This is a genomic window from Chthonobacter albigriseus, assembly GCF_013839445.1.
In the GTDB taxonomy this organism is placed as follows: domain Bacteria; phylum Pseudomonadota; class Alphaproteobacteria; order Rhizobiales; family Pleomorphomonadaceae; genus Chthonobacter; species Chthonobacter albigriseus.
Map to the genome: position 1 here is coordinate 1 of NZ_JACDIT010000013.1, position 56,549 is coordinate 56,549.

Genomic DNA, 56,549 nt, shown 5'->3' on the forward strand with positions numbered 1-56,549 from the left:
GAGAACGAAAAGGAAAAGCCCATCACCGTCAACTACGACGAGCTCGTGAAGAGCTGGGCCGACGCCAAGCAGTGATCTGACCTGGACCACCACCTCGCCCTCCTCCGGCAACGGAGGAGGGCTTTTTCATGCCCCCTTCGCCGTCATGGTCGGCGCAGGCCGGCCACCACCACTCCCTCCCCGGCGTCATGTCTGCGCAGGCGTACCATCCACGACTATGTTCGACCGATCACCGACCCGCATACACGGGCCCTTGGATGGTCGAATCCCGCCCAAATTCTAGGCACTGCATCAGATATTTTGACCATCCCGCCTAGACCGCCCTGTCAGAAACCGCCCGTTTCCCGTGCAACGGCGGCTGGCATGCTCCTTGAAAGATGCGATCGGTTGGGAAGAAGCGATCGATCAAGGAGTTCATCTCATGGCGTTTGATGCAGGCCGGTTTGTTCGTGCGGGTTTGCTGGCGGCCGCCGCCGCTCTGGTTTCCGCCGGATCGGCTCTCGCCGACACGGCGATCAAGTTCACCCTCGACTGGAAGTTCGAGGGGCCGTCCGCACCGTTCCTGATCGCGTTGGAGAAGGGATACTACAAGGCCGAGGGCCTCGACGTCACGATCGACACCGGCGCCGGCTCCACCGAGGCCCTGCCCCGCGTTGCCTCCGGCGCCTACCAGATGGGCTTCGGCGACATCAACTCCGTCGTCAAGTTCCGGGACCAGAACCCGGACCTCGACGTCAAGGCCGTCATGATGATGTACGACGTGCCGCCCTTCGCCATCGTCGGCCGCAAGAGCCTCGGCGTCACCACCTGGCAGGACCTGAAGGGCAAGAAGCTCGGCGCCCCTCCGCCGGACGGCGCCTTCGCCCAGTGGCCGGCCTTCACCAAGGTCAACGGCATCGACCCGGCCTCCGTCACCATCGAGAGCATCGGCTTCCCGGTCCGCGAGCCCATGCTGGCCCAGGGCGCGGTGGACGCCGTCTTCGGCTTCTCCTTCTCGGTCTTCATGAACCTCAAGGCCGCTGGCGTACCCCCTGAGGACATCTCCGTGATCCTCATGTCGAAGAACGGCCTCGACCTCTACGGCAACGCCGTCCTGGTCAATCCGGCCTTCGCCAACGAGAATCCGGAGGCCGTCAAGGGCTTCGTCAAGGCCACCATCAAGGGCGTGATGGATACGGTCGCCGATCCGGACGCGGCGGTCGAATTCGTCCTCGCCCGCAACGACGTCGCCAAGAAGGAGGTGGAGCTGGAGCGCCTCAAGATGGCCATCGCCGACAACATCGCCACCGATGCGGTGAAGGCCGGCGGCTTCGGCGGCGTCGACTACGCACGCCTCGCCCGGTCCATCGAGCAGATCGGCTTCGGCTACGAGTTCAAGGCCCCGGTCAAGGCCGAGGACGTCTTCGTTTCCGACTTCCTGCCACCGGCCGCCGAGCGCATGCTCCCCTGATCTCCGGCCCGAACGGACGCCCGCCGACCGGGCGTCCGCCTTCCCCCAGTCCCGGAGACACCCGCCCATGTCCGTGCCTGTGATCCTCGATGACGTCACGCATCGCTACGGCGGCGCCGGCGGCACCATCGCGCTGGAGGGCTGCAGCCTCTCCGTCCGCAGCGGCGAGTTCGCCGCCGTCGTCGGCCCCTCCGGCTGCGGCAAGTCCACGCTGATGAAGCTCGCCACCGGCCTTCAGTTTCCGTTCCAAGGCACTGTCACCGTTGCCGGAAACCGCGTGACGAAGCCCGTCACCATGGCCGGCATGGCCTTCCAGAACCCCACCATGCTGCCCTGGCGCACCACGCTGGACAACGTGATGCTGCCGCTGGAGATCGCCCAGCCACACCGCTCGCGCCTGCGCAAGCATCGCGCCGAATACGTGGAAAAGGCCGAGCTCCTCCTGGAGACCGTGGGCCTCAAGGGCTTCGGCTCCAAGTTCCCGTGGCAGCTCTCCGGCGGCATGCAGCAGCGCGCCAGCCTCTGCCGCGCGCTCATCCACGAGCCGGACCTCCTGATGCTCGACGAGCCCTTCGGCGCGCTCGACGCCTTCACCCGCGAAGAGCTCTGGTGCGTCATCCGCGACCTGCACGCGGCCCGCGGCTTCACCGTCATCCTGGTCACCCACGACCTCCGCGAGGCGGTGTTCCTGGCTGACCGCATCTTCGTCATGAGTGCCCGCCCCGGCCGCATCCTCGCCGAGCGTACCGTCGATTTCCCGCGCCCGCGCGACCTGGAGATCAACTACACCCAGGCCTTCCAGGACGTCGTCCACGAACTGCGCGGCCACATCCGTGAAGCGAGGGCCGCCGCATGACCACCCCGACCGGCCCCGCCGCCCCGCGCGAGATCGACTGGATCAAGCTCTCACCCTGGATCTACACGATCGCCCTCTTCGTGATCTGGGAGGTCGTCGTCCGCATCCTCGGCGTGCCGCCCTACGTGCTCCCCACGCCCACCGCCATTCTTCTGGCCGCCATCGAGTTCTGGGAGGCCATCTGGAAGAACGGCCTGCAGACGCTGATGACCACCCTTGCCGGCTTCGCCCTTGCCGTCGTCGGCGGCCTCGCCATCGGCCTTCTGGTCGGCTGGTCCCGCGCCATCTATGCCGGCCTCTATCCCCTGATGATCGGCTTCAACTCGGTCCCCAAGGTCGCCGTCGTTCCGATCCTGGTGCTCTGGTTCGGCATCGGCACCGTCCCGGCGATCATCACCGCCTTCCTCATCTCCTTCTTTCCCGTGGTCGTGAACGTCGCCACAGGTCTCGCCACCATCGAGCCGGAGATGGAGGACGTCCTCAAGGCGCTCGGCGCCAAGAAGCTCGACATCATGCTGAAGGTCGGCATTCCCCGCGCGCTGCCCTATTTCTTCGGCTCCCTCAAGGTCGCGATCACCCTCGCCTTCGTCGGCTCCGTCATCGCCGAAACAGTCGCCGCCAACAGCGGGGTCGGCCACATGATGCTCACCGCCCAGTCCAACTTCCAGGTCCCCCTCGTCTTCGCCGGTCTCTTCGTCCTCGCCATCGAGGGCATCGTCGCCTACGCCCTGATGGCCTGGGTCGAAAAGCGCATGACCGGTTGGGCCCACCGCTCCGGCTTCGCCCAGTAGCCGCCGTCCCCACGTCACGCTCCGCGGAGGCGGACCCCACCGCCCCCGTCATGGTCCGCGAAGGCGGACCACCCCCTCCGCCGTCCCGCCACTCCGCCGTCCCGCCACTCCGCCGTCCCCCCCTCCGCCGTCATGGTCCGCGAAGGCGGACCACCCACGACTTTGTTTTGCCGACGAAAAGCGCGCTGGCCCTGAGCGCGGAGAAAGGCATGGGTGGTCCGCCTCCGCGGACCATGACGGTTGAGGGGTACGCGACCCACTGCAACCCGCCCCCTGCCTGCCCACTGCCCCTGCCTACTGCCCCCCGCCCCCTGCCCGCTCTCCCCTCCCCAGGAACTATTCCCATCCCTCACCGTTCGGCTTCCGCCTCAGGAGGTCGTTCATGCAGTCCCTTGCCCGCCTCGGTTACGCCGCCCGCGGCGTCGTCTATCTCATCGTCGGTTGGTTCGCCGTCCTCGCCGCCGTCGGATCCGGCGAGACCAAGAACACCGACGACGCGCTTCTCACGGTGCTGTCCGGTCCGTTCGGCAGGATCTTGCTCGGCCTGGTCGCGCTCGGCCTTGCCTGCTACGCGGCCTGGCGCCTTGTTCAGGCGATCTCCGATCCCGACGGTCACGGCACCAGCTGGAAGGGTCTGGCGATCCGCGCCGCCCTGCTCATCGCCGCCGTCACCTACGCCGGTCTCGCCGTGTCCGCCGCCTCCCTGGTGATGGGCAACGGCGGCTCGGAGGGTGGCGGCTCCAACGGCATGGTCCAGGAGGCCGTCGGCTTTCTCGGCAGCCGCGCCGTCGCGGCCCTTCTCGCCCTGGCCTTCCTCGCCGCCGCCAGTGCGCATGCGGTGAAGGCCTGGAAGCGCGGCTACGAGAAGTACCTCTCCTGCGACCGCGAAACGCTCGACCGCATCCGCCCGGTCGCACAAACCGGCCTGATTGCCCGCGGCATCGTCTTCCTGGTGTTCGCCGGTCTGATGGGCTGGCGCGCCTGGACCGCGAGCGGATCCGCCGAACCGCCGCAGCTGCGCGACGCCCTGGAAACCGTCCGCGACATGCCGTTCGGTTGGGGACTGCTGCTCCTGATCGGTCTCGGGCTGGTCGCCTTCGCCGCCTACAGCGGCATCGAGGCCCTCTACCGACGCATCGACATCCGCACCCCGAACCTGCCTCACCGTATCTCGAAGGCGGGGTCTCGCATCTGAACGACCGGCGGGATCAGCCGGTCCGACGGCTGGTCCTCCGCCTCCACGATCAGCACGATCGTCCGCGATCGCGGCTCTACGACCAGCAGCACCCCGTCGAGCCGTACCGTGGAGAATCCTTCGTAATCGCGCCCCGGCACCAGTTCGTAGGTTTCCGGCAGGAGGTCGCCGACAGCGAAGCCTTCGGCCGGCTGCACGGAAAGGGAGACCTGCCCGTGGTTGGCCGCTGCGCCGGCAGCATCCCCGGCGACCAGGATCAGGCTGAGAAGAACGGCGGGCCAGGGCTGCATTTCGGACACTCGGCGGGTCAGGGGCCTCCTTAACCCCCCATGTCCGCGTTATGTTCCGCTCCCGCAGCCTTGATGGAACGCGCCGCGCCTTCCGTCCATTCCCTTGCAGGACGCCGGTGTTCTCGCCGGCCACACGCAAAAGGATGGATGCCATGAAACCCGTTACGCTCGCCTTCGTCGCCGCATTGGTGGCCGCCTCCGGCCCGGTCGCCGCCGGCACCGCCACCCCGCCGCCGTCACCGGAGAACAATGCCACCACCCTTCCCGCCCCTCAGCCGCCCTGCACGGACGACGTGACCGGCGAGGAACGCCCCTGCGAGAACCTCAGCGAGCAGCTCGGCGCCACCGGCGGCGTGATCACACCGCCGGCCGTCAGCGACGGCGAGATCCAGGTGCCCGCCCCTGATCCCAACCCCGGCACCACGCCGGTGATTCCTCCGTCGGCTGTCCCCGAGCAGCAGCCTGAAGGCGAAACCACGCCTCAGTGATCGATCCAATTGCCGTCAAGCCGTTGCCCGGCTGTTAACTCTCGGCGACGGCGAGGGCAAACGATCCGGCCCCCATCCTCGTTGCTCCATCCTAAGCGCGGTGGGGTCAACGAGGAGGCCAGATCCATGCGAATCATCATCGTCCTTGCCGGCTTCGTCGCCGTCGCCCCCGTCTTCGCCCCCGCTTTCGCCGAAGACACCGGCGCCCTCTGCGCGGCGTCGGCCGGCAGCCTCACCCGCACCGAACTCGTCCGTCTTTCCCAGGAGGGATGTGGCCCGAAGCCCCGCGCGGCTACTCCGGCCGCCGCCGCGGCGCCCCCCGCCGAGGAGGACATGTCCGCCGCCCCGTCCGACACGCCGATGGGCGAACAGGACGACGGCCCCGGCGGCCTGATCGGGCTCATCACCGGCACCGGTTCGGCAACCGCTTCGGTCGGCGTCGGCGGCGGGTCTGCGGGCAGCACCGGAGGCATCAACGCGGGCGTCGGCGCGGGGTCCGGCAGCGGCAACACCGGCGGCATCAACGCGGGCGTCGGCAACGGGGCCGCCTCCGGCAATCCGTCCGGCATCAACGTCGGGGCGGGCAACGGCGCCGCCGCTTCCAACAATGGCGGCCTCAACATCGGCGTCGGCGACAACGCGGCCTCCGGCAACACCGGCGGCATCAACGCCGACATCGGCGGCGGCGGCACCGGCCCGGGCAGCAACAACTCGGGCGGCGTCAATGTCGGCGTCGGCGGCCGCGGCCTTTCTATCGGCGGCGGCTGACCGCCGAAGGGACCGTCCGCCCGCCGCATCGTCGGCGGGCGGATCCCTCACCGGCTGCGGATTAGAACGGATTGCATGAACGTAATATGACGCCGACACTCCCTGTGGAAGAAGACCGCGTCAGCGGCTCACCGGAGGGAGCGGCCATGAACATCACCCGCGACGACATCATCGACATGGTTGGCCTGACCGAGGACGAGGTCCAGGCCATCGCCGAGCACGAGCATGTCCCGGAGATCAGCGCGGCCGCGCTCGCCGACTACCTCCTACACCGGGCCGACGGTGTCGACACCATCAAGCGGATGATCCGCGACGACATCCGCGCCGCCCTCATCCGCGGCGACCGCGCCCACGCCGCCAGCCTCATCCACGCCTTCCACCACTTCATGGAATCCGCGCGGACTTGACCTGCCGACTTCACGGCAGGCCGCCACCCCGTTTCCCTCACACTCCGTCGTGGGTGGTCCGCGCCGGCGGACCACCCACGACTTCTCAATCGCCCCCCAGCTGTTTGGCGCGACCGGGGGGAATTCCGCAGAACGCAAAGGGGGTCCGCCAGCGCGGACCATCACGGCCTGGGCACGCGCGACAGGTCGTCCAACCCTGCCGCGTCAGCCGCCCCGCCTCACAGCAGCCCGTGCTCCTGCATCCAGGCCGCGCAGATTGCCGCCTTGCTGCGGCTGGAGACGCCGAGCACTTCCAGGATCCGGCCCACATGCGCCTTCACCGTCGCCTCGGAGATCCCGAGGTTGTAGGCGATCTGCTTGTTGAGGAGCCCGTCGCCCAGCATCTGGAACACACGGGTCTGCTGCGGCGAGAGCTGCACCACGGCGGTTGCCCGGTCCAGGATGTCGCGCGACATGGAGGAGCCCTCCTCCGCGATCACCGTCGCCGTCTTGCCGGCGAGCACGTCGGCGAGTGCCGCCTGCATTGCATCGCGCTCCACACGCTTGCCGATCACCGCGTCGGCGCCCTGCGCCAGGCAGGCCTCCGCCAGGCCCTTGCTGGCGATGGACGAGTAGACCACAAGCTTGGCGTGCCGCGCGGCAGAGCGGATGTCGGCCAGCGACTGCAGCCCCTTCATGCCCGGCATCACCAGGTCGGTGATGATCAGGAGGTCGCCCTTCACCGCCGCCGCCAGCTGGATGAGGTCGGGATAGCTCCCCACCTCAAGCACTTCGGAGAAACGGAAGCGTCGCCCCAGAAACGACAGCAGGGATTCGCGCAGGATGGGATGGTCGTCGGCCACGATCACCGTTGTCGTCGCATGCACCGCGACGCCGTTCGCCCGTTCAGAACCTTGAGCTTCACCGTCCACGGGCATTCCTCGGCTGATCGCGTCCAGCATCGCTGGGTCTTCCATCGTCTCCCCCCGCACGTTTCTTCTTGGCGCTTTCGCGATGCAACATGGTCCTTGTGAGGCAATCCTGTCAACGCCGGCATCAACCGCGCCGTCATCATCCTGCAAACTCTTGATGTTTTGGTAACCAGCGGAAACGCCCGCGTCGCGCGTTCACGCCGCGGAAGCCAACCGCTGCTACGATTCTTCTCGCCGCCGGCCTCCGGCGGGAACATGCGGCCCTGCCAATGCTTGACCGGGGACGCGCGACTGTACAACGCTCGCGCCCTTGAAATGCCGCGGTCGGCGCTCACATCCGACCGGTCGTGCGGCTGGAGCAGCGGCGCTCGCGATGGAAATGGGGTAGGACGTGGCGGATGTCGGGTTGGATGGCGGAGAAACGGGTGAAGCCGCGGTGAAGAAACAGACGGAGGACGGCTCGCACGGCCATCGGCGCCTCGATACATTCCTGGCCCGCCGGCGCTCCCGCTCGCGCCCACCCCGCTTTTCCACCGTTCTTCGCCTGCTCGGCGAGGAGCCGGACGAGCGCATCACCTTCATCAAGCTGATCGAGACCTTCGGCGACCGCGTGTTCGGCGCGCTGATGTTCATCTTCGCCGTCCCGAACGTCATCCCGCTGCCGCCTGGTACGTCCGCCGTGCTCGGCGCGCCGCTGCTGCTGATCGCCGCCCAGCTCGCCGTCGGCCGCCGCACCCTGTGGCTTCCGCCCGCGATCCGCGAGCGCTCCATCGCGCGCGCCGATTTCCGCAACCTGATCGGCCGCACCCTGCCCTACCTGCGCTGGACCGAGCGTCTGCTCGCGCCGCGCCTGCTCGTCATGTTCGGTCCGCTCGGCGACCGTTTGATCGGCATCGCCTGCCTGCTCCTGGCGGTCATCCTGTTTCTGCCCATTCCCCTCGGCAACATGCTGCCGGGCCTGGCCATCTCCTTCTTCTCCCTCGCCCTTCTCCAGCGCGACGGCGTTGCCGCCCTGGTCGGCTGGATCACCGCCGTCATCTCCGTCGGCGTCCTCGTCGCCATCTCCGGCGCCCTCTGGATCGGCGTCAAGGCCTTCTGGCACGCCCTCTTCTGACCCCCGTGGCCGTACGACTGGCGAACTTTTTTCCTTGTCCACGGAATACGTTTTTCGAACTACGCGTATACGGGGCATGACGAAGCCCGCACCTCTTGATGTCTCGAGCCACCTGGACGCGATGCTGCGCTACGCGCGCACGCTCGTCCGCGGCAGCACGACGGAAGCGGACGACCTCGTCCATGAGGCGCTGGTCAAGGCGCTGGAGGCCGAAGCCAGCTTCCGCCGCGGCGGCAACCTGCGCGGCTGGCTCCTCTCCATCCTGCACAACACCTTCGTCAGCCAGCGCCGCAGCCGCGTCGCCGAGTTGCGTCGCGTCGAAGCCTTCGGCGCCGCCGCAGAGACCCACGCCCAGCCGGAGCAGGAGGGCCGCGCCCGCCTTACCCGCGTCGTCGAAGCCTTCCACGACCTGCCGGAGGACCAGCGCGCCGTCCTCCACCTCGTCGCCATCGAGGGCATGGCCTATCAGGAGGCCGCCGACGCGCTCGGCGTCCCCGTCGGCACCGTCATGTCCCGCCTGTCCCGCGCCCGCGAGGCGCTCCGCCGTTTCGAGGGCGAGGGCCGCACCGACCGCCGCCCGCCCGCGTTTCGTATCATCGGAGGCCAGGATGCATCCTGACGACCTCGACATCGGCGAGCACGACCTCCTCGCCTACGTGGACAACCAGCTGCCGCTCGACCGCCGTGCCGAGGTGGAAGCTTGGCTCGCCGCCCGCCCCGATGACGCGGCCCACGTGATGGCCGACCTTTCCACCCGCGACGCCCTCCGCGCCGCGCTCGGCGCGCCCGTCCCCGCCAGCCCCGTGGTGCGTGGCGCCGCCGCCGCGCTCACCCGTCGCTTCGCCCGCGGCGGCGCGCTGGACGGTTTGCGCCGCGCCGCCGCCGTGGTGATCCTGGTCGGCGCCGGCTGGTTCGCCCACGCCTTCGTCGCCGCGCCCACCACGGCCGTCGCCGCTCATCCGGCCTTCGTGGAGGATGCCGTCCACGCCTACCGCACGGCCGTCCTGCGCGCCGGCCTCGCCCAGCCGCAGGCCCACGAGATCGACCGTGCCGAACTCGCCCGCGGCACCGGCATCGCCCTGCCCGAACTGCCGCGCACGTGGCGGATCGAGGACGTCCAGGTCTTCCCGTCCCACGATGGCCCGTCCATCGAGGTCACCGTCGACGCCGCCGAGCGCGGCCGTCTGTTCCTGTTCGCCGCCGTCACCGACGGTTTCGACGTCATCAGCCCGGTCGCCACCCGCACCGAGGCCGGCGAAACCGTCTACTGGCAGGTCGGCCGCACCGCCTACGCGCTGTCGGGATCGCTTCCGGAGCGCGAGATCCGTGAGGAAGCCGTCCAGCTCGCTTCCAGTTTGTATTGATCATCGAAGGAGCCACCATGATCGACCGTAATGTCGCCTACTCCCGGCCCGGAGCCTATGCCGGCCAGCAGGACGCCCTCTTCGACGAGGGCCTGCGCCGCCACATGCTGCGCGTCTACAACTACATGGGCCTCGGCCTCGTCATCACCGGCCTGATCGCCTACTTCGTGGCGAACACGCCGGCGCTCTACGTGCCGATCTTCTCCAGCCCGCTGAAGTGGGTGGTGATGCTCGCCCCGCTCGGCTTCGTGATGTTCCTCTCGTTCAAGTTCGAGACCATCTCGACCGGCACGGCGCAGATGCTCTTCTGGGCCTTCTGCGCGGTGATGGGCCTCTCCATGGCGTCCATCTTCCTGGTGTTCACCGGCGCCAGCATCGCCCGCACCTTCTTCATCACCGCCACCATGTTCGGCGCGATGAGCCTGTGGGGCTACACCACCAAGACCGACCTGTCGAAGATGGGCTCGTTCCTGATGATGGGCCTGATCGGCATCGTCATCGCCAGCCTGGTCAACATCTTCATCGGGTCGTCGGCCATCCAGTTCGCGGTGTCCGTCATCGGCGTGATCGTCTTCACCGGCCTGACCGCCTGGGACACCCAGAACATCAAGCAGAACTACGCGGAGCACTATGGCGAGGACGTGAACCAGAAGCTCGCGGTGTTCGGCGCCCTGTCACTCTACCTGAACTTCATCAACCTCTTCCAGATGCTGCTTCACCTGACTGGTCAGCGCGAGGAGTGATCGTGGGGTAACTGGGCCGGCGATCGCCCGACCTCGCCCGCCCGCGCCTCTCCACCGGAACGATCCCCTTATGCTGACCTGAACCGTGCCGGACCGGTCACCCCTCTCTCTCCGCACCGGTCCGGCACGGCCCCCCTCTGCGGGGCCGTGCATCGGCCTTCCCCGGCCCCCTCGCATTTGCACGCACGACGCCGCATGATGCGTAAGCCCTGGGGGACACATCCAAGCCATGCGCCTTATCCGCACGTTCGTGCTGCTCGCGATCGTCTACGCCGCCCTCGGTCTCGGCCTCTGGGTGGTGCACGCCGACAACGCCGCCGTCTGCACCCGCTCGATGGCGCGCGAGGCGATCCTCTCCCGCGCCGAAGGCGTCTTCTACCTCGATCGGCCCTCCGGCGTGCCGCTCGCCTATTCCGTCTTCTGGGGGCCTGCCGCGCTGGCCGAAATGGGCGGCCGCCAGTCCGTCCACGGCTTCATTCTCGGCACCGACTGCTTCGAGGAACCGCCCCCGGCGCCGTGAGATCCCGCTCACGCTCTTCTGACCGCCCACGTCTCGACACCACTACGACCTTCGGCTATCGGTAGCGCCAATCGCCTCATCGGCTGCGCTTCTCATTTTTGACGAGGGTTTCCATGGCTCTGGCGGATATCGCGGTCATCGGCATGGCGGTGATGGGCCGCAATCTCGCGCTCAACATGGCCGAGAAAGGCTTCACGGTCGCGGTCTACAACCGCACCGTCGAACGCACGGAAGCGGCCATGCTCGAGGCCGGCCCGCTCGCCGAACGCCTCATCCCCTGCCGCACGATCGAGGACTTGCGCGCCGCCGTTCGCCCGCCGCGGCCGGTCGTCATCATGGTCAAGGCCGGTACACCCGTCGACGACACCATCGAGCAGCTGCTTCCGATGCTCGATCCCAAGGACATCCTGATCGACGCCGGCAACGCCAACTTCCGCGACACCCTGCGCCGGGACAAGCGCCTGACCGCCCTCGGCTTCGACTTTCTCGGCGTCGGCGTCTCCGGCGGCGAGGAGGGTGCCCGCCACGGGCCCTCCATCATGATCGGCGGCGCCACGGACGCCGTCGCCCGTGTCGAGCCGGTCTTTACCGCTATCGCAGCCCGCTACCAAGGCGACCCCTGTGCCGCCCACGTCGGTGCCGACGGCGCTGGTCACTTCGTCAAGACGATCCACAACGGCATCGAATACGCCGACATGCAGATGATCGCCGAGATCTACGGCCTGCTCCGCCAGGCCCACGGCCTCGCGCCCGCGGCGATTGCCGACGTCTTCGCCGGCTGGTCCAAGGGCCCGCTCGACAGCTACCTCGTCGAGATCACCGCCCAGGCCCTCCGCACGGTCGATGCCGACACCGGCAAGCCCCTCGTCGACCTCGTCGTCGACAGCGCGGGCCAGAAGGGAACCGGCCGCTGGTCGGCGATCGAGGCGCTCGATCTCGGCGTTCCGGCTTCCGCCATCGGCGCGGCCGTCGACGCGCGCGGCATCTCCGCCATGCGCGCCCTTCGCGCCGCCGTCGCCGCCCGCTACGCCTTGCCCGCGATCCCCGTCCGGCCCGCGGACGAGGCGGCGGTCCTCGACCTGGAGAAGGCGCTGATCGCCGGCAAGATCCTCGCCTATGCCCAGGGCTTCGCCGCCATGGCCGCCGCGTCGGCCCAGTTCGGCTGGTCGCTGCCGCTCGGTCGCATCGCCCGGATCTGGCGCGCCGGCTGCATCATCCGCTCCGCCTTCCTGGACCGCATCGCCACCGCCTACGACGCCGATCCATCCACGGCCTCGATCCTGCTCGACCCGCAGCTCGGCAGCCTGCTCGCCGACTGCCTGCCCGCCATGCGCCGCGTCGTCGCCGGCGCGCTCACCGAGGGCCGCGCCGTGCCGGCTCTTGCCGCCGGCCTCGCCTATCTGCAGACACTGGCGCAGACCCGCACCACCGCCGACCTCATCCAGGTCCAGCGCGACATCTTCGGCGCCCACGGCTTCGAACGGCTCGACCGCCCCGGCGCCCACCACGGCCCCTGGAGCTCCGGCATTGACTGATACCTGGCGCGGATCGTCTCCGCCGACGCTTCAGCCGATCGTCTTCTCCAGCACCCTCAGCCAGTTCTCCGTGCCGATCTTGGTCAGCAGCGGCCGGTCGTAGCCGTGTTTCTCCAGCGCCTCGATCAGCACCGGCAGCCCGGCCGCCGACCCGATCGCGGCCGGGATGATCGCCCCGTCGAAGTCCGAGCCGAAGCCCACCCGCGTCTCGCCGACCGCCTCGATCAGCGCATCCACGTGCCGCACGGCGTGCTCCAGGTCGGTGTCCGCGCGCATCTGCCCGTCCGGCCGCAGGAACGCGGTCGCGAAGTTGAGCCCCACCATGCCGTCGCTTTCGCGGATGGCCGCCAGCTGCCGGTCCGTCAGGTTGCGGGCCGAAGCGCAGAGCGCATGGACGTTCGAGTGCGTCGCCACGATCGGCCCGTCGGTGATCGCCGCCACGTCCCAGAAGCCTTTCTCGTTGAGATGCGAGACGTCAACGAGGATCCGCCGCGCATTGCAAGCCTTCACCAGCGCCTTCCCCTCCTCAGTCAGCCCTGGGCCGATGTCGGGCCCGCTCGGGAAGCGGAACGGCACCCCGTGCCCGAAGATGTTCGGGCGGCTCCACACCGGTCCGAGCGATCGCAGCCCCGCTGCGTAAAGCACGTCCAGCATGGCGAAGTCCGGATCGATCGCCTCCGCCCCTTCCACATGGAGCACCGTGGCGAGCGACCCGCGCGCGATCGCCCCGCGAACCTCCCCCGCACTCCGGCAGATCGACACCGCGCCTTCGCCCGCCCGCTCGATCCGCAACAGGAGCGCCACCATCGCCAGCGTCGAGGTGCGCGCCGCGTCCCGGGTGAGGACGTCGGGCAGCGGCACGTCGTAGCCGTCGCCGGTCATGAAGCTGTCGAAGCGGAAATTGCCCGGGCTCGGCGGAAACACAGCGAAGAGGCCGCCCACAAGCCCGCCGCGCCGCGCCCGCGGAAGGTCCAGCTGTCCGTCCCGCGTCCCCTCCAGGAAGGCCACCTCGCCCGGCTTGTCCTTGCGGTTTGCCAGACGGAGCAGCACGTCGTTGTGCCCGTCAAAAACCGGAACCAGATCGTCCATGGGATCTCTCTGCCTGAAGTGTGCGCTGCGGCATAGGTCATACCAACCCGCCGCGAAGCCGTCACGCCCGTTTGCCCGTCATCCCGCTGTCGGCGTCGACAGCAGCCACAGCCCGAATGCCGTGTAGCCCACCATCACCGCCGCGAGCGGCGCTTCGATCGCGAGCGCCTCGCGCCGCGATCGCGCCACCGCCGCCGCCGCCAGGTGCGCGGCCACCACCGCCACCACGTGCCCCACCACGATCACCCCGGTCTGCACCGCGAACACCCGCGTCGACCCCGCCGCCGACGTCAGGAACGATGTGGTCACCTGCATGCCCCGGAGCCCGAGCAGGTTCGCGCCCAGTCCCAGCGGATCGTTCGCCGCCAGCAACGCATACTGCCCGTTGACCAGCAGCGCCGTCAGGTAGTGCGCCAGATGAAACGCGATCGAGATCGGCACCACCGAAAGCACCGCCCGCCCCGCCGCGTCCGCATACCGCCCCGGCCGCCCGGCCGCCGCCCATCCGATCGCCGTCGCCGCGAAGAACACCCCCGCCAGCACGGCGAAAGCCGCCAGCAGCCCGGCCGTGTTCGCTCCCGTCACCGCGCTGCGCCCAGGAAACTCAAGCGGATTGATCCCGATGAACGACAGCCACGTGAACGTCTTCGAAAACCCGTCGAACGACACGGTGGCGAGCGTCAGGAGCACGTAGGCGACGCCCGTGACGGGCATCGGCTTGGCGTGCACCAGCCCCGCCCCCGGCAGCGCAAGCACCACCGCGACCCTTCCGTCGTCCCGCCGTTCGAACACCAGCGGCGACAGCCGCGCCACGAAACGGAAGAACGGCGCGAACGGGTCGCCCCGCCCCATCCAGTCCTCCTCCCCGAACGTCGCCAGGCACGCGAACGAGAGGATCAGGTAGATCGACACCGCCGTCGCCAGCGTCTCCGGCTCGTCCGGCTTCAGGCTCACCAACTCGAACCAGGCGAACAGGAGGAACCCGCCGATCGCCGGCCAGTATCCGAGCCCCGCGGGCAGCGGCCGCGCCGCCGCCTTGAGTTCGCCCCCGAGCCACCGGTCTAGCAACCGATATGGCCCCGTCAGCGGGTTGAGATACGCCCAGAGGTTCCCGAACACCGCATGCGCCAGCGGAAACCCAACCCACCACACCGTCCAGATCGACAGCGGCAGCGGATTGGTCAGCGGGTCCGGATAGCCGAGGAACCCCACCGCCACCAGCGCCAGCACGATCACCGCCGACAGCGTGCTCGTCCACGTCGGATCGACCGCCGGCACCGTCCCGAGCCGCAGCCGCGCCGCGGCGATCGCCCGCCCCGCCCGCTCCGGGATCAGCGCGGCGGCCAGAAAGCTCGCCGCCACCGCCGCCGCCCCGCCCGCCATCACGTGGCCGGTCGGCAGCAGCATCACGAAGCCACGCTCCGAGCCGTGCGCCAGCGCCGGTCCCGCCCCGCCGACCAGCAGCAGCGCACCCAGCACTCCCGACCAGCTCCGCCCCCCGGCCATGGTCAGTGCCCCACCCCCACATAGCGGTCGATGAGCCCGTGGTCGGCCCTGACGGCCTCCACCGGGAGCGTGTCCCGCACCGTCCCGTTCTCCACGAAGGCCACCCGATCGGCCACCGGCAGCACCGCGTCCACCCGCTGCTCCACCAGGATGGTCGCCACGTCGTGCCGCTTCAATTCGATCACCGACTGCCGGATCGCCGCGATCATGGAGGGCATCAGCCCCTCGGTCGGCTCGTCCAGGAGCAGCACCTTCGGCTCCAGGCAGAGCGCCCGCGCCATCGCCAGCATCTGCTGCTCGCCGCCCGACAGCGTGCCGGAGCGCTGCTCCATCCGCTCCTTCAGCACGGGAAAGAGATGCACCGCCCGCTCCAGCGCCGCCGGCCCGGTCTTGCGCGTCATCTGCCCGATCAGGAGGTTCTCCCGCACGGTCAGTTCGCTGAACAGCCGCCGACCCTGCGGCACGTATCCGATCCCCTGCCGCGGCACCTCGTGCGCCGGCAGGTGCCCGATGTCGACGCCATCGAGCACGATGCGCCCGGCGCGCGCCCGGACCAGCCCCATGATCGCCTTCAGTGCCGTGGTCTTGCCCGCCCCGTTGCGCCCCATCAGGCAGAGCACCTCGCCCGTCTTCAGCGAAAGCGACAGCCCGCGCAGCACCTGCACGTCGCCGTAGAAGCAGTCGATCCCGCTCACCTCCAGCATCAGGCGCTCCCTCCGAGATAGGCGGCCTGCACGGCGGCGTTGGCGCGGATTTCCGCGGGCGTACCCTCCGCCAGCACCTTGCCGTGGTCCAGCACCGTGATCCGGTCGGCCAGATCCATCACCACCTTCATGTTGTGCTCGATCAGGAGCACCGTCGCATGCGTCGCGATCGTCCGCGTCAGCGCGATGAACCCCTCGATCTCCCCGTCCGAAAGCCCCTGCGTCGGCTCGTCCAGGATCAGCAGCTTGGGATCGAGCGCCAGGCCCATCGCCACTTCCAGCAGCCGCTGGTGCCCGTAGGCAAGCGTACCCGCCGCCTGCTCCCGTCGGCTCGCCAGATCCACCCGGGTAAGCGCCTCCATCGCCCGGGCCTCGATCGCCGCCGGCGTTGCCCCGTGCCCGAACCCGGCGCCGCCTGTCAGCGCGCTCTGCGCCGCCAGCGCCGCGTTGTCGAACACGGTGAGCTTGGGGAACACGCTGGTGATCTGGAAGGTATAGGCGATCCCCCGGCGCACCCGCTTGAACTCCGGAAGCCCGGTCACGTCCTCACCCTCGAAGGTGATCGTCCCGGCCGTCGGCGCTACACGGCCCGAGATCAGGCTCACGAAGGTCGTCTTGCCGGCCCCGTTCGGCCCGATCACGGCGCGGATCTCGCCGGCCGTCAGCGTGAAGTCCACGCCGCCCACGGCCTCCAGCCCGCCGAACCGGCGCCGGAGCCCCTCCGTTTTCAGAAGCGTCACGGCAGCCATGGGAGCCACCTCGCGCGCACGGTTCCGAGAATCCCCTTCGGGAAGAACAGCACCAGCAGCACCAGCACCACGCCCACCACCAGCAGCGAGGCCGTGGTGTAGCCGCTCGCCAGGTCCACCAGGTGGAACATCACCAGCGTCCCGAGCACCGGCCCCAGCACCGTCGCCGCCCCGCCCAGCAGCGTCCACAGCAGCGGATAGATCGAGTACTGGATCGACGCGAAGGTCGAGCCCACGTAGCCGAACGCCAGCGCCGTCGCCGCGCCGGCCGCCGCCGAGATCGTGCCCGACACCACCACGGCGAACAGCTTGGTCCGGAAGCTGTCGAAGCCCAGCATCAGCGTCCGCGGCTCGTTCTCGCGGATCGCGATCAGCACCCGCCCGATCGGCCGTTTCACGATCAGGAGCGACACCCCGATCGTCACCGCCAGCAGCACCAGCGCCAGGTTGAACCGCAACCCCGCGTCGGCGAGGTCCACCGTCGCGCCCAGCATGGCGAACTTCCGGCTCGCCTCGGGCAGCACGATCCCCTCGTCGCCGCGCGTGATGTCGCCGAAATAGAGCGTCGCGAGGTGCCCGGCCTGCGCGAACATCAGCGTCACGATCATGAACGCCACGCCCGTCGTCCGGAGCGCCACCGCCCCGATCAGGAGCGACACCGCCAGCCCCGCCGCGATCCCCGCCGCGAAGGCCGTCGGCGCAGTGAAGCCCCAATAGGTCGCGCTCAGCCCCGCCGCATAGAGCCCCGTGGCGAAGAACAGCGCGTGGCCGAGGCTCAGCAACCCGGTGTAGCCGAACAGCACGTTGAACCCGATGGCGTAGACCGACAGGATCATCACCCGCGTCAGTGTCAGGTGATGGTAGTCGCTCAGCACGAATTGCAGCGCGAACAGGAGGGCGATCACCCCCACGTGGAGCAGAACCGCGCGGCTCATCGCGGCGCCGTCCCATAGAGCCCGCCGGGCTTCACCACCAGCACCAGCGCCACCAGCAGGGTTCCGAGGATCTTGGCGAGCGTCGGCGTGAAGAACACCGAGATCACCCCGTCGGAGAGCCCGATCACCACCGCCGCCACCATGGTGCCCTTCAGGCTCCCCAGGCCGCCGATGATCACCACGATGAACGACAGCAGCAGCGGATCCAGCCCCATCAGGTAGTGCGCCTGCTGGATCGGCACGATCAGCACCGCCGCCACCGCCGCCAGCATCGCCCCCACGGCGAACACCGCCGCGTAGACCGTGTCCACGGGAATGCCGAACGCCTGCGCCGTCTCCCGGTCGAACTGCGTCGCCCGCATCACCAGCCCGAGCTTCGTGCGCGTCAGCACGAACCACGCCCCGACCAGCAGCGCCACGGCCGCCGCCACCACGAACAGCTTGTAGCCGGAGTAGCCGAACCACGGGAACACGACCCGGTAGGTGAACGGCGCCTGCACCGGCCGGGCGTCCGGCCCGAAGAAGGTCAGCGCCAGCTGCTGCAGAATGAACAGGAGCCCGATCGTCGCCACGATCGTAGCCTCCGGGTCGTGCCCCAGTCGGCGCAGCACCAGCCGCTCCGCCCCCAGCGCCACCGCCCCCACGACCAGCGGCGCCCCCACGAACGCCGCCGCAAATCCCACGGCCGGATGCCCCGGCACGAAATGCGAGATCGCCCAGGCCGTCACCGCGCCCAGCATGAAGAACTCCCCATGCGCCACGTTGACCACCCGCATGACCCCGAACACCAGCGACAACCCCAGCGCCATCAACGCCAGCACCGCCGCCGTCACCGTCCCCTCCAGGAGGGCAAGAAGCAGATGAGGACCAAAAGCCAAGCGCCATCTCCCGAAGCCAGACCACCCTACGCCAACCGCGTCCCTCCCCCTTGCGGGCAGGGACAAAGTGTGGGGGCATCACCGCCCCAACCGACCGGAAACCCCTCCCCCTAACCCGTCATGGTCCGCGTAGGCGGACCACCCACGCATTTTTCCCGGACCGCGCTGCACACCCCAACGCCCATCCAAGCCAAGCACACGAACCCGTGGGTGGTCCGCCTGCGCGGACCAAGACCTCGAGTGGGCAGGGTACAAGGGGCATGCGGGAAAAGGAGCGGAGCAGCCGGAGTGGGCAGTGGGGGTCGAAGATCCAAAGGAAACCCGCCCCCCTACCCCCTCGGCTGCCTACCGCCCCTATCCCCTCACAACGCCTGCTTCGTGTAGTCCGTCTCGTCCGGATACATCCCGTCCTCGATGCTCGTCCGGTGCACCACCTCCGCCTTGCCGCTCTTCACCTGCGTGATGTTCTGGTGGCCGAACACCTGATGGGTCTTGCCGTTGAACACCTTGTCGCCCTGCGGATGCTCGTTGCCCTCGGCGATCGTGGTGATCGCTTCGGTCGCCTCGATCAGCTTGGCCCGATCGGCTTCGCCCTGGTAGCCGGCCGCCTCCATCGCATGCTTCAGGATGAACAGCGTCTCCCAGCAGCCGAACATGTGGCTGTAGGTCGAGATGTCGGCCGGATCGCTGGTGCTCGCCCCGTTGGCGTCCACGCCCACCTTCTCCCGGTAGAACGTGTCGAAGGCGCTCGGGCTGGCGCCCGCATGGCGCGGGAACGCCTCCCAGAAGTAGCTGTTCTCCAGGAACTCCAGCCCGGGGCTGGCGAGGTCCACCGCTTCCAGGCTGTCGATGAAGCCGAACAGCTTGGGGTGTTCCGATCCGAAGTGCTCGCCGAGCTCCTTCACGAAGGTCAGCACCGCCGGTCCCACCATCACGTGGTAGAGCACTTCCGTGTCGGACGGGATGTTCGGGAAGTAGCGGGTGAAGCTCGTCTCGGTCGGCGGCACCGGGATCAGCGTCGTCACCTCGCCGCCCTGCGCCTTCATCGCGGCGGAGAAGTAGTCGCGGTGGTCGTATCCGAAGGCGAAGTCCGGATAGATCATCGTAACCTTCTTGCCGAGGTTGCTCGCGATCCACGGCGCCATCGACTGCACCTGGCTCTTCACGTCCGTGATGCCGGGCTGGAAGGTGTAGCGGTTGAGCATTCCGGACGCCACGTGATGGCCTTCCGAGACAACGTAATAGGGCAGCTTCAGCTCGCCCGCCCGCGGCGCCGAGCCGATCACCACGTGGCTGAACAGCGTGCCGAACGCCACGTCCGTCTTGTGCTGGGTGGCGAACTTCTCCACCACCTCCGCGCCGCGCTTCGGATCGGTGCCGTCGTCCTCCGCGATCACCTCCACCGGGCGCCCGTTGATGCCGCCGGCCTCGTTGATCAGCTTCACAGCCGCCGTGGTGGTCCGCTCGTACCAGCGCCCGTAGGCGGCGCCGATGCCCGTCCGGTGCACCTGGAAGCCGATCTTGATCGGCGCCGAGCTCTGCGCCTGCGCATAGCGCACGAACCCCGGGCCGAGCGTCAGCCCGCCCGCCGCCGCGGCGCCGGTCAGCGCCAGGCCTTTCAACGCATCGCGCCGCGTCAGGGTGCTGGCCGGTGCCGTCGTCTTCTTGTCGTCAGTCATGTCCCGCCTCCGTCTGGTTCGGGCGGGGGCCGTTGTCCCCCGGCGCTCCGCCCTGTCGAGTTGCCTAACAGATTACCACAGGAATGCACGTCAACATCCGGCCGGCGATGGTTTTACCGCTGGCCATCCCACTTGGAGATCTCGTCCTGCTTCAGGCCGCCCATCCGGGCATGCGGCCGTCCTCCCGTCGTCATCGCCAGGATGAACACGAGTTCGTCGGCGCGCGGTCCGTCCGGGACCGTCACCGTGATCGCGTCGAAATGGCTGCGCACATAGGCGGCGTTGCGGTGGTGGATCGGGATGTCGATCGCCGCGCCCATCGCCGCCACCTTGGCGGCCGAAGGCACGATCGACAGCGCCTTGCCCAGGAGCTCCCGCATCGCGTATCCGCCCGGCACGTGCCAGAGCGCGCCATGCTCAACCTCGCCGGCCGACCCCACCAGCGATCCCTTGCCGTAGGCCTCGATCGCCGCCTCGTCGCCGCCCAGCGCCGCGAGCAGGCGGCTGCTGCAGACGAGCCCCAGCGGCTTCAGCAGCTCCATCGCGCTCTCCAGTTCCGGCTCGTAGCGCCCGGCGAACGGATTGCGCACCACCGCGGCCACCCAGCCCTTGCGCACCGGCTCCTGCAGCGGCGGCCCACCGTCGTGGCGGATCTCCTCCACTGCGGTCACGATCTTGCGCACGTCGAACATCACGCGATCCTCTTCCGTCTCTCGATAGCCGTCGGCCTCGCGCTCGCGACCCGGTCCAGGGTCGCGTCCGCCACCACCCGCGTTTCCCCCTGCAGAGAGAGGAACGCCGCAATCACCAGCCCCCGCCGCATCAGCGCCCCGGCCACCGCCGCGCCGTGCTCCAGCGCCGCCGCCCGCGTCCGCGCGGAGAGCGGCCCGACTGAAACCGTCACTAGCCGCTCGCCGAGATCGCTGTCCGGGTCGAGCGACCGCGCCGGCCGCCTCACCACCGCCGGATCGTCCGCGTCCACCGCGTTGGCGATCATCGTCGCCGCCGCATCCGCCGCCGCCGCGTCCGCCGCCAGCACGGTCACGCTGTCCGCGATCCCGAGCGAGAACGACCGCCCGCGCGCCCCGGAGGTCGCGATCCCGCCCACGCCGTCTCCCGCCGTCACCCGCACCAGGCCGTTGAGCCCCGGCACCGCACGATCATAGGCCTCCCGCTCGGGCCACTCGCCAAAATCCGCCGCCACCGCCACATCCAGCGCTGTCCCCGGCCCGCACCACACGGCGATGTCCCCGCCGTCGTTCACGAAGGCCCGCTCGATCCCCGGCACGCTCCGCAAGGCAGCCATCAGCTCGTCCGCCACTGCCCCGGCCACCGCCGCCATCGGCGTGATGAACGCCGGCGCGAACGGCCGCACCGCGCGCGCCATCCGCAGCCCCACCGGCGAGACCGGCTCCTCCGCGCCGCCGTCCACAGGCCGGCGCAACGCGTCCAGCTCCGCGCAGAGTTCGCCGAGGATCCCCCCGAACCGCGCCGCTGCCGCCCGTTCCGCAGCCGCCACGGCTGCCTCGTCGCCCCAGGCCTTCAGCACCACGTCCATCGGCCCGTGCGAGAGGTGCAACCTCCCGCCCGTCAGCCTCTGGATTGTCGGCGCATCGAACCCCATCGCTCACCCCATCTTCGCCAAGAGCCGCAGGAACTCCGCCCGCTCCGCTGGGCTCAGCGGTTCCAGCGTCCGCCGCGAAACCTCGTAGCCCGCCACCTTCATCGCCTCGATCGTCGCCGCGCCCTCCCGCGTCAGCTGCAGCATGATCAGCCGCCCGTCGTCCGGGCTCGGCGTCTGGTGCACCCAGCCCCGCTTCAGGAGCCGCCCGGCCACGCCCGAGATCGTCGCCGGGTCCATCGCCGTCATCCGCCCCAGTTCGTTCTGCGAGGCCGACCCCACGTCCGACAGCTTGGCCAGCGCAGCCAGCTGGGTCGGCGTCACCTCGAACGCCGCCATCGTGTCCGCGAAGATCGCGCTCGCCCGCTGGTGCGCCCGGCGGATCAGGAACCCCACCTGCTCTTCCAGCCGGTAGCCCGTCATTGCCGCACCCCCGTTTCCGGATTGAGCGGCCACGGCAGGTCCCCGGCCATCGCCTCCACCCGCGCCTCCGGCCCGACAGCGGCGAGAAGGTCGCCGATCCGCACCACCTCGCCCATATGCCCGCCCAGCCGTTCGTAGAACGCGGCCGGAAGCGTGAACTCCATCGGCGCCACCAGCGCCGGCGTCGGCACGGTCCCGAACGAGCCCTTCGGCATCTTGGCCACGTCTACCATCACGGTGATCCCGCCGCCCGGCCACAGCGTCACCGGCGCGCCGCCCATCGTCACCCGCGTCTCACCCTTGGCCACCGACCGGGTCAGCAGCACCGGGTTCTCGGTCACCCCCGCGCGCAGCGATCCGCCGGCCCCCGCCACGAACAGTACGCTCGACAGCGACGGCTCGCAGTTCTCCCCGATCCGCTCCACCACGCGTCCCACCGCCTCCGGCATCGGCGCCGGCACCGGCGTCAGCGTCTCGTCCAGCACGCAGTAGAGCGCATCCTCTCCCGTGGTGGAGGTGATCAGCAGCCTGAGTCCCGGCCACGCCACCGCCGGATCGATCCGGCTGATCACCGACAGCGGATCGGTGATGTCGGTCCCGCCCCAGCCGATGCCGGGGTTCGCCACCTGGAAATATCGTCCCGGCGTCGACTTGCGCCCCCGCACGCGGATCCCCGCCGGCCGCATCGCCAGCACCCGGCCCGCCTGGTGTTCGCTCAGCACCCCGGTGATGTGATCGTCGAGCACGATCACCTCGTCCACGTGCCCCAGCCACTGCTTGGCGAAGATCCCCACCGTCGCCGAGCCGCAGCCGACGCGCATCCGCTCTTCCGTCCGGCCGTCGACGATCGGCGCCGCCCCCGCCTGCACCGTCACCGCATGTCCGCCGTCGATCGAAAGCGTCACCGCCTCGCCGGAGGAAAGCCTCATCAGCGTCTCGCAGGTGACGTTGCCCTCCTTCTTCGACCCGCCCGTCAGGTGCCGCACGCCGCCCAGCGACAGCATCTGCGAGCCGTATTCGGCCGTGGTCACATGCCCCACCGCCTCGCCGTCCACCCGCACCGTCGCGGTTTCCGGGCCGAGGTGCCGGTCGGTGTCGATCTTCACCTTCACGCCGCAGTAGCTGAAGATGCCCTCGGTCACCACGGTCACCGTATCGACGCCCGCCTGCTCGGAGGCCACGATGAACGGCGCCGGCTTGTAGTCCGGATAGGTCGTTCCCGCGCCCACCCCCGTCACGAAGGCCCGCTCCGGGTCGATCAGCCGCCCGTTCCAGCCGTCCGCCGCCTGCGGCCCGGCGAAGGGCACCAGCGGCGTGCCGTCCTCCACCGCCTTGGTCAGGATCAGCACCGGATCAACCCGCACCAGCCGCCCGTCCTCGTTGGCATAGCGCGCGCACGCCCCCGCCCGCCCCGGCCGGATCCGGCAGAGCACCGGGCACGCATCGCAGCGGATGATCCCGTCGTCCTCCACGGCGCCGAACTTGGCGGACCGCGCGTCCGCGGAGAATGGATCGGCCACGGCGCTCATCGCCCGCCCTCCTGCAGCGCTTCCCACAGCCGATGCGGCAGCACCGGCACCCGCGTCATCCGCGCCCCCGTCGCATGCCGGATCGCCGACAGGATCGCCGGCGCCGTCGCCACCAGCGCCGGTTCGCCCACGCCCTTGGCGCCGAACGGCCCCACCGGCTCCGGGTCCTCGATCAGGTGGATGGTCATCTCCGGCATGTCGCCCACGGTCGGGATCAGGTAGTCGTGCAGGTTCTCCGTCCGGCCCGGAATGAACTCCTCCATCAGCGCCAGGCCCAGCCCCTGCGCGATGCCGCCGTGGATCTGCCCTTCCGTCAGCGTCGGGTTGATCGCCCGTCCCACGTCATGCGCGGCGTGGATCGCCAGCACCTTCACGGTGCCGAGGGCCGTGTCCACCGCCACCTCGGCCATCTGCGCCGCGAACCCGTAGGAGGCGTAGGGCACGCCCTGCCCCTCCGCGTCGAGCGGGCTCGTCGGCGGATCCCACGTGCCCTCGCCGGCCAGCACCACGCCGGCCTCGTCCGCCGGCAGGCTGGAGATCTCGATCCGCCGCGTCGCCTCGCCGTCGGCGATCGTCAGCACGCCCTCGGCGATCGAGATCCGCGCCTCCGGCCCCGCGTTCGCCAGCGAGAGAACGCCCTTGCGCAGCGCCTCGCCCGCCAGCCGCGCGGCGTTGCCCGACACCAGCGTCTGCCGGGATGCCGAGGTCTTGCCCGCATCCGCCGTCAGGTCCGTGTCGCCCACCACCAGCCGGAACGCCTCGGCCGGCACGCCCAGCGCCTCCGCCGCGATCTGCGTCAGCACGGTCGTAGAGCCCTGCCCGATGTCCACCGCCCCGTTGTGGAAGGTCAGCCGTCCGTCACGCGAAAGCGTGATCCGCATCGTCGAGGGATTGGGCAGCGAGGTGTTGCCGCAGCCGTACCACATGCAGGCGATCCCGACGCCGCGCCGCACCCGGCCCTCGCCGCGGTTCCATTCCGCCGCCCGCGCCAGCCCTGCTTCCCACTCGGGCTTCAGCGCGTCCAGGCATTGCGGCAATCCGGCCGAGGCGAGCCGCTGTCCCGTCGCGGTCTCGTCGCCCGTCCCGATCGCGTTCCGCCGGCGGATCTCCCAGCGGTCCAGCCCCAGTTTCTCTGCAAGATCGTCGATCAGCGTCTCGTGCGCGATCGCCGCCTGCGGCACGCCGAAGCCGCGGAAGGCGCCCGACGGCGTCTCGTTGGTGTAGACCGCCCGCGTCCGCGCCGTCACGTGCGGCACCCGGTACGGCCCCGTCGCGTGCACCGGCACGCGGTTGGCCACCGTGGGCCCCCACGAGGCGTAGGCGCCCGTGTTGAAATCGCCGTCCATGTCGAAGGCCATGAACCGCCCGTCGGCGTCGGCCGAATAGCGCGCCCGGATCTTCGCCGGGTGGCGCTTCGTCGTGGAAGCCATCGACTCCGCGCGGCTGTAGACGATCCGCACCGGCCGTCCCGTCGCGTGCGCCGCCACCGCCAGGATCGGCTGGATCGAGGCATCCAGCTTGCCGCCGAAGCCACCGCCGCAGGCGGTCGGGCGGATCCGCACCTTGTCGTGCGCTACGCCCAGCACGCGTGCGGTCTCTTCCAGGTCCATGTAGGGCGCCTGCGTGCAGGCGCTCACCTCCATCCGGTCGCCCACCGGTTCGGCGAACCCGGCCTCCGGCTCGATATAGGCATGCTCCACGAACGCCGTCTCGAACCGGCCTTCCGCCGTGGCCGCCGCTCCCTGGTGCCCAGTCTCCGCATCCCCGCGCTTCAGGTACCCCCGCGTCAGCACATTGCCCGGCGAGCCTGCATGCAGCGCCGGCGCCTCGGCAGCCAGGGCCGCCTCCACGCCCGTCAAAGGCGGCAGCACGGTCCAGGCGATCGGCAGGTCAGCGTCCGAAACGCTCTCCACGGCCTCCTTCGTCCCCACCAGTGCCGCGATCGCTTCGCCGCGGAACCGCACATGGCCGTCCGCGAACACCGGTTGGTCCTTGGTCGTCGGAAAGATCCCGAAGCTGTTCTCGCCCGGCACGTCCCGGGCCGTCACGATCGCCTCGAGCCCCGGCACCCGGCTCCGCACGGACTCCAGATCCCCGATTGCAAAGGTCGCCCGCGCATATGGCGACCGCAACACACGCACCCAAAGCGCCTCCGCCGGGGCCGCATCCGCCCCGAACACCTCCGTCCCCGCCACTTTCCCCCAGCCATCCAACCGCGCGATCCGCCGCCCCACGCTGAGGAAGCCACCATCTCCCTCGTCACGCGCCACTCGGCCGCCGTCACCGTCCTCCACCCTCGCCGTCATGGTCCGCGAAGGCGGACCACCCACGCCTTTGTCGGCCCGACCCCCGTCACTCTCCACATCCCAAGCCGTCATGGTCCGCGAAGGCGGACCACCCACGCATCTGTCTTCCCGACCCCCGTCACTCTCCCCACCCCAAGCCGTCATGGTCCGCGAAGGCGGACCACCCACGCCTTTGCTTGCATCCACCTCCCCCGCCACGCTCATCACCGCATCGAGGATCTTCACATACCCAGTGCACCGGCAGAGCACCCCGCCGAGCGCGTCTTCCACCGCCTCGCGTCCCGCCCCCGGCTCCCGCGCCAGCACGTCCGTCGCGGCCATCAGCATGCCCGGCGTGCAGATCCCGCACTGCGCCGCCCCATGCTCCAGGAAAGCCCGCCGCAGCCGGTCGGTGATCCCGTCCGGCCCGGCGCCCTCCACCGTCTCCACCGCCGCGCCATCGGCCTGCGCCGCCGAGACGAGACACGCGCACACCTGTTCCCCGTCGAGGATCACCGTGCACGCGCCGCAGTCACCCGCGTCGCAGCCCACCTTGGTACCGATCAGCCCCAATCCGTCCCGGAGTGCCGTGGCAAGGCTCTGGAACGGATCCACCGCCACCGTTCTTGCCGCGCCATTCACCGTCAGCGCGATCGACACGATGTCCTTGGGGGTTTGCGCGCCGTCCGCCATCACGCCACCCTCCGTTCGCCGTCGCCAGCAAGCCCGCCCACGATGTCCCGCACCAGCGTCAGCGCGGCCGCCCGCCGATAGTCTCCGCTCGCCCGGATGTCGTCGATCGGCGTCAGTTCGTCCAAAAGCTCCGGCTCCACCGCCGAAACCGCCGCCCCGGCCGGAACCCCCACCAGCGCCGCCTCCAGTCGCAGCAACCTCTGTGCTCGGGCGCTGCACGCCCCCACGGCCAGTGCCGCAGACCGGATCCGCCCGTCCTCGCCCACCGCGATCACCCCCGCCGCCATGGCGATCGAGATCACCAGGTACCGACGCGCGCCAAGCTTGGCGAAGGCACCAACCGCGCCCTCCGCCGGCCGCGGCACCACCACCGCCGTCACCAGCTCGTCCGCCCGCAGCGCCGTGGTGCGGTACCCCGTCACGAAGTCGCCCACCGGCACGGTTCTCACCCCGCCCGCCGACGTCAGCTCCACCGCCGCATCCAGGCTGAGCAGGCACGGGATCCCATCGCCGGCCGGCGATGCCGTGCAGAGGTTGCCCGCGATCGTCCCGCGGTTCTGCACTTGCCGTCCGCCCACATCCTTCGCCGCCGCCTGCCACCCCGCGAACGCCGCTGGCAGCGCCGCGCGCCGCAGCTCCGTCCACGTGGTCAGCGCGCCGAACCGGTATCCATCCGCCGTCTCGTCGATCCCTCTCAGCTCCTGCAGCCGGCTGACGTCGAGGATGTCCGTCCGGCTCATGTCGCCCCACCCGGCACGGGCAGTCCTCGCCGGAACAATATCGGTCCCCCCGGCCAGCACGGTGATAACTTTTTCGGCCCGGATGGCGAGCGCCTCGGCGAGCGTGTCGGGCCGGTAGTAACGTGCCATCGCTCCCTCCTCAGTTATCCCCGCGGGGGTGGACGCTCGACGCACCGTCCGACGCTACGTAGCCGTCAGACGCGTCGAGAAACGCGACTACACTCTGCGCCGGAAAACCCTGCGTGTCAGGGTAGTAGCCCCTTACCGTATCTCGGCGGATCAGATCCTCGTCCCGAAGCGCGGGATCGCCATAGCCACCCCCGCCCGGCGTCATCACCTCGACCCGGTCGCCGGCCGTCAAAGGAATGTCCTGGTCCTTTGAAAGATGTTCCGGAACAAACACTTGGCCGTCCCGGTGGATGCGAACCACATTGCGCGCGCCATCTTCCCCGCCCAGCACCCCAGGCGGCCCGAACCGCCCATGGTCCATCACGAACGACGCCCGCGCCTCCCCTCGAAGGAGCTCGACTTCGTAGTGGACGCCAAATCCGCCGCGGTGCCGGCCCGCCCCACCCGAGCCTTCCCGCAGGGCGAACCGACTGAAGAGAACAGGATAATACTGTTCCATGACTTCAACAGGCGCCGTTTTGGAGATCCCGATCGTGGAACAACCGTTGGTTAGGCCGTCGTGATAAGCATTACCGCCATAGCCGCCACCGGAAATCTGGTACATGACATAGCTCGTCCCGCGCTCCGGATCGAACCCGCCGAGCGCGAAATTGCCGGACGATCCCGCCGGCGCGGCCGTCACCTTGTCCGGAATGGCCTTGACCAGAGCCAGGAACACCGCCTCCGCGATCCGCTGCGAAACCTCCGCCGCACACCCGGAAACAGGCCTCGGATAGCGTGCATCAAGGAACGTCCCGACTGGCCGCTCGATCGTCAGCGGCTCGAAGGCGCCGGCATTCAGCGGCGTATCCGGAAAGATGTGGCGGACGGCGAGATAGACGGCCGAGTATGTGGTCGCCACCACCGAGTTCATCGGTCCGCGACACGGCGGTGATGAACCCGTGAAATTGAAATGAAGTCCTTCGCCGGACTTCGTCACGGTGAGCGCGATACGCAGTGGCTCATTCACCACACCGTCTGAATCGACGAAAGCCTCGGACCGATACACGCCGTCCGGAATGCCGGCCACATGAGCCCGCATCAGGGTCGCAGCCCGCCCGCGGATCTCGCCGATGGCCTCCCGCACCGTCTCTGCACCATACCGGTCCAGCAGTTCGGCGAGCCGCCGCTCGCCCACCCGCAGCGCCGCGGCCTGGGCCCGGATGTCGCCGATGCGCTGGTCGGCGATCCGTATGTTCGAAGTAATGATGGAGTAGATCTCAGTATCCATCACTCCCTTCTTGAACAGTTTCACCGGCGGCAGCCGCAGTCCCTCCTGCTCAACCTCGGTCGCCTTGGCCGAAAACCCGCCCGGAACCATGCCGCCGATGTCCGGCCAGTGTCCGGTGTTCTGGAGCCAGCAGAACAACTCCCCTTCATGGTAGAACGGAAGAACGAACCTGACATCCATCAGATGCGTTCCCCCGAGATAGGGGTCGTTGACGATGTAGATATCACCCGGCTCTGGCGGAAGAACGGATCCTTCCCGTATCAGCCTGATCATCTCCCTCGTGGAATATTGCATCGTTCCCACGAACACCGGAAGACCAAGTTCTCCCTGTGCGATCAGCGAGCCATCGGTCTTGTCGTAGATGCCAGACGACCGATCGTCTGCTTCCGCAATTACCGGCGAGAACGCCGATCGCGTGAACGCAATGTCCATTTCATTGCAGACCTGACCGAGACCTGCTTGAATGACTGCCAGTGTGATCGGATCAAGACTGCTCATGATCAGTCCCTCACCTTGATGCGAAGGTTTCCGATCGCATCGACTTCAGCCGTCGATCCCGGTTCTATCACGGTGGTTGCATCCAGTTGCTGGATGACGGCCGGCCCAGGGATGCGATCACCCGCAGACAGCGCCTCGCGGTCCCAAACGCCAGCGTCAAGCCAGGCACCGTCGGCAAAAAATTGACGCGATCCCAACAGCTTGGGTCCACCGCTCGGCCGGATCAATGCATCCACCGAGAGCGTCCTGCGCCGCCCGATCACCGACGTCGTGAGGTTCACCAGCACCGCCCGGATCTCAGGCAGTTGTACCTGGAACCGCTTGAAATACGCCGCCTCGAACAGCGCCTGCAGGTCTTCCCGCGACACCTCCGGCCCGGGCAATGCAACCCGGATCAGGTGGGTCTGCCCCCGGAACTGCATGTCCGCCCCGTGCAGCACAACGGTGGAGACGATCTCATCCTGCTCCGCCGCATTGATGGCCTCACCCCTAAGCCTCTGACTTCTAAGGATATCTGCGACCTGATCCATGTCGAGGTCGCCCACCGGCCGGTTCACCGTCTGCACGAAATCCTGCCGGAGGTCTGCAACCAGACACCCCAAGGCGTTGGTCAACCCGGGCCGCGCCGGCACCAGCACCTCCGGGATCCCCAACTCCCGCGCCACTGCCACCGCATGCAACGGCCCGGCTCCGCCAAATGCAAAAAGCACGAAGTCTCGCGGGTCGTAGCCCCGCGACAGCGACACCATCCGGATCGCGCCAGCCATATGCGTGTTCGCCAATTGGATCACCGCGGCCGCAGCAGCCTCTGGCGACAGCCCGATCGGCCCGCCGATCTGCGCCTCGAGCGCTTGTCGGATCACCTCAACGCTCTGTGAGGATTGGGAAAACCGGCTCGGGTCCAGCCGCCCGGTCAGCGTGTTCGCATCCGTGATGGTCACCCGGTTCCCGCCCCGCCCATAGGCGATCGGCCCGGGATTGGACCCTGCTGACTCAGGCCCAACCTTCAGCATCCCCGCCGCATCGATCGACGCGATCGAGCCACCCCCGGCCCCCACCGTTCGCACGTCCACCATCGGAACATGAATGGGAAGGCCGTAGTCGATGGTCAGTTCACTGGAGACTTCTGGAATACCACCGAAGATCAGTGCCACGTCGGTGGAGGTACCGCCCATGTCATAGGTGATCGCATTGCGGATCTCGCTCTGCGCCAACGTCGCCGCTGCCGCCATGACACCGGAAGCCGGCCCTGACATCACGGTTTTCGCCGCCTCGCGCGCCACAAGATCTGCTGAAACCGTGCCGCCGTTGCCGTTCATCACCAGAAGGTCACGGGCAAAGCCGCCGCGCTTCAACTCGTCCTGCAGCCGCCGCACATAGCGGTCCAGGATCGGCTGAACCGCCGCATTCACCGAGGCCGTCGTTCCCCGCTCGTATTCCCGATACTCGGAAAGCAGCTGATGGCCGAGCGTCACGTAGTCGTTTGGCCAGATCGCTGAGACGATCGCCCCGGCCCGAAGCTCGTGGCTGGGGTTCGCATAGGAATGCAGGAAGTGGATGACCACGCTCTCGCATCCCGATGCCAGAAGAGATCGCGCGGCAGCCGCCACCTCGTCTTCATCAAGCGCTGCGAAGACTTCGCCCCGAGACCCCACTCGCTCCGTCACCTCAAGCCGCAACTCGCGCGGCACCAGCGGCTCGAAGGTCCCCATCAACCCGTAGGGCTTCGGCCGGGTCCGCCGCCCCAGTTCCAGCGTGTCGCGGAAACCCCGGGTGGTGATCAGCCCCACCCGGGCCGTCTTCCGTTCCAGGATGGCGTTGGTGGTGGCGGTCGTCCCGTGGATGACCAGGTCGAGGTCGGCAGGAGTGAGTCCGGTCGCGGCGATCGCCGCGATCACGCCGTCCGCCTGGTTCGGCAGCGTCGTCGGCACCTTGGCGAGGCGGATGCCGGTTCCCTCGGGTCCCGTCTCGGTGAGGATCAGGTCGGTGAAGGTGCCCCCGACATCGATGCCGGCCACACGGCGAAGCCGCGTACCGTCGACCGATCGTCCGAATGCGCCCTCCCCGCCCATCGAACTCTCCCTTCCGGAGCTACTTTTCGACGAATGCCTTCTCGATCACGTAGTCCGCCGGCTTCGACGAGGATCCCTCCTCGAACGCCAGTTCCTTCATCAGGCCCACCATGTCCGCGAGCATCGCCTCGCTTCCGCAGATCATGACCCGGTCATGTGCCCGGTCGAGCGGCGGCATGCCGAGATCAGCGGGCAGCTTTCCATCGCGCAACAGGTTGGTCACCCGCCCCGTGTGCCGGAATGGCTCCCGCGTCACGGTCGGATAGTAGAGCAGTTTGCCCGTCACATATTCGGACAGGAACTCGTCCTGCAGAACGGCCGCGACCGTTTCCTCGCCATAGGCAAGTTCAGCGATGAACCGGCAACCATGGACGAGAATGACGCTCTCGAAGCGCTCGTAGACTTGCGGATCCTTGATGATCGACACGAAGGGCGCCAAGCCCGTGCCGGTCGACACGAGATAAAGCCGCTTGCCAGGTGTCAGGCTGTCCTGCACCAGCGTTCCCGTCGGCTTGCGGCCCACCAGGATCTGGTCGCCCGGCTTGATCTCCGCCAGCCTCGAGGTCAGCGGTCCGTTCGGAACCTTGATCGAGAAGAACTCAAGTTCCTCCTCGTGGTTCGCACTCGCGATCGAATATGCCCGGAGCAGCGGCCGCCCCTCGACGGGGAGGCCGATCATCACGAACTGTCCGTTTTCGAAACGAAAGCCGCGGTCGCGGGTGATCTTGAAACTGAACAGGCGATCCGTCCAATGACGAACCCCGGTTACCGTCTGGGTCTCGAGCGCCGCCATCGAGGGCTCCCGCTAGATCATTCGTACACATATGATGTGATCGGCCTGACACTCCTGTCAAGCGGCCTGTTCGGAAGCGACAAGGGTTACCCCCCGTCCACACGCCGAGGCTCCACGGGATTCGCGGAGCCTGAATCGGAACTTGATCCTGACCAAGAAAGCTTGTCTGGTTTCAATAACTTATGTTCTGATCTTGAATCCGCGCGACCTGTCCGTCGAAACCTCCGGGTCAGGCTCTTCAAGCAGCATCTTCGCGGGCACGTTGAATCGAAGGCTGAAGACCACGCCGGAACTGTCGAAGGTCAGGTTGCCTTCCCCCATCGAGCGGGACACCTGACCGATCAGCCGCGAGCCGAACCCTCTGCGACTGGGCGCCGTCACGGCCGGTCCGCCTGTCTCCTCCCAGGTCAGGTCGACGGTGGTGGTCTCCTCCCCCGCCTGCAAACGCCAGCTGACCGCGACCCTTCCGCCGGGGACCGACATCGCACCGTATTTGGCGGCGTTGGTCGCGAGTTCGTGGACGATCAGGCCGGTCGACACGGCCAGTTCCGCGGGCACCTCGACGTCAGGTCCGTTCAGGCTCACCTGGTCTCCGAGACCGAGGTGGGTGAGTTCCGCCACAAGCAAGTCTTCCAGCCGGATAGACGACCATTGACGCTGCGTCAGCAGGTCCTGCGTTCGGGACAGGGCCGAAACCCGCTCGGTGAAACGGACGACCATGTCTGCCGGGTCGCCGTCCGGCCGGATCGTTTGGCTGGCGATCGATTGCACCACCGCAAGCGTGTTCTTCACCCGATGGTTCAGCTCGCGCACCATCAGGTCCTGGTGCTGGGCGGCCCGATGGCGCTCCGTCACGTCCGATGCCGCCGTCAACCTCAGGGCTCGACCGTCCGAAAGTGAGCCGAGAGCAACCGTGGCGAACTCCCAATACCGAGTCTCGCCCGATGGCGTCGTCACTTCGCGCTCCCGGCCTTCGCTCGGGAACACCACCGCCGGGTCGTGCTCGCCCCCTGAACCGGCGAGCGCCTGCCGGAACCATTCCGAGGCCGATCCGACAGCCCCGACGGCATAACCGGAGCGGCGAAACCAGCTCTCGCTGATCTCCAGGATCTCCCCGTCCTCGGCATGGAGCATCAAGGCGACCGGCGCCCGCCGCACCATGGTGCGGAGCCGCTCCCCGCTTTCCACGAGTTCGGCCTGCTGCTTGCGCAGTCCCTCTCCCATCCGGTTGAGAGCAGCCGCGATGGTTGCGAATTCCGCGGCCGTCTGAGAGGCGGGCTGCCCAACGGGATCTCCGCGCCGCCAGGCATCGGCGAGTTGGACGAGATCCTGGACCGGACGGCGGATCGAAACCTGCGCAACCAGAAGCACGACGCCGAAGGCTGCGACCGCCGCTGCCGCTAGGGCATAGAACCCGCGCCGGCGCGCGTCGGCGAGCGCTTCATAGACCGTGACCGCCGACAGACCCGAGCTGACATAAAGGCCCACCGGCGAAACGGTCGCCGGCTTGTAGGACTGGATGCGCCGGGTACCGTCCTGGCTCATGATTTCCGCCGTGCCCGGCTCGCTCCCGGTGACCCACCGCAGGTAGGGTTCGGGAATGCGCTGCCCGACGAAATCGTCCGGCCGAGGGTTCCGGGCGAGGATGACGCCCTCCCGGTCGGCGATCGTCAGTCCCCCGCCCGCCGGAAGTGACCAGCGGCCGACCACCTCGTTCAGGAAGGCAAGGTCGAGCCCGAGAGCCACGACGCCGGTGACAGTCCCTGCCGCGTCGCGGATCGGCAAAGCGAACGGCAGCACGCGCCGTTCCGGTTCAAGACGGCTTTGAGTGAACACGCCGACCACGAAATCCCCGGTCCGCAGGGCTTCCTGGAAATAATGCCGGTCGGCGTAGTTCATCTTCCGCGCGCCGGGCTTGTTCAGGCACCGAGCATCGCCGTGGGGATCGAGCACGGCGATGATGGAAAGGTGGGGCAAGCGGTTAGCCAGGGCATTCAGGTACGCCTCGCAGGCCGGCTCGTTGAAGTCGCGCACGATCGGCGCCGTGGAGATGGCGATGAGCAGCGTGCGCATACTCTCCACCAGCCGTTCCATCTCCGACGTTGCACGCTGGGTCTGCAACACCGCCGCCTCGAAGACCTCGCGGTCGCGCGCGGTCTTCAGGTCGGAACTGAACACCAGGAGCACGAGTCCGGCCGGCACGAAGGCCAGCGCCATCAGACCGAACAAGCGCTGCGTAAGGCTCATGGCCTACTCCGGTCGGAACAGATGCAGATGCGTCGGGATCGAGTTGGAGACGAGCAGCCCGCCACCACCGGCGGCGGAAGCGAAACAGGTGCGAGGCACAATTGTCGAACAAAAATGCCGCCGGTTCCAGAGGCCGATTGCGGCCGTCTCCGGCCGCGAGCACCGCGACCTTGCCTACCAGTCGAAGGCGTCCGTGACCCGTCGCCGGCCCATCAGAAACGAATCCGCCACGATGCGCAGCGGGGCGGCGTCGACATCGCTCGACGAGGATGCGGCGAGAGCCGCGAACCGGCGGTAGATGTGACGGTACTCCTGGTCCGCTTCCTCAACGAGCGAGACCCCGTCCACCGACAGGCAGGTACCGCCACGGGTCAGAACGATGCGGGAGCCGCTGGCGGTTTCCACGTCAATCGTCCAGGTCTGCTCGCCTTCCTGCCGCCAGTCGAACTCGGCCGTGAAGCTCTCCACCCCGGCGTCGGCAGGTGCCCGCATCGTCAGTGAAGCGGCGATCGGCGTATCGCGATTGGCAGGGAAGAGCAGTTCGGCGCTGCTGACGAAAGTCGCGAATGGAAGCGCCTTCGTCAGGATCGAGATAGCATTGATGCCTGGGTCGAACACGCCGAAGCCGCCGGCCTGCCAGATCCATTCCTGGCCTGGATGCCAGCGTCGCACATCCTCCTTCCAAGTCACGGCGACGCGGGTGATGCGCTCGCCGGCAAGCCGCGCCCGCGCTTCGTCCACGGCCGTGTTGAACTGCGAATGCCAGGTGGCGAACAGCGTCCGGCCCGCCGATGCGGCCAGCTTCTCCAGGTCGTCGAGTTCCATCAGGCTCGCGGTCGGCGGCTTTTCCATGAGCACGTGCTTGCCGGCCTTGAGCGCTTCGCGGACATAGCCATAGCGCACATCGGGCGGGGTGCAGATCGCCACCGCGTCGAGATCCGGCAGCGCCGCCAGCATTTCGGCCTGGGTGCGGAAGGTCGGAACGGACCCGTGGGTCACCCCGCGCTGGCTGACCAGGGCGGCAAGCTCGAAAGTCCCCGTCTCGGCGATGGAGGGCAAGTGCTGGTCGACGGCGATCTTGCCGACGCCCACGATACCGATCGTCTTCTTCATGATGCTCCTCCCTCACGCCGGCGGCTGCCCGTTCCGGGTCGATATGCGCCGCGCAACACTCCTAACCGGCCCAGTTCTTCCCGCCAAGTCGTCTTGACGGAACACGAGCGGAGACTGGAGCGGATCCCGATCGCCCCTCGCCGCGTTAGGAAGCGTCCTCTCGCCGCGGGAAACATAATGGAAGTCGAAGCCGTCCATCCGGGTGAACCACAGCCAGCCCGTGGAAGCGTCGTTCGCGCGACCGCTCTCGTCGCGCTCGCCCTCATGATCATGGGGGTGCTCTACTTCGCCCGCGAGATCCTGGTGCCGCTCGCCCTCGCCGTTCTCCTGAGCTTCGCGCTCGCCCCGCTCGTCCGCATGATGCGCGATGTCGGCGTGCCGCGTGTCTTTTCCGTTCTCCTGGCCGTGGTGGCCGCGTTCACCCTGCTCTTCGTCCTGGGTTGGCTGATCACCGCGCAGGTGTCTGAACTGGTTCGCGACCTTCCCCAGTACCAGACGACCGTGCAGCGCAAGATCGCTTCGCTGAAGGGCGCGACGGCAACCAGCGGCGCCCTCGAGCAAGTCTCGGTGTTCCTCAACACCGTCAGCGCCGAACTGGAAACCGCCGACGAGCGCGCGCCGCCGGCGCAGAGCGCTCCGACCGCCGATCCGAAGCCTGTCCCGGTGACGGTGCTCGAACCGTCGCCCGGCGCCTTCTCCACGCTGGCCGCATTGCTGAGACCGCTGATCCACCCCTTCGCCATGACCGGGATCGTGATCATCTTCGTGATCTTCATCCTGATGCAGCGCGAGGATCTGCGGAATCGCTTCATCAAGCTCGTCGGCACCCGCGACCTGCAGAAGACGACGGCGGCCATCGACGACGCCGCACGCCGTCTCAGCCGGCTGCTCCTCATTCAGCTCGCCATGAACAGCATGTTCGGCGTCGTGATCGGTGTCGGTCTTTGGGCGATCGGCATCCCGATCCCGATTCTGTGGGGTATTCTTTCCGCGGTCCTGCGCTTCGTACCCTATATCGGCGCCTTCATCAGCGCGGCCCTGCCGCTCGCTCTTGCCGCCGCCGTCGATCCCGGCTGGACCATGCTCGCCTGGACGGCGGCGCTGTTCTTCATCACCGAGCCGATCGTCGGCCATTTCGTCGAACCGCTGGCCTACGGGCGCACGACCGGCTTGTCGCCCGTCGCCGTCGTGGTGGCGGCGACCTTCTGGACCTGGCTCTGGGGACCGATCGGATTGCTTCTGGCCACCCCGCTCACCGTCTGCCTCGTCGTCCTCGGCCGGCATGTGAAGGGATTGTCCTTCCTGGAGGTGCTCCTGGGTGACAGGCCCGCGCTCTCTCCACCGGAACTCTTCTACCAGCGCGCGCTCGCCCGGGATTCCGTTGAGATGATCGGCGTCGCCGAGCAGATCCTGAAGGAGCGTTCCCTGTCTGAGTACTACGACCAGATCGCCGTGCCCGGGCTTCGCCTCGCCGCCGAGGACGCCGAGCGTGGGCTCGTGGGGGACGAGCGCTCCGCCAGGATCCGGGAAACCGTGGAGGAGGTCGTCGACGACTTGGAGGTGTACGACGACATCCAGCCCGAGCGCACCCGCACGGTGGATCCGGAAGCGGAGGCTGCCGTCGAGAGCACCGCAGACCGGGCTGAGGTACGCGTCGTCGCGCCGGACCGGCTGAGACCGGAGTGGGCGGGCGAGGCACCGGTTCTGGCGATCGGCGCCGAGAACGAGATCGACCACGCGGCGGCGATCATGCTGCGCCAACTCGTCGCCAAGCACGGCATCGGAACCCGCGCCGAGGGTCCCGATGCGCTTTCGGCGCGCAGGATCTTCCAGGTGGGTGGTCGCGACACGCGCGTCGTCTGCCTGATCGCCCTATCGACGACGCACGAGATCCAGTTGCGCCGTTCCGTCCGCCGTGTCCGCCGGCGTCTGCCGGGCACCGAGATCCTGCTCGTGACCCCTGGCATCGCCAACCCCGGCATCGCCCAGGCGATCGGCGCCGACGCCAACGTGTCGAGCTTCCACGAAGTCCTGGAGCGCGTTGTGGCGGCGGCCGAAGCACCGGAGGCAGCAGTTCCTGAGCCGGAAACGCCGCCCGCGGCGGAACTCGCCTGATCCTCAGCGGCCGGGCGTGTATTTGCGCCAGTCGTGCTCCTCGCGGAAGCCGAGAACCTCCCGCGCCTTGCGGTTGGAGATCGGCGCCTCGAAGCGCCCCATCTCCCGGGTGATCGGCACCCCCGGCGAATAGGTGGCGAGGAACTCGGCTGTCGGAAGGTCGGCGGTGATCGTGTCGTTCACCGCGTTGAACACCTGGAACCCCAAGCCGTCCTTCTCCAGGCAGAGGTGGACGATCTGTCCGAGATCGCGCGCGTCGATGTAGCTCCAGGCGTTCCGCTTGCGCGACATCGGATTGGCGACGAAGCCGGGGAAGCGGTCATACTCGTGCGGCTCGATCACATTGCCGATCCGCAGCGCGTAGATATCCGCTCCGGTCCGCATGGCGAAGGCGCGGGCGGTCTTCTCGTTCACCAGCTTGGAGAGGCCGTAGGAGTCCATCGGATCGATGTCGTAGTCCTCCTCGAGCGGGAACGCGTGGTAGTCCTTGTCCCCTTCGGCGAAGCAGACGCCGTAGGTGGTCTCGCTCGAGGCGATGATCACCTTGTGAATCCCCAGCTTCACCGCGGCCTCGATCACGTTGTAGGTGCTGACCACGTTGGCCTTGAAGGTCTCGTTGTCCGGCTGGATCAGGATCCGCGCCACGGCCGCGAAATGCACGACGGCGTCCACGGGAGCCGGACCACGGCCGGTCTCCAGCCCCTCGAAGCCGAAATGCATCGAGAGCGCGTTGAAGGCCTGACCGCTGTCGGTCAGGTCCGTGATCAGCGTGTTGACGCCGGGCTGGTCGAGCGGCTTCAGGTCGAGGTTGAACACCTCGTGTCCGTATCGCAGCAGCTCGGGAATGACATGGCGGCCGGCCTTGCCGCTGCCGCCGGTGAAGACCACGCGCTTTGCCATGGAAGCCTCTTCGTCTGATGGGAGCGGCGATGCCCGTCAGGGCATCAGCTGACCGCCGTTCACCTCAATGACCTGACCTATCACATACGGGCTCAGCCGGTCCGAAGCGAGAAACAGATAGGCGCCGACACAGTCCTCCGCCCGGCCGAGCCGCCCCTGCGGAATGGTCGCAAGCTGCGCGGCAAGCTGGGCCGCGGTCGAGTAGCGCTCGTGGAAGGGCGTCTCGATCACCCCCGGGGCGACGGCGTTGACGCGGATGCCCATCGGGATCAGCTCCTTGGCCATGCCGCGGGTGACGTTGGAGACGAACGCCTTGCTGGAGCCGTAGACCCCGGCCCCGCCGCTGGCGCCGTTCCGGGCGGCGACGGACGTGGTGTTGATGATGAAGCCGCCCTGCCGCTTCAGGAACGGGATCGCTGCCCGCGACGCCGTCAGCACCGAACGGGCGTTGAGATCCATCACCGCGTCGTAGTGCTCGTCCGTCATGTCGGCATAGGGAACCCGGGCGACCATGCCGCCCGCGTTGTTGATCAGGCCGTCCAGCCGGCCGAAGGCGGCGGCGGTCTCCTCCACCACCCGCACGACCTCGGGCGTCTTGGAGGCATCGCCTCGCACCAGGTGGACGGTGCCGCCGATCGAGCGGATTCGCTCCGCAAGGGCCTCGGCAGCCTCCACCGACGAATGGTAGTGAAGCCCCACGAGGCAGCCTTGCGTGGCGAAAGCGACCGCGAGCTCGGCGCCGATGCCGGTCGAAGCACCGGTGATCAGTACGGCCTTGCCGGCGAGATCGGGGATGGTGGGCCAGGCCGCGGAGGAATCGGACATGAGAACGTCCTTGGGATGCTGCGCCCGTGAGAAGAACGGGCGCTGGGGAACCGACGCCGTGAGTTAGGGCGCGCCGCCGAGCGGCGGCAAGTCCGCATTTTCCGCGAACCGCACGCCCGCCGCTCTCAGGTCGTCTCGTCCTGCAGCCGGCGCGGGTATTCATGTACGGGCGGCAGCCGGTGATGCAGGGCCGCGTAGGCGACCAGGCTGAGGCTCCCGAGCGTGATCACCGGGAACAGGATCGCCGGAGGCATGCCGCCGGCGAAGGCGATGATCGGGACTGCTCCGGCCGGCGGGTGCGTCACCCGCAGCGCCAGCATGGCGAAGATCGACAGCCCGACGCCGAGCGCGGCGGCAAGCGGAAGCCCCGGCGCGACGGTGTGAACCGCGACCGCGATCGCCCCCGCCACGACATATCCGCCGACCACATTGATGGGCTGCGCGAGCGGGCTGCCCGGTTGGCCGAACAGCAACACCGCCGTCGCCCCGAAGGGCGCGATCAGCAGCGGAAGCTCGGTTGCCGACGCCAGGCCACCCACCAGTCCCATCCCCACGATGGCCCCGGTTCCCGACTTGAGATGGTGAGCAAACTGACCCTTCGGCTCATGCCGCACAATAAAACGCCTAAGTCGCTGAAACATACGGCACCCCGGCCCCGGATAATGCCGCCGTCTTTAGCAGTGCGCTCAATAATCAGGCAATTGGCATCCCTGACATCGCCCGCCGGTAGGCCCGCGTCATCCTGACCCGACAGGCCCGGCGGACGCGTCCAGCCGGTCCAGCACGCCGAGCAGGATGTCGGTATGCGGCCCGCCTTCAAGGCAGTGATGTGCGCCGTCGAGGACGACATGGTCGATCGCCCGCGGAAGCATCAGGTTGAACTCCAGCACGTTTTCGTCCGGGGTTACCGTATCGAGCACACCCACCACGGTGCTCACCGGCATCGTGAGGCGCTCCGCGACCTCGAAGATGTCGTGCCGAGGCCAGTCGACGAGCGCCCGCGGCAGTTCCGTGCGGAGCGAATCCACACCCTGCGGATGGTGCTTCGCCCTCGCCTCCAACTGGCGCCGTCCGCTGGTGAAAGTCGCGACGGCGAGAACATGCCGGGTGATGGAACGAAGCTCCGTTGCGGCAAGGTGGCTCACCGCATAGCCGCCCATGCTGTGCCCGGCGAGCGCGATCTGGTCGGCGCGGCAACCGTAGTCGCCCGCGTGCTCCAGCGCCCAGCGCACCGCCCTCAGCGTATCCCGGACATGGCCACCGATGGTGAAATCCGCGCCGCTGCCTGCGCTGGCGTTGTGGTCGGAGTTGCAGAGATCGGGAATGACCGCGCTGTAGCCGCGCAGCAGATAGGGCTCGGCGATCTTTTGGATGTGGGGCGCTTCAGAGGCCCCGTTTCGTCCATGGGAAATCACGACGAGCAGGCCGTTCGGGGCCAACGCCGGCCGCTGCACCGTCACCGTCATCCGCGGCGCGTCGCTCTGTGGGCTCTCATCGGTTCCGAGCGTGAAGATGTGACGGTTCATGCGATGGCCGTGCTTTCAAGATGAGGGCTGGCGAAACCGAGCCGCCGCAGCCCGCGCAGCACCTCCGGAGCCCTCATGAACAACGACCAGAGCAGCCCGGACCGGTGGTTCTCGATCATCACGACGATCGGACCCTGGTCGATGGCGAGATGGCTGGTCGCCACCCAATCGCGGCCCTGGTTGAACGCGTCGAGGAATCCATATGTTCCGAACAGCGTGGAACCGAGCCGGTCGTGGAAATGCCGCGCCGCCTTCATCGACAGATCCGGCACATAGGGGAACGACGCCAGCGCCGCCGTGGGTGTGATCACGCCGTGGTCGTTCGTCGGGGAGTGGGCGTTGTAGCCCTCGTGATTGTCGCTCGCCGTCAGCCCCCAGCAGTGCTCGTCGTATCCAGCAAAACCGTTGGGATTGCGCCTGCAGTGCGCGTGGTTGACCAGCGCATGCGCCCGGTTCTGTTCGAAGTAGTCGGCGTAGCGGTCGACCAGCCCGCGGGGATCGAGCCCCATGAAGGAATAGTGGGCGAAGAACAGCGGCCCGCCACCATCCGGGCCGAGCGGTAGCACAACGCCGTCGTAGCTCTTGCCGTTGCGGAACTCGGGCGCGGTCGCCCACGAGCCGTGGTAGGTCTCCGGAGCAACCGGAAAGGTCGGCGACGAGGCGGCGAGCACGTGCGTGATCAGGCATTCGTTCCAGCCTCGCACCGCATGGTTCATCGCCGTGCCGTGCACGGGGCTCCAGTGCCAGAGCAGCGCGCCGTCGGCCCGCAGGTGATGGCTCCATTCGACCGCTCGCCACAGCGCGTCGATGGACGCGGCGAGATTGGGCTCGCCGCTGCGGACCCATTCGCGCGCGGCCAGGAGGCCTGCCATCAGAAACGATGTCTCGACCAGATCGCCCCCGTCGTCCAAGGGAGAGAACGGGATCGTCCGGCCGGTGGAGCCGTCGAGGAAATGCGGATAGACACCGTGGAACCGGTCCGCGGTTTCCAGGAAGCCGACGATCCGGGCGATCTGCGCCACCGCCGCGTCGCGTGAAATGAAGCCGCGCTCGGCCCCGGCAATCAGCGCCATCACCCCGAAGCCCGTGCCGCCGGTCGTGACGGTCTCCAGCGCCGAATAGCCGAAGGCGCCGGCCGACCGCTCGCGCGCCATGCCGCTCACCGGGTGGGCGAACGCAGTGAAGTAGTCGAGGGTCCGGCCCTGGATGAGGTCGAGGAGTGCGTCGTCGGAAAGAGATGCGGTCATCGTCGAGGGAACATCCAAGTTGTCGCTAGCTGGTGACGGCAACCGCGCCGTCCTTCGTCCAGATCAGGTCGACGCCCTGCTCGGCGCGGGAGTTGGCGCCGAGGAAGACGCGAAAGGCGCCGCCGTGCCAGTCGCGCCGGCAATCGGCCACATGCTCGGCGACCGACGTCGCGAGGTCCGCCGCCGTGATCGCGAACGACACGGTTCTCGCCTCGCCCGGAGCGAGCACCAGCCGCTCGAACTGCACCAGCCGCCGGCTCGGCCGACTGATCGGAGACACGGGCGCCCCGACGTAGAGCTGCACGACGTCCACGGCTGGGCGGTCACCGTCGTTGCGAACCTCGCAGGAGATGACGGCGCGGTCCGCGTCGCCCGAAAGGCTAGTCCGGTCGGCCGTCACCGGGCCATAGCGGACGGCGGAATAGGAAAGGCCGAAGCCGAACGGGAACAGCCCGTCGATCTGCTCCGGGCCGTCCGGCAGATCAAGGTAACCGGTCCTGAACTTCTCGAAGCGGCCGGTGTAGGGGCGTCCTGTCTTGGGTTCGCCGTAGGCGATCGGCACCTGGCCTTCGTGGAAGGGCAGCGTCACCGGCAGGCGGCCCGCCGGTTCCGCATCGCCGTAGAGGAGATCGGCAAGCCCATGCCCGGTTTCCGTGCCACCGAACCACGCGTAGACCACCGCGTCGGCTGTCGCCGCTTCCTCCGTGATCACCAGCGCCCGGCCGGCGAGGATCACCAGGACCAGCGGTTTGCCGGTCTGCTTCAAGTCGGCGACCAGTCGCCGTTGACCCGCGGATAGCCTCAGGTCCGCACGGGACGATGACTCGCCGGAGTACTCCTTGCTTTCGCCGAGCACCGCGACCACGACGTCCGCGGCCTCGGCGGCGGCGATCGCCTCCGCGATCAGCACGTCGGCCGTTCGGGGATCGATGCTGACCGACAGGTCCCGACGGTCGTGGACGTTGAGCCGGTCGGCCAGGACGGGGTCGTCCACGATGTTGCAACCGCGCGCGCAGACGATCCCGCCACCCTGCCCGATCGCCTCTAGAAATCCGTCCAGGATGGTCACGGCGTCGCTGGACCGGCCGCTGACCGCCCAGGTGCCATTCATGTTGACGCGGTCGTTTGTCAGCGGACCGACCAGCGCGACCTTCGCCGACCGCGACAGGGGCAGCACGCCCCCTTCGTTCTTGAGAAGCACGCAGGCATCCGCCGCCGCCCTGCGGGCGACCGCCCGATGGGCGGAAGGAAGCTCCGCGGGCGGTTCTCCTGCCTTCAGCCGCCGATAGGGGTCGTCGAACAGTCCCAGCTTGGCTTTTGCCTCCAGCACCCGGCGGCAAGCCGCCTCGATCAACGACGCATCGAGCAGCCCGGCTTCGACGCTTGCCTGGAGGGTGTTCAGATAACTCTCGCCGACCATGTCGAGATCGACGCCGGCCTTGACCGCGGCCCGTGCGGCCTCCGCATGGCTGGCGGCCATCTGGTGGCCCATCAGTTCGTCGACGCCGGTGTAGTCGCTGACCACCAGGCCGTCGAAACCGAAGCGCCCGCGCAGCACCTCCTCGATGAGGACGCGGTTGGCGTGCATCGGCACACCGTTCAGGGTGTTGAAGCCGGCCATGATGCTGCCCGCCCCCGCCTCGACGCCGGCTTTGAACGGCGGCAGGTAGACGTCGTGCAGCCGCATCGGGCTCATGTCCGCGCCGGCATAGTCGCGCCCGGCCGCCGCCGCGCCATAGGCCGCGAAATGCTTGAGGCACGCCATCGTGGCGTCCGGCCGGGAGAGATCGTCGCCTTGGAATCCCCGCACCATCGCCTCGGCATAGCGCGAAGCGAGCACCGGATCCTCCCCCGGGCTTTCCGCCATCCGCCCCCAGCGCGGATCCCGGCAGACGTCCACGACGGGCGCATAGACCTGGTCGATGCCGCCGGCGGTCGCCTCGACGGCGGCGATCCGCGCGGTCTCCTCGATCAAAGAAAGGTTCCACGTCGCGGCCATGCCGATCGGGATCGGAAAGATCGTCCGGTGACCATGGACCACGTCTTCGGCGAACATCAGCGGGATTGCGAGCCGCGACTGCAGGGCCAGATCCTGCAGGGCGCGCACGGCGGCCGGCGACTTGACGCCGAAGATGCTGCCGATCCGCCCGGCTTTGACCTTCTCTGCGACGCCGGTGTTGACGACGCTGCCGGTCAGCGTCTCGCCGCCGGGGGTGACGAGGTTCAACTGGCCGATCTTCTCGGCGAGTGTCATTCGAGACAGGAGGTCGTCGATCACATCGGTCTTCGAAGCCATTGGACCTCAGCCTGGAACGCTCATTCGGCGGGAAGGTGCACGACCGCGTCGGGCTCGGAGACGGCCCGGATGACCCGTCCGCGCGAGATCGTCCGGCGCTGGTCGACGACCGTAGCGGCCCGGGCGTTGACCGGCCGCAGCGCCGCGACGCCATCGGAGACCACCAGCATGGTGCCGTAGAACGGTACCCCGGTGCTGTCGGCCGGGGGCACCGGCTCGTGCATGACGCTGATCACGACCGCCATCGGGCAATGCTCCTTCACCAGCCGATGGAATCGATCGCGGGCCCCCTTGTCCAGCGCCGATGTGGCCTCGTCGAGGAAGATCACGTCGGGCTTCTGGATCAGGATGCGGGCGAGGATCAGCTTCTGCTTCTGCCCGCCCGAGAGAACTTCGTCCCAGCGCCGCCCGCGGTGGAACTCCGCCGACAACAGCGTCGCGAACTCGCCGAGGCCCACGAGGCCCATCACGGCGGCGATCGCCAGATCGTCGTGCTCGGCTTCGATGTCCGGCATGGTCAGGAGCTGCCGCAGCGACGTCTGCGGCAGGCGGAAATCCTGGCAGGCGTAGAAGTGCTTGGCGCCCGGCCGTGTCACCACCTCCCCGCGTCCGTAGGGCCACAGCCCGTTCATCGCCTTGACCAGGCTGGACTTGCCGCACCCGGACGGCCCGGAGACGAACACCCACTGCCCCGGCTCGAAGTCCAGGGCGGGCACCGTGAGGAAGGGCTTCGCATCGTGCCCCTGGTGCATCAGCTCCAGCCCGCGGATCGCGAAGGCCGCAACATCAGGCCGCTGCACATGGCGGAAGTCGGAGATCCCGGTCTCCTCGTAGAAGGTCTGGGTGTCCTGAACCAGCTCGATGGCCCGGGCGAGTTCCGTGATGCGCGACGCGCTGGCCCTGAGGCTCGCCACGTCCGGCATCACCTGGATCAGCCAGGAGCAGTCGTTGATCAGCTCGTTGACGAGTTCGGATCCCGTTATGTAGCCGCGGAACGTGATTCCGCCCTGCATGTACGCCGGCAGGATGGGGATGTAGGACACCACCCGCTGGGTGACGAAATTGTAGAAGAGGTTGAACGACAGGAAGCCGGCCGACACCGTGTTCTGCCGCCGCCATGTGCTGTCGATCGCGGTGTAGTGGTGGGCGTGAATCCGCCGTTGGACCCGCTCGCCGAACGCCGCCGCCACCTGCAGCCACCGACGCGTCAGCATGGCCAGTTCCGCGCGATAGGTCCCCTCGCTCTTCTGCATCTCCACATTCAACGCCTGGATTTTCCGCCCGATCCAGAGCGCCGCGAAGGTGCAGGTCGGCACGTAGACGCCGATCACGAAGAACACCAGCACGAGCCCTGCGTAGTTGCCGAGGAACTCCAGCCCTTGCACGGGCGTGGACATCTCCAGGATCTTCTCGCCGACGAAGTAGACCGAGGTCACGACCCCGATCAGGCCGACAGCCAGGCCGAGGGCGCCGCCCGTGACGACCTTCGTCGCCTCCTGGATCCGCTGGTCGACGTTGTCCGGCAACCGACCATCGCCCGCCTGTCCGTTGCTGAGCAGATGGAAGTAGGCGCGGCCGTCGGAAAACAGAGCGTCGTTGAACTGCCCGTCCAGCCAGCGCCTCCAGCAGCGATGCAGCGACGTCAGGAGGTAGTGGCGCACGCCGAGGAAAACGACCGTCTTCAGGGCGGCGAAACCGATCAGCAGCAGGGCGTTGTTCAGGATGTCGTCGAACGGGGAAACGTTGGGCTTGTCGTGGAAGCTCGCGATCGAGGCGATGAAGGCACCGGAGGCTTCCGCCACCCACACGCCGCTCTTGCTGGCCGCAGCGGTCAGCGCCACCACGGCGACCGTCAGCAGCCAGGCTTCCTTCCACCGATCCGACAGCCAGTAGGCCTTCATGAGGCCTGAAAAGCTGGTGAGAGACGACACACGCGTTTTCAGCGCCGACCCTTCCGCCGCGGCTACGATACGCGCCGCGGACAACTCCTGCGGAACCCCCCTGGCTCCTGCGCTTAATCGATTTAAGCAGCGTGCGTCCGAACTGTCAAAAAATCCTTAAGGTTTGTTGATTCAGCATTAATTTGCCATAATTGATTGACGGGAAAGGGAAATCCTATTCCGCCCGACTTCGGTTTCAGGCAGATTGCTACGAAACTCTCTCGATCTCTGTTGCCAGCGGGCAACGGGCATCGCGGCCATGGAACGCCCGGCGCTCCAAGCTCGTTGAACCGGTTTGGAGAGTGAGCAACCATGTCGACACCGACCCCCGGCCCCGAGACGCCCACCCCCGGTCCGCTTCCTGACATTCCGTCTCCCCCGATCGGCGAACCCATGAGCCCGCCTCGACCCGAAGAGGCTCCCGATCGCAGTCCGGACGAGATCCAGCCCCCTGCTCCGGACCCATTCCCGTCGCCGCGCCCCATGGAGGAGCCAAGTCCGGTGGACATCCCCGTCGAGGCGCCGGGTGGGATGCCCGACGAGATCCAGCCGCCCGCCGGCTGAGGTTCGAAAGGTCGAATCGGCGACCGGTCGTGCTAGGCTGGCCGCCTGTTCGTTCGCAGGCGCGATCGGGATCGGTGCGCATCGCTGGCTCAGTCGACGGTTCCACCGCTTTTCATTATCTGAAAATTGAAGTATCGATGGACGATCGATCTGTCAGGTTGCTTTCGGACTCCATGAGCCCCCCTCCCCCCACGGCCGCTGCCACGATCCCCGCGGACTCCACCGCGCCCGTCCCTCCGGACATGGCGGTCGAACGCAGGCCGCACGCGCGTGATGCGAGCCTTGTCGGCATCGGGCTTATCGTCGCCTCGACGATCTTCTTCTCTCTCGGGGATGTCGCTGCCAAGGCGATGACAGCGACCTTGCCGCCGCTGCAGGTCGCCTGGTTCCGTTATCTCTTCTTCTGCATGCTCGTCGTACCCACCGTGATCGTCATGCACCGGGGTCAGGCATTCGCCACGCGGCGGCCGCACCTCCAGGTGATCCGCGGCCTGATGGTGTCGATGTCGGCCGCATGCTTCATCCTGGGGCTGAGTTATCTCCAGGTCGCGGACAACACGGCGATCGTCTACCTGTCGCCCTTGTTCATCACGGCTCTATCCATTCCCATTCTCGGCGAGAAGGTGGGCCTTCGCCGCTGGACAGCCACGGCGGTAGGCTTTTCGGGCGTGCTTCTCGTGGTCCGGCCGGGCAGCGACGCCTTTCAACTGGCAGCGCTGTTTCCTGTCACGTCCGCCTTGATCTGGGCCTTCGGCGCCTTGCTGACACGCCACATGTCGGACGAGCGTCCCGAGACGACCCTGGCCTGGACCGCCCTCACGGGCTTCATCAGCCTGTCGCTACTCATGCCCTTCGTCTGGGTCGATCCGAACCTTCAGGAGACTGGCCTGGGTTTCATCAACGGCCTGGGATCAGCGATCGGGCACACTTTCGTCGTGTTCGCGTTCCGCCGTGCGCCCGCCTCGACGCTGGCCCCGTTCTCCTACATTCACTTGCTCTTTTCCACGACGCTCGCCTATCTGGTCTTCGGCAACGTCCCCGCCGTCTGGACCGTTGCCGGCGGCATTCTGATCGCGGCCAGCGGTCTCTACATCGCTCACCGCGAGCGCCTGCGTCACCGAGCCCGCTGACGTCAAGGCGACCGCGCTTCGTCCGGTATCAGTCGTCGCGACTGTTCCGGCCGCTGTCACGTCCGCCGCTGCGCCCACCGCCCGACTCATTCTTGCCGGACCGCCCGGAACGACCGCCGAGCGCACTGGAAACCCGGTCACCGACCCCGGAAAGGGCGCCGGTCACCCCACCGAGCAGCCCGCCTCGGTCGGTTGACGACGTGCCCGAACTGGACCGACTGCTCTTTCCGGCGCTCTTGCCGCTCTTGCCGCTCTTTCCGGCCGCAGCTTGCCGCTCACCGCTCGACGACTGCACCGAGGGCGATCCGCCGACCGGACTACGGCGCTCCCGATATCCACCGGCCCGGTCCTGGTATGGTCGGTCGACGGGCTCGCTATCCCGCGGCGAAAGGAGCCCGAACAGGATCCAGGGACGGCGACGTTCCTCCAGTACCTCACGCGCCGTTCGAACGGTGCCGGCGCGCGGCCGCCTGGGCTTCTTGGCTCGGACCTTTGCGGCCCTTTGCTTGGTCACGGCGGGAGCATCCCGTTGGTCCATGCGCTCCTGAACCAGCATCGTCTGCTGCACGGCGGAATCGGTGGGAAGCACCGGACGGCTTGGCGGCAGAGGCGGATAGAGCGCCGTGGTAACCGCGGCCGTTGTCTCGTTCAGGTCTGAAGCCTCGGCCGGTGCGATCGCTGCCACCTCCACTGGCTCAGCCGGAGGCTCGTGCGCGGGCGGAACAACGCGATCCGCCAGTCCGGACCAGGATGGCCCTACGCCGGCTTCATCCCGAACAGCGGTCGCGCTGCGCGGCTCGATCCGCAGGGCTGCGATGCTTCCTGTCGGCTCCTCTATCTGCCGTACAGGTTCAGGTGCTGCAACCATCGCCGGACTGGGTGACGGAGGCGAAACCGGTCGTTGTTCGACCACCTCCGCCTTCTTGAGCGCGTTCAGGAACCTGGCATCCACGTCGGTCAGCCAGAACGCCGCGAAGACCGCCGCGACCGTGCCCAGTCCGGCCGCCAGACCGAAACGCGGCCTTGCGCGGGCTTCGCCTTGCGTCGGATCGGGAAGGCTGTCCGCGGACGGCTCGGGAAGGAAGCGGATGGCCGTCTGCGGACGCGCCGGCGCAGGGTCGGAGGGCGCAGCCACCGGCGTCGCTGCCGCTTCGGCGGCGGGCACGTCGGCCCCGACGACAGCAGCGGCGGGAAGCGCAGGACCGGCGACCGGTTTGCCGGAAGGCACGGCGGCACTGCGAAGCGGGTCCGTGCTCTTCAGGAAGCGGATCTGGCCATCGTCGACTCGCGCCGCCGTCAGGATGCCGGTCCGATAGGCGCCCGTGTCGATGCAGATCCGATGCGGGCGTACCAGCGGGACGAGCGAGGCGACATGGCCGTGAACGACGCGCAGGCCCGCCGGTCCGACCGGCCCGTCGGCGTGGTCCACCATGAAGAGGAGATCGTCCAGCGACTGCCGCTCGGGCGCCAGACCGGGGCGCAGCCCGGCATGCACGTAGACGATCGCGCCGTGTCGCACGGTCAAAGGAAGCTGCTTGAGGAAGGCGACATGATCCGCCGGAACGGCTTGGCGCGCGAGATCCGCGAGGGCTTTCAGGTCCGATCGCCGGCGAATGCGCTCTGGAACCTCCAGGCCATAGGATTCCAGCGTCTCCCGTCCGCCGATCCGCAGCCAGTCGCCATGGGAGGTCGGATCCTCGAGGAAGGCGACGAACAGCTGCTCGTGGTTGCCGCGCAGGCAGATCCGCTCGAAACCGGCGGGCGGCGGTCGCTTCAGATGCTCGATGACGCCGGACGACGACAGGCCACGGTCGACGTAGTCGCCGAGCATCACGATCGTCTTCGCCCCCGAAAAGCCTGCCGCGTCGGCGATGATCCTCTCTTCCAGCTCGCGCAATTCAAAGAGCGAGCCGTGCACGTCCCCAATGGCATAGACGAGCGTATCGGAGTCCAACGTCAGGTGGACGGTGAGGGAAGGATCCGGTTGAGGCCCGAACCCGGCTGGACGAAGCGCGGTACGCATGGGCTGATCCGATCAGGATTAACCCCCCGTTAACTTAACTCACGAAACGCCGTTTTATTCCACCACGGAATGCAACTCCCGTGAACGGCAAAGCCCGGCAGGGACGTCCGTCCGACCGCCGGGCTTGCTCGGGAAGCCTGTGGTTCAGGCCGCCAGCGAATGCTCGGGCGGCTTCATCGCTCCGGTCATGATCGCCACCGCGTCCGACATCGAGATCTCCTTCGGGCGCACGACGGCGATCCGCTTGCCGAGGCGATGGATATGGATCCGATCCGCCACCTCGAACACGTGCGGCATGTTGTGGCTGATCAGGACGATCGGCAGGCCGCGGCGCTTGACGTCCAGCATCAGCTCCAGCACGCGGCGGGATTCCTTGACGCCGAGGGCGGCGGTGGGCTCGTCAAGGATGACGACACGCGACCCGAAGGCGGCTGCCCGGGCGACTGCGACGCCCTGGCGCTGGCCGCCGGAGAGCGTCTCCACCGCCTGGTCGATGTTCTGGATCGTCATCAGGCCCAGCTCGGAGAGTTTCTGCCGAGCCACCGTGCGCATCGCGTTGCGGTCCAGCATCCGGAACCACTGCCCGAGCGGCCCCTTCTTCCGGATCTCGCGTCCGAGGAACATGTTGTCCGCGATGGAGAGCGCGGGGGAGAGCGCCAGGTTCTGGTAGACGGTCTCGATGCCGGCGGCGCGCGCCTCCAGCGGCGAGGTGAACCGGACGTCCTGGCCCATCAGTTTGATGGTGCCCTCGTCCGGCGTGATGGCGCCGGAGATCGCCTTGATGAGCGTCGACTTCCCGGCCCCGTTGTCGCCGATCACCGCGAGGATCTCGTTCGGCATCAGGTCGAAGTCGGCGTTGTCGAGGGCGGTCACTCGGCCATAGCGTTTGACCAGACCGCGGGCGGTGAGAAGGGGTTCGCCGGTCATTTCGAAACCTTCCTGATCCACTGGTCGATGGCGACGGCGGCAATGATCAGAACGCCGATGAGGAGGTAGGTCCACTGCGGGTCGGTGCCGACGAGGCGCAGCCCGAGCGAGAACACGCCGACGATGAGCGCGCCGAACATCATTCCCATGATCGACCCGCGGCCGCCGAACAGCGAAATGCCGCCGATCACCACCGCTGTGATGGATTCGATGTTGGCGAACTGGCCCGCCGTCGGCGAAACCGAGCCGATGCGGCCGATCAGGGCCCAGCCGGCGAGGGCGCAGATCAGCCCGGACAGCGTGTAGACGCTGATCAGCATCCGCTCGGTGCGCACGCCCGACAACTCCGCCGCGTCCGGGTCGTCGCCGATCGCATAGACGTGCCGCCCCCAGGCCGTGTGGTTGAGCACATACCAGAGCAGCGCGACCAGGAGCACCATGGCGATGACGCCGAAGGTGAACACGGCGGTGCCGATGCGGAAGTTACTGCCGAAGAACTGCAGCAGCGGCGCAGTCGCCTCGATGTCCTGCGCCCGGACCGTCTCGTTCGCCGAGTAGAGGAAGTTGGCGGCCAGGAAGATCTGCCAGGTGCCGAGCGTCACGATGAACGGCGGCAGCTTGATGCGCGCCACCAGGAAACCGTTGATGAAGCCACACAACGTGCCCACCGCCAGGCCGCAGAGGATCGCCAGCGGCACGGGGACGCCGTAGTGGAAGACGAACTTGCCCATCACCACCGACGACAGGACCATAATGGCGCCCACCGAAAGATCGATGCCGGCGGTCAGGATCACAAGCGTCTGCGCCGCGCCGACGATGCCGACGATGGCGACCTGCTGCAGGATCAGCGTCAGCGAGAAGGCCGAGAAGAACTTGTCCCCGACGATCAGTCCGAAGCCGGCGATCGAGAGGATCAGAACGATCAGCGGCACTGCCGCGGGATTGCCGTGGAGATAGTGCTGGGCCGATTGGATCCAGGTCCGCTCGGAGTGATGGTCGAACGAGGCGACGGACGTGTCGCTTTGGTCGAGCACCTTCTCGAACTCTTGAGCGCCGCTCATGGCATGCTTCTCCCTGCAGCGCTTTGGCAAGCGCCGGTTATCCAAGGGGCAGCCGATCGGCTGCCCCTCTTTTTGTCAGGAGTTTATCAGAACAGTCCGGTGGCGTTCAGCCCCAGCACTTGTCCATGCCTTCCTTCACGCTGATCGACTGCACACCTTCGGCGGGCTTGTCGGTGACCAGCGAGACACCGGTGTCGAAGAAGGCCTTGCCCTCGGTCGGAGCAGGCTTCTCACCGGTCTCGGCGAACTTCTTGATCGCCTCGATGCCGAGAGCGGCCATCAGCAGCGGATACTGCTGCGAGGTGGCGCCGATCACGCCGGCTTCGACGTTCTTGACGCCCGGGCAGCCACCGTCGACCGAGACGATCAGCACGTTCTTTTCCATGCCCACGGCCTTGAGGGCCTCGTAGGCGCCCGCCGCGGCCGGCTCGTTGATCGTGTGGACCACGTTCACGCCCGGATCCTTCTGGAGGAGGTTCTCCATGGCCTTGCGGCCGCCTTCCTCGTTGCCGTTGGTGACGTCATGGCCGACGATGCGCGCGTCGTCCTCGTCGCCGATCACGTTGGCGTCCTTGGTGTCGATGCCGAAGCCCATCATGAAGCCCTGGTTGCGCAGGACGTCGACGGTCGGCTGGGACGGGGTCAGGTTGAGGAAGGCGATTTTGGCATCCTTGGCGCTGTCACCCAGCGTCTTCGCGGCCCATTCGCCGATCAGCTTGCCGGCAAGCAGGTTGTCGGTGGCAAAGGTGGCGTCGGCAGCGTCGGCCGGCTCCAGCGGCGTGTCGAGCGCGATCACCAGGATCCCGGCGTCACGGGCCTTCTTGACGGCCGGGACGATGCCCTTGGTGTCGGAGGCGGTCAGAAGGATGCCCTTCGCGCCGTCGGCGATGCAGGACTCGATCGCCGCGACCTGGCTCTCGCTGTCGCCGTCGATCTTGCCGGCGTAGGCCTTGAGCGTCACGCCAAGCTCGCCGGCCTTGGCCGTCGCGCCTTCCTTCATCTTCACGAAGAACGGGTTGGTATCGGTCTTGGTGATCAGGCAGGCGCTGACTTCCTGCGCCATGGCCGGCGCTGCGCCAAGAGCGATGAGGGCCGCGCAGCCGAAAAGGGCCGTCTTCAGACGGCTGTTGAACGACGTCATGAACTATCCTCCCAAGAATTTCTGGCCGGATCTCGTGGACCGGCTCGACGGCCTCCGTCCTCCCGACGGCCGACCTGCTCTATGGGTGGCACGGGTCCAGGAACCTGTCAATAAATAAATCCACCTGATTTAAATATTGACTTGCCCTTGTCGTAGCCGCATCGTCCAGCGAATAGGCAGCCGAGAGCACAAGTTTTGATCAACAAGACGGGCTCGGCATCTGCTTAAAAGCAGGCGGCGCGCCGGGGGGCGCGCGCCGGCTTCGGGCAGCGCATCTGCCTGCTTGGGGAGGACCATCATGAGCACGAGCGACGGGCGCTTTCGCGCCGTCGATCTCGATCGCGGCACCAACCAGAACGGGGTCCGGCTCTACAACGAGCGCCTCGTGCTTTCGCTCGTCCGCCGCAACGGCGCGATGCCGAAGGCCGAGTTGGCGCGCCTCACCGGGCTTTCGGCTCAGACCATCTCCGTGATCGTCACCCAGCTCGCATCCGACGGGCTCGTGAAGCGCCAGGCCCCGCAGCGCGGCCGTGTCGGACAGCCCTCGGTGCCCTTCGCGCTGAACCCGGACGGTGCCTACGCCTTCGGTCTCAAGATCGGCAGGCGCAGCGCCGACCTCGTGCTGATCGACTTCCTCGGCCGGGTCCGCCGGCGCGTCCACACCGCCTACCCCTACCCGCTGCCCGAGGCCCTTATCGAGTTCGCCGTCAGCGGCATGGAGCGCATGTCCACCAACCTGACCGAGGCGGAACGTCAGCGCATCACCGGCCTCGGCGTCGCGGCGCCTTACCAGCTTTGGAACTGGGCCTACGAGGTTGGGAGCCCGCCGGGTGCGTTGGAGATCTGGCGCAGCACCGACATCCGCCGCGACCTGGAGGCGATCCTCCCCTGGCCGGTCTACCTCTGCAACGACGCGACCGCAGCCTGCGCGGCCGAACTTGTGTTCGGGGACAAGGGTGGCCTTCGCGATTTCGTCTACCTGTTCGTCGGCTCCTTCATCGGCGGCGGACTGGTGATGAACGGCGCTCTCGTGCCGGGAACGGGCGGCAACGCCGGCGCCATCGGCTCCATGCCGGTTCCGGGGGCAAACGGCCAGATGCAGCAGTTGATCCGCCGGTCCTCGCTCTATCTCCTGGAGAGCCGCCTGATGCAGGCCGGAAAGGAGTCCGGCTGGCTCTGGAGCGATCCCGATTCCTGGACGGAAGCGGGCGAGGAGGTCGACGAGTGGATCCAGATCGCCGCCGAGGGGATCGCCCACGCCGTCACGTCCGCGACATCCGTCTACGACTTCCCGGCCGTCGTCATCGACGGCGCATTCCCCGTTGCCGTGCGCGAGCGTCTGGTCGCCGCCGTGACGACCGCGCTCGACCGCCACGATCGCCAGGGCCTTTCTCCCGTCACCGTCCTGCCGGGCAGCATCGGGGCCGGTGCCCGGGAGATCGGCGGCGCCAGCCTGCCGTTCTTTGCCAACTTCGCCATGGATCGCGAAGTGCTTTTGAAGGAGTCCGCGTGATGTTGAAGGGCATCGACCCGCGCCTCGGTCCTGACCTGCTGCGCACGCTTCGCGCCATGGGCCATGGTGACGAGATCGCCATCGTCGACGGCAACTACCCCGCCGAAGCCCACGGCCGCAGGATCATCCGCGCCGACGGCCTCGGCGCGGTGGACATGGCGGACGCGATCCTTTCGGTGATGCCCCTGGACGACTTCGTCGAGGCCACCGCCTTCCGTCCGGGCATCCGCAACCAGCCCGACCGCCGAGAACCCATCTTCGACGACTTCGAGGCCGTCATTGCCCGTCACGAGCCGGGCAAGGCCCTCGTGCCCCTTCAGGGAGAAGCGTTCTACGCCCGCGTGCGGGAGGCCTATGCAGTTGTCGCAACCACGGAAAGCCGGCTCTACGGCAATCTGATCCTGCGCAAGGGCGTCATTCGGCCCGGCTGACCGGGCCGCCAGCCTCCCGGTTCGCCTTTCCTCCGCTGATTTCCACGTGCCACCAGCGGGGACGAGCGGACCTGTAGGAATGTGAAGTCGGTACGAAATCTTTAAGGGCCGGCCGGTCGAAGGCGCCGACCACAAGCGCCACCACCGGCGCGTCGTCGATGGCCCCGATCGTGCTGCCGCATCGCGGGCAGAACGCCCGGCTTGACCAGTCCGAAGTCCGGTAAACCGCCGGTTCTCCGCCCGGCCCGGTCCACTGGACCCTTTCCTTCGCGCACTCCACCCAGGCGACCGTCAACGCACCGGAATGCCTGCGGCAGATCGAACACGAGCAGGTGTGCGGCTTCTCCAGTGGCCCGGAGACCTCGAAACGGACGCTCCCGCAAAGGCATCCGCCGCCATGTATCCTCCTGCCCATCCGCATCCCCTTGCCGTGGCGCTGACCGCCGTTGTCCCCGAGGAAAGGATGTCCCGGTGCTCGCCGCCTGTCCAGGCGCCCCCGCTTTACATCTGATTCACTGTGGCCACCGCCTTAGGTTGCATCCGTGATGTCGCCGTGGGAGCCTCCGCCGATCAGAACGGGGACCGGCGATGCAGAAGACGATTGAACGACTGGCGGTTCTCGCCACCCTCCTCCTGCTTGCCTGTCACCCGGCGACAGCCTCCGCTTGCGAACTGGGCGATCCCGGGACCGACCTTTCCGTCATCCTCGACCGCTGCGACGAGGAGATCGCCGCCAACCAGCTGGCGGGTTCTGACCTTGCCGATGCGCTGCACGTGAAGGCTATGGCCCACTTCTACTTCGCCCATTTCGACGAAGCCGCGGCGCTGCTTGGGACGGCCCACACGTTGAAACCGCGGGATCCTTCGATCCTTGCCGATCTCGCCAGCTCCCATTCGGGTCGCATCGATCACAGAGCGGTCGATCGCGTCCTGGCGAAGGCCTTCGAACTCGACGCTGATTTCGCGCCCACCTGGCGCGCGGCGGGGATGGTGAAGCTGATCAGGTGCCATTGCGCGGACGCCGTCCCGCCGCTGACGCGGGCACTCGAACTGCTGCCTGAGGATCCCCATACGCTCCGGATGCTGGCGCAGACCCTGTTCCTGTCCGGTGATAGAGACCAGTCCTTCCTCGTTTTCGACCGCCTGCTGGCCCAGGGCGAAGACAAGCTGTCGAAGATCTGGACCGCCGGCGCCGATCCAGCCACCCGCGATTTCGTGGCCGAAACACACTCCATGTTGGCGGCCTACCAGCGGATGGCCGGGCGGGTTGACGCGGCGATCGCCAATCATGAAATCGCGCTCGGGCGGCATCCGCGGCACATGACCTATATCCTCAGGTACGCCGACACCTTGAGCCGGCTGGACCGGGACTCCACCGGGAAGGCGCTGGCCCTTCTCCAGAAGGCCTGGACCGACGACTTGCACCACTGGCGGATCGCCGGGGAACTGGGCTTCATCAGCGGGCTTCTGGGGAACCGACATGACGCGACCGCCTGGCTCCTCGAGGCCGAGAAACTCGGGCCGA

The 56,549-nt window shown here is 67.9% G+C and carries 50 protein-coding genes (1 of these 50 running past the window's edge); 18 read left to right on the forward strand and 32 right to left on the reverse strand.

Annotation, left to right across the window (positions count from 1 at the left end):
• The first annotated feature begins 421 nt into the window (after positions 1–421).
• The 4 genes from HZ321_RS20885 to HZ321_RS20900 all read left to right on the forward strand — a co-directional run bounded on the left by HZ321_RS20885 (position 422) and on the right by HZ321_RS20900 (position 4,292).
• Positions 422–1,450: an ABC transporter substrate-binding protein gene (locus HZ321_RS20885; RefSeq protein WP_181704356.1), complete on the forward strand. Its 1,029-nt coding sequence runs from the start codon at positions 422–424 to the stop codon at positions 1,448–1,450.
• Between the two features lie 67 nt (positions 1,451–1,517).
• Positions 1,518–2,306: an ABC transporter ATP-binding protein gene (locus HZ321_RS20890; RefSeq protein ID WP_181704357.1), complete on the forward strand. Its 789-nt coding sequence runs from the start codon at positions 1,518–1,520 to the stop codon at positions 2,304–2,306.
• On the forward strand, positions 2,303–3,097 hold the full coding sequence (locus HZ321_RS20895; RefSeq protein WP_181704358.1) for an ABC transporter permease: 795 nt from the start codon (positions 2,303–2,305) through the stop codon (positions 3,095–3,097). Before HZ321_RS20890 ends, HZ321_RS20895 begins: the two co-directional genes overlap by 4 nt.
• Positions 3,098–3,479: 382 nt before the next feature.
• Entirely contained in the window at positions 3,480–4,292 is an 813-nt protein-coding gene (locus HZ321_RS20900) for a DUF1206 domain-containing protein (protein WP_181704359.1), read from the forward strand.
• Here the strand turns inward: HZ321_RS20900 and HZ321_RS20905 are convergent.
• Positions 4,259–4,582 (reverse strand): hypothetical protein, encoded by a 324-nt coding sequence (locus HZ321_RS20905; protein ID WP_181704360.1) that lies wholly within the window; start codon positions 4,580–4,582, stop codon positions 4,259–4,261. The two genes, HZ321_RS20900 and HZ321_RS20905, sit on opposite strands and share 34 nt — an antisense overlap.
• A gap of 152 nt (positions 4,583–4,734) precedes the next feature.
• On the opposite strand from HZ321_RS20905, the gene HZ321_RS20910 reads away from it, so the two are divergent.
• From HZ321_RS20910 to HZ321_RS20920, 3 genes are all read left to right on the forward strand, one after another.
• Positions 4,735–5,070 (forward strand): hypothetical protein, encoded by a 336-nt coding sequence (locus HZ321_RS20910; protein ID WP_181704361.1) that lies wholly within the window; start codon positions 4,735–4,737, stop codon positions 5,068–5,070.
• A 126-nt stretch (positions 5,071–5,196) separates the two neighbouring features.
• Positions 5,197–5,838: a hypothetical protein gene (locus HZ321_RS20915; protein WP_181704362.1), complete on the forward strand. Its 642-nt coding sequence runs from the start codon at positions 5,197–5,199 to the stop codon at positions 5,836–5,838.
• Positions 5,839–5,984: 146 nt separating this feature from the next.
• Positions 5,985–6,245, forward strand: a complete 261-nt coding sequence (locus tag HZ321_RS20920; RefSeq protein ID WP_181704363.1) for a hypothetical protein — start codon at positions 5,985–5,987, stop codon at positions 6,243–6,245.
• Positions 6,246–6,463: 218 nt separating this feature from the next.
• On the opposite strand, the gene HZ321_RS20925 is transcribed toward HZ321_RS20920, so the two are convergent.
• Positions 6,464–7,201: a LuxR C-terminal-related transcriptional regulator gene (locus tag HZ321_RS20925; RefSeq protein ID WP_181704364.1), complete on the reverse strand. Its 738-nt coding sequence runs from the start codon at positions 7,199–7,201 to the stop codon at positions 6,464–6,466.
• A gap of 391 nt (positions 7,202–7,592) precedes the next feature.
• Between HZ321_RS20925 and HZ321_RS20930 the strand changes: the two genes are divergently transcribed.
• From HZ321_RS20930 to gndA, 6 genes are all read left to right on the forward strand, one after another.
• Positions 7,593–8,270, forward strand: coding sequence for an exopolysaccharide biosynthesis protein (locus HZ321_RS20930; RefSeq protein ID WP_342343896.1), 678 nt, complete (start codon positions 7,593–7,595; stop codon positions 8,268–8,270).
• Between the two features lie 76 nt (positions 8,271–8,346).
• The gene (locus tag HZ321_RS20935) at positions 8,347–8,889 is read left to right on the forward strand and encodes a sigma-70 family RNA polymerase sigma factor (RefSeq protein WP_181704365.1); all 543 of its coding nucleotides are present in this window, start codon (positions 8,347–8,349) and stop codon (positions 8,887–8,889) included.
• Entirely contained in the window at positions 8,879–9,634 is a 756-nt protein-coding gene (locus HZ321_RS20940; RefSeq protein WP_181704366.1) for an anti-sigma factor, read from the forward strand. Before HZ321_RS20935 ends, HZ321_RS20940 begins: the two co-directional genes overlap by 11 nt.
• 17 nt (positions 9,635–9,651) lie before the next feature.
• Positions 9,652–10,377, forward strand: a complete 726-nt coding sequence (locus HZ321_RS20945) for a Bax inhibitor-1/YccA family protein (protein ID WP_181704367.1) — start codon at positions 9,652–9,654, stop codon at positions 10,375–10,377.
• A 229-nt stretch (positions 10,378–10,606) separates the two neighbouring features.
• Positions 10,607–10,897 (forward strand): hypothetical protein, encoded by a 291-nt coding sequence (locus HZ321_RS20950; RefSeq protein ID WP_181704368.1) that lies wholly within the window; start codon positions 10,607–10,609, stop codon positions 10,895–10,897.
• Between the two features lie 113 nt (positions 10,898–11,010).
• Positions 11,011–12,432 carry an NADP-dependent phosphogluconate dehydrogenase gene (gndA, locus tag HZ321_RS20955; RefSeq protein WP_181704369.1) on the forward strand — a complete coding sequence of 474 codons (1,422 nt, stop codon included), beginning with the start codon at positions 11,011–11,013 and terminating at the stop codon, positions 12,430–12,432.
• 30 nt (positions 12,433–12,462) lie between these two features.
• Here gndA and HZ321_RS20960 read toward each other — a convergent pair whose 3' ends face one another.
• The 18 genes from HZ321_RS20960 to HZ321_RS21045 form a co-directional block, all read right to left on the reverse strand.
• Positions 12,463–13,521: a dipeptidase gene (locus HZ321_RS20960; RefSeq protein WP_181704370.1), complete on the reverse strand. Its 1,059-nt coding sequence runs from the start codon at positions 13,519–13,521 to the stop codon at positions 12,463–12,465.
• Between the two features lie 78 nt (positions 13,522–13,599).
• Positions 13,600–15,000 (reverse strand): hypothetical protein, encoded by a 1,401-nt coding sequence (locus tag HZ321_RS20965; protein WP_342343897.1) that lies wholly within the window; start codon positions 14,998–15,000, stop codon positions 13,600–13,602.
• 29 nt (positions 15,001–15,029) lie between these two features.
• The gene (locus HZ321_RS20970; RefSeq protein ID WP_181704372.1) at positions 15,030–15,731 is read right to left on the reverse strand and encodes an ABC transporter ATP-binding protein; all 702 of its coding nucleotides are present in this window, start codon (positions 15,729–15,731) and stop codon (positions 15,030–15,032) included.
• Positions 15,731–16,480: an ABC transporter ATP-binding protein gene (locus tag HZ321_RS20975; RefSeq protein ID WP_181704373.1), complete on the reverse strand. Its 750-nt coding sequence runs from the start codon at positions 16,478–16,480 to the stop codon at positions 15,731–15,733. The genes HZ321_RS20970 and HZ321_RS20975 overlap by 1 nt, the downstream gene beginning before the upstream one ends.
• Positions 16,468–17,415 (reverse strand): branched-chain amino acid ABC transporter permease, encoded by a 948-nt coding sequence (locus HZ321_RS20980; protein WP_181704374.1) that lies wholly within the window; start codon positions 17,413–17,415, stop codon positions 16,468–16,470. The genes HZ321_RS20975 and HZ321_RS20980 overlap by 13 nt, the downstream gene beginning before the upstream one ends.
• Positions 17,412–18,293, reverse strand: coding sequence for a branched-chain amino acid ABC transporter permease (locus tag HZ321_RS20985; protein ID WP_181704375.1), 882 nt, complete (start codon positions 18,291–18,293; stop codon positions 17,412–17,414). Before HZ321_RS20985 ends, HZ321_RS20980 begins: the two co-directional genes overlap by 4 nt.
• Positions 18,294–18,655: 362 nt before the next feature.
• Positions 18,656–19,972: an ABC transporter substrate-binding protein gene (locus HZ321_RS20990; RefSeq protein ID WP_181704376.1), complete on the reverse strand. Its 1,317-nt coding sequence runs from the start codon at positions 19,970–19,972 to the stop codon at positions 18,656–18,658.
• A gap of 113 nt (positions 19,973–20,085) precedes the next feature.
• Entirely contained in the window at positions 20,086–20,664 is a 579-nt protein-coding gene (locus tag HZ321_RS20995; RefSeq protein WP_181704377.1) for an amino acid synthesis family protein, read from the reverse strand.
• Complete coding sequence (locus tag HZ321_RS21000) at positions 20,664–21,596, reverse strand: UPF0280 family protein (protein WP_181704378.1); 933 nt, start codon at positions 21,594–21,596, stop codon at positions 20,664–20,666. Before HZ321_RS21000 ends, HZ321_RS20995 begins: the two co-directional genes overlap by 1 nt.
• A 3-nt stretch (positions 21,597–21,599) precedes the next feature.
• Positions 21,600–22,016 (reverse strand): MarR family winged helix-turn-helix transcriptional regulator, encoded by a 417-nt coding sequence (locus tag HZ321_RS21005; protein WP_181704379.1) that lies wholly within the window; start codon positions 22,014–22,016, stop codon positions 21,600–21,602.
• Complete coding sequence (locus HZ321_RS21010) at positions 22,013–23,545, reverse strand: 6-hydroxynicotinate reductase (RefSeq protein WP_194304097.1); 1,533 nt, start codon at positions 23,543–23,545, stop codon at positions 22,013–22,015. Before HZ321_RS21010 ends, HZ321_RS21005 begins: the two co-directional genes overlap by 4 nt.
• Positions 23,542–26,523, reverse strand: a complete 2,982-nt coding sequence (locus tag HZ321_RS21015; RefSeq protein ID WP_181704380.1) for a molybdopterin-dependent oxidoreductase — start codon at positions 26,521–26,523, stop codon at positions 23,542–23,544. Before HZ321_RS21015 ends, HZ321_RS21010 begins: the two co-directional genes overlap by 4 nt.
• Positions 26,523–27,392: an FAD binding domain-containing protein gene (locus HZ321_RS21020; protein ID WP_181704381.1), complete on the reverse strand. Its 870-nt coding sequence runs from the start codon at positions 27,390–27,392 to the stop codon at positions 26,523–26,525. Before HZ321_RS21020 ends, HZ321_RS21015 begins: the two co-directional genes overlap by 1 nt.
• Positions 27,393–27,402: 10 nt before the next feature.
• Positions 27,403–29,160 carry a hydantoinase B/oxoprolinase family protein gene (locus HZ321_RS21025; protein WP_181704382.1) on the reverse strand — a complete coding sequence of 586 codons (1,758 nt, stop codon included), beginning with the start codon at positions 29,158–29,160 and terminating at the stop codon, positions 27,403–27,405.
• Positions 29,161–29,162: 2 nt separating this feature from the next.
• Positions 29,163–31,232, reverse strand: a complete 2,070-nt coding sequence (locus tag HZ321_RS21030) for a hydantoinase/oxoprolinase family protein (protein ID WP_181704383.1) — start codon at positions 31,230–31,232, stop codon at positions 29,163–29,165.
• 19 nt (positions 31,233–31,251) lie between these two features.
• Positions 31,252–32,025, reverse strand: coding sequence for a ferredoxin--NADP reductase (locus HZ321_RS21035; protein WP_181704384.1), 774 nt, complete (start codon positions 32,023–32,025; stop codon positions 31,252–31,254).
• Between the two features lie 180 nt (positions 32,026–32,205).
• Positions 32,206–34,272: a sensor histidine kinase gene (locus tag HZ321_RS21040; RefSeq protein ID WP_181704385.1), complete on the reverse strand. Its 2,067-nt coding sequence runs from the start codon at positions 34,270–34,272 to the stop codon at positions 32,206–32,208.
• 174 nt (positions 34,273–34,446) lie between these two features.
• On the reverse strand, positions 34,447–35,385 hold the full coding sequence (locus tag HZ321_RS21045) for a Gfo/Idh/MocA family protein (protein WP_194304098.1): 939 nt from the start codon (positions 35,383–35,385) through the stop codon (positions 34,447–34,449).
• A gap of 177 nt (positions 35,386–35,562) precedes the next feature.
• On the opposite strand from HZ321_RS21045, the gene HZ321_RS21050 reads away from it, so the two are divergent.
• Positions 35,563–37,500 (forward strand): AI-2E family transporter, encoded by a 1,938-nt coding sequence (locus HZ321_RS21050; RefSeq protein WP_181704386.1) that lies wholly within the window; start codon positions 35,563–35,565, stop codon positions 37,498–37,500.
• Positions 37,501–37,503: 3 nt separating this feature from the next.
• Here the strand turns inward: HZ321_RS21050 and HZ321_RS21055 are convergent, their stop codons facing one another.
• From HZ321_RS21055 to HZ321_RS21085, 7 genes are all read right to left on the reverse strand, one after another.
• Positions 37,504–38,400 carry an NAD-dependent epimerase/dehydratase family protein gene (locus HZ321_RS21055; RefSeq protein WP_181704387.1) on the reverse strand — a complete coding sequence of 299 codons (897 nt, stop codon included), beginning with the start codon at positions 38,398–38,400 and terminating at the stop codon, positions 37,504–37,506.
• Positions 38,401–38,436: 36 nt separating this feature from the next.
• Positions 38,437–39,225 (reverse strand): SDR family NAD(P)-dependent oxidoreductase, encoded by a 789-nt coding sequence (locus tag HZ321_RS21060; RefSeq protein WP_181704388.1) that lies wholly within the window; start codon positions 39,223–39,225, stop codon positions 38,437–38,439.
• A 125-nt stretch (positions 39,226–39,350) separates the two neighbouring features.
• A complete protein-coding gene (locus tag HZ321_RS21065) occupies positions 39,351–39,866 on the reverse strand; it encodes an HPP family protein (protein ID WP_181704389.1) in 516 nt (171 codons plus the stop codon).
• A gap of 96 nt (positions 39,867–39,962) precedes the next feature.
• Positions 39,963–40,691: an alpha/beta hydrolase family protein gene (locus tag HZ321_RS21070; protein WP_181704390.1), complete on the reverse strand. Its 729-nt coding sequence runs from the start codon at positions 40,689–40,691 to the stop codon at positions 39,963–39,965.
• Between the two features lie 56 nt (positions 40,692–40,747).
• Positions 40,748–41,998: a glucoamylase family protein gene (locus tag HZ321_RS21075; RefSeq protein WP_206682819.1), complete on the reverse strand. Its 1,251-nt coding sequence runs from the start codon at positions 41,996–41,998 to the stop codon at positions 40,748–40,750.
• Positions 41,999–42,023: 25 nt separating this feature from the next.
• Positions 42,024–44,294, reverse strand: a complete 2,271-nt coding sequence (gene bglX, locus HZ321_RS21080) for a beta-glucosidase BglX (protein WP_181704391.1) — start codon at positions 44,292–44,294, stop codon at positions 42,024–42,026.
• A gap of 20 nt (positions 44,295–44,314) precedes the next feature.
• On the reverse strand, positions 44,315–46,225 hold the full coding sequence (locus HZ321_RS21085) for an ABC transporter ATP-binding protein/permease (RefSeq protein ID WP_342343899.1): 1,911 nt from the start codon (positions 46,223–46,225) through the stop codon (positions 44,315–44,317).
• A 647-nt stretch (positions 46,226–46,872) separates the two neighbouring features.
• Here HZ321_RS21085 and HZ321_RS21090 point away from each other — a divergent pair.
• Positions 46,873–47,928, forward strand: coding sequence for an EamA family transporter (locus HZ321_RS21090; protein WP_181704392.1), 1,056 nt, complete (start codon positions 46,873–46,875; stop codon positions 47,926–47,928).
• A 28-nt stretch (positions 47,929–47,956) separates the two neighbouring features.
• Here the strand turns inward: HZ321_RS21090 and HZ321_RS21095 are convergent, their stop codons facing one another.
• The 4 genes from HZ321_RS21095 to HZ321_RS21110 form a co-directional block, all read right to left on the reverse strand.
• Positions 47,957–49,951 (reverse strand): metallophosphoesterase family protein, encoded by a 1,995-nt coding sequence (locus HZ321_RS21095; protein WP_181704393.1) that lies wholly within the window; start codon positions 49,949–49,951, stop codon positions 47,957–47,959.
• Positions 49,952–50,095: 144 nt separating this feature from the next.
• The gene (locus tag HZ321_RS21100) at positions 50,096–50,878 is read right to left on the reverse strand and encodes an ATP-binding cassette domain-containing protein (RefSeq protein ID WP_181704394.1); all 783 of its coding nucleotides are present in this window, start codon (positions 50,876–50,878) and stop codon (positions 50,096–50,098) included.
• Positions 50,875–51,939 carry an ABC transporter permease gene (locus HZ321_RS21105; RefSeq protein WP_181704395.1) on the reverse strand — a complete coding sequence of 355 codons (1,065 nt, stop codon included), beginning with the start codon at positions 51,937–51,939 and terminating at the stop codon, positions 50,875–50,877. Before HZ321_RS21105 ends, HZ321_RS21100 begins: the two co-directional genes overlap by 4 nt.
• A 106-nt stretch (positions 51,940–52,045) precedes the next feature.
• Positions 52,046–53,080, reverse strand: a complete 1,035-nt coding sequence (locus tag HZ321_RS21110) for a sugar ABC transporter substrate-binding protein (RefSeq protein ID WP_181704396.1) — start codon at positions 53,078–53,080, stop codon at positions 52,046–52,048.
• Positions 53,081–53,378: 298 nt separating this feature from the next.
• Here HZ321_RS21110 and HZ321_RS21115 point away from each other — a divergent pair, with 298 nt between their 5' ends.
• Positions 53,379–54,593 carry an ROK family transcriptional regulator gene (locus HZ321_RS21115; RefSeq protein ID WP_181704397.1) on the forward strand — a complete coding sequence of 405 codons (1,215 nt, stop codon included), beginning with the start codon at positions 53,379–53,381 and terminating at the stop codon, positions 54,591–54,593.
• Positions 54,593–55,024, forward strand: a complete 432-nt coding sequence (locus HZ321_RS21120) for an RbsD/FucU family protein (protein WP_181704398.1) — start codon at positions 54,593–54,595, stop codon at positions 55,022–55,024. Before HZ321_RS21115 ends, HZ321_RS21120 begins: the two co-directional genes overlap by 1 nt.
• Here the strand turns inward: HZ321_RS21120 and HZ321_RS21125 are convergent.
• Positions 55,008–55,445 carry a GFA family protein gene (locus HZ321_RS21125; protein WP_342343900.1) on the reverse strand — a complete coding sequence of 146 codons (438 nt, stop codon included), beginning with the start codon at positions 55,443–55,445 and terminating at the stop codon, positions 55,008–55,010. The two genes, HZ321_RS21120 and HZ321_RS21125, sit on opposite strands and share 17 nt — an antisense overlap.
• A 167-nt stretch (positions 55,446–55,612) precedes the next feature.
• Here HZ321_RS21125 and HZ321_RS21130 point away from each other — a divergent pair, with 167 nt between their 5' ends.
• Positions 55,613–56,549, forward strand: partial view of a tetratricopeptide repeat protein gene (locus HZ321_RS21130; protein WP_181704399.1) — the 5' portion only. Its footprint extends 227 nt past the window's final position; 937 of the gene's 1,164 nt are visible here — the first part of the coding sequence; its start codon is at positions 55,613–55,615; the stop codon falls past the right edge of the window.

Coding starts and splice junctions, on each gene's coding strand:
- HZ321_RS21060 (WP_181704388.1), bottom strand. CDS start 39,225: ATGTCCGATTCCTCCGCGGCCTGGCCCACCATCCCCGATCTCGCCGGC.
- HZ321_RS21105 (WP_181704395.1), bottom strand. CDS start 51,939: ATGAGCGGCGCTCAAGAGTTCGAGAAGGTGCTCGACCAAAGCGACACG.
- HZ321_RS21025 (WP_181704382.1), bottom strand. CDS start 29,160: ATGAGCAGTCTTGATCCGATCACACTGGCAGTCATTCAAGCAGGTCTC.
- HZ321_RS20945 (WP_181704367.1), top strand. CDS start 9,652: ATGATCGACCGTAATGTCGCCTACTCCCGGCCCGGAGCCTATGCCGGC.
- HZ321_RS20900 (WP_181704359.1), top strand. CDS start 3,480: ATGCAGTCCCTTGCCCGCCTCGGTTACGCCGCCCGCGGCGTCGTCTAT.
- HZ321_RS20950 (WP_181704368.1), top strand. CDS start 10,607: ATGCGCCTTATCCGCACGTTCGTGCTGCTCGCGATCGTCTACGCCGCC.
- gndA (WP_181704369.1), top strand. CDS start 11,011: ATGGCTCTGGCGGATATCGCGGTCATCGGCATGGCGGTGATGGGCCGC.
- HZ321_RS20915 (WP_181704362.1), top strand. CDS start 5,197: ATGCGAATCATCATCGTCCTTGCCGGCTTCGTCGCCGTCGCCCCCGTC.
- HZ321_RS20890 (WP_181704357.1), top strand. CDS start 1,518: ATGTCCGTGCCTGTGATCCTCGATGACGTCACGCATCGCTACGGCGGC.
- HZ321_RS20935 (WP_181704365.1), top strand. CDS start 8,347: ATGACGAAGCCCGCACCTCTTGATGTCTCGAGCCACCTGGACGCGATG.
- HZ321_RS21010 (WP_194304097.1), bottom strand. CDS start 23,545: ATGAGCGCCGTGGCCGATCCATTCTCCGCGGACGCGCGGTCCGCCAAG.
- HZ321_RS21095 (WP_181704393.1), bottom strand. CDS start 49,951: ATGCGTACCGCGCTTCGTCCAGCCGGGTTCGGGCCTCAACCGGATCCT.
- HZ321_RS20995 (WP_181704377.1), bottom strand. CDS start 20,664: ATGTTCGACGTGCGCAAGATCGTGACCGCAGTGGAGGAGATCCGCCAC.
- HZ321_RS20925 (WP_181704364.1), bottom strand. CDS start 7,201: ATGGAAGACCCAGCGATGCTGGACGCGATCAGCCGAGGAATGCCCGTG.
- HZ321_RS21035 (WP_181704384.1), bottom strand. CDS start 32,025: ATGGCGGCGCTCGAGACCCAGACGGTAACCGGGGTTCGTCATTGGACG.
- HZ321_RS21065 (WP_181704389.1), bottom strand. CDS start 39,866: ATGTTTCAGCGACTTAGGCGTTTTATTGTGCGGCATGAGCCGAAGGGT.
- HZ321_RS21110 (WP_181704396.1), bottom strand. CDS start 53,080: ATGACGTCGTTCAACAGCCGTCTGAAGACGGCCCTTTTCGGCTGCGCG.
- HZ321_RS21050 (WP_181704386.1), top strand. CDS start 35,563: ATGGAAGTCGAAGCCGTCCATCCGGGTGAACCACAGCCAGCCCGTGGA.
- HZ321_RS20960 (WP_181704370.1), bottom strand. CDS start 13,521: ATGGACGATCTGGTTCCGGTTTTTGACGGGCACAACGACGTGCTGCTC.
- HZ321_RS20980 (WP_181704374.1), bottom strand. CDS start 17,415: ATGAGCCGCGCGGTTCTGCTCCACGTGGGGGTGATCGCCCTCCTGTTC.
- HZ321_RS20975 (WP_181704373.1), bottom strand. CDS start 16,480: ATGGCTGCCGTGACGCTTCTGAAAACGGAGGGGCTCCGGCGCCGGTTC.
- HZ321_RS21075 (WP_206682819.1), bottom strand. CDS start 41,998: ATGACCGCATCTCTTTCCGACGACGCACTCCTCGACCTCATCCAGGGC.
- HZ321_RS20910 (WP_181704361.1), top strand. CDS start 4,735: ATGAAACCCGTTACGCTCGCCTTCGTCGCCGCATTGGTGGCCGCCTCC.
- HZ321_RS21000 (WP_181704378.1), bottom strand. CDS start 21,596: ATGGGGTTCGATGCGCCGACAATCCAGAGGCTGACGGGCGGGAGGTTG.
- HZ321_RS20885 (WP_181704356.1), top strand. CDS start 422: ATGGCGTTTGATGCAGGCCGGTTTGTTCGTGCGGGTTTGCTGGCGGCC.
- HZ321_RS20905 (WP_181704360.1), bottom strand. CDS start 4,582: ATGCAGCCCTGGCCCGCCGTTCTTCTCAGCCTGATCCTGGTCGCCGGG.
- HZ321_RS20895 (WP_181704358.1), top strand. CDS start 2,303: ATGACCACCCCGACCGGCCCCGCCGCCCCGCGCGAGATCGACTGGATC.
- HZ321_RS21040 (WP_181704385.1), bottom strand. CDS start 34,272: ATGAGCCTTACGCAGCGCTTGTTCGGTCTGATGGCGCTGGCCTTCGTG.
- HZ321_RS20990 (WP_181704376.1), bottom strand. CDS start 19,972: ATGACTGACGACAAGAAGACGACGGCACCGGCCAGCACCCTGACGCGG.
- HZ321_RS21020 (WP_181704381.1), bottom strand. CDS start 27,392: ATGGCACGTTACTACCGGCCCGACACGCTCGCCGAGGCGCTCGCCATC.
- HZ321_RS21115 (WP_181704397.1), top strand. CDS start 53,379: ATGAGCACGAGCGACGGGCGCTTTCGCGCCGTCGATCTCGATCGCGGC.
- HZ321_RS20940 (WP_181704366.1), top strand. CDS start 8,879: ATGCATCCTGACGACCTCGACATCGGCGAGCACGACCTCCTCGCCTAC.
- HZ321_RS21030 (WP_181704383.1), bottom strand. CDS start 31,232: ATGGGCGGGGAGGGCGCATTCGGACGATCGGTCGACGGTACGCGGCTT.
- HZ321_RS21005 (WP_181704379.1), bottom strand. CDS start 22,016: ATGACGGGCTACCGGCTGGAAGAGCAGGTGGGGTTCCTGATCCGCCGG.
- HZ321_RS21100 (WP_181704394.1), bottom strand. CDS start 50,878: ATGACCGGCGAACCCCTTCTCACCGCCCGCGGTCTGGTCAAACGCTAT.
- HZ321_RS21125 (WP_342343900.1), bottom strand. CDS start 55,445: ATGCGGATGGGCAGGAGGATACATGGCGGCGGATGCCTTTGCGGGAGC.
- HZ321_RS21055 (WP_181704387.1), bottom strand. CDS start 38,400: ATGGCAAAGCGCGTGGTCTTCACCGGCGGCAGCGGCAAGGCCGGCCGC.
- HZ321_RS21015 (WP_181704380.1), bottom strand. CDS start 26,523: ATGGCGGACGGCGCGCAAACCCCCAAGGACATCGTGTCGATCGCGCTG.
- HZ321_RS20920 (WP_181704363.1), top strand. CDS start 5,985: ATGAACATCACCCGCGACGACATCATCGACATGGTTGGCCTGACCGAG.
- HZ321_RS21120 (WP_181704398.1), top strand. CDS start 54,593: ATGTTGAAGGGCATCGACCCGCGCCTCGGTCCTGACCTGCTGCGCACG.
- bglX (WP_181704391.1), bottom strand. CDS start 44,294: ATGGCTTCGAAGACCGATGTGATCGACGACCTCCTGTCTCGAATGACA.
- HZ321_RS20970 (WP_181704372.1), bottom strand. CDS start 15,731: ATGCTGGAGGTGAGCGGGATCGACTGCTTCTACGGCGACGTGCAGGTG.
- HZ321_RS21070 (WP_181704390.1), bottom strand. CDS start 40,691: ATGACGGTGACGGTGCAGCGGCCGGCGTTGGCCCCGAACGGCCTGCTC.
- HZ321_RS21045 (WP_194304098.1), bottom strand. CDS start 35,385: ATGAAGAAGACGATCGGTATCGTGGGCGTCGGCAAGATCGCCGTCGAC.